45 protein-coding genes (1 of these 45 running past the window's edge) are annotated in these 57,671 nt (G+C 66.1%); 25 read left to right on the top strand and 20 right to left on the bottom strand.

The window, feature by feature from the left end; genetic code table 11:
* From UNPF46_RS23390 to UNPF46_RS23375, 4 genes are all read right to left on the bottom strand, one after another.
* A protein-coding gene (locus UNPF46_RS23390; RefSeq protein WP_142251585.1) for a PEP/pyruvate-binding domain-containing protein crosses the window boundary here: on the bottom strand, positions 1 to 1,501 show its 5' portion. The gene continues 110 nt to the left of window position 1, outside the view; the window shows 1,501 of its 1,611 coding nt (coding positions 1-1,501); it begins with the start codon at positions 1,499 to 1,501; its stop codon lies off the left edge, out of view.
* A gap of 10 nt (positions 1,502 to 1,511) precedes the next feature.
* Complete coding sequence (locus tag UNPF46_RS23385) at positions 1,512 to 3,440, bottom strand: hypothetical protein (protein WP_142251584.1); 1,929 nt, start codon at positions 3,438 to 3,440, stop codon at positions 1,512 to 1,514.
* Between the two features lie 82 nt (positions 3,441 to 3,522).
* Entirely contained in the window at positions 3,523 to 4,713 is a 1,191-nt protein-coding gene (locus UNPF46_RS23380) for an acetate/propionate family kinase (protein ID WP_142251583.1), read from the bottom strand.
* Positions 4,714 to 4,715: 2 nt separating this feature from the next.
* The gene (locus tag UNPF46_RS23375; RefSeq protein ID WP_142251582.1) at positions 4,716 to 7,130 is read right to left on the bottom strand and encodes a phosphoketolase family protein; all 2,415 of its coding nucleotides are present in this window, start codon (positions 7,128 to 7,130) and stop codon (positions 4,716 to 4,718) included.
* A gap of 220 nt (positions 7,131 to 7,350) precedes the next feature.
* Between UNPF46_RS23375 and UNPF46_RS23370 the strand changes: the two genes are divergently transcribed.
* The 4 genes from UNPF46_RS23370 (at position 7,351) to UNPF46_RS23355 (ending at position 11,554) form a co-directional block, all read left to right on the top strand.
* Complete coding sequence (locus UNPF46_RS23370; protein WP_100176275.1) at positions 7,351 to 8,517, top strand: PA0069 family radical SAM protein; 1,167 nt, start codon at positions 7,351 to 7,353, stop codon at positions 8,515 to 8,517.
* A gap of 24 nt (positions 8,518 to 8,541) precedes the next feature.
* A complete protein-coding gene (locus UNPF46_RS23365) occupies positions 8,542 to 8,997 on the top strand; it encodes a VOC family protein (RefSeq protein WP_142251581.1) in 456 nt (151 codons plus the stop codon).
* Positions 8,998 to 9,073: 76 nt separating this feature from the next.
* Positions 9,074 to 9,859, top strand: coding sequence for a ribonuclease HII (gene rnhB, locus UNPF46_RS23360; protein ID WP_142251580.1), 786 nt, complete (start codon positions 9,074 to 9,076; stop codon positions 9,857 to 9,859).
* 186 nt (positions 9,860 to 10,045) lie between these two features.
* On the top strand, positions 10,046 to 11,554 hold the full coding sequence (locus tag UNPF46_RS23355; RefSeq protein ID WP_142251579.1) for a glycosyltransferase family 39 protein: 1,509 nt from the start codon (positions 10,046 to 10,048) through the stop codon (positions 11,552 to 11,554).
* A gap of 150 nt (positions 11,555 to 11,704) precedes the next feature.
* Here UNPF46_RS23355 and UNPF46_RS23350 read toward each other — a convergent pair whose 3' ends face one another.
* The gene (locus UNPF46_RS23350) at positions 11,705 to 12,508 is read right to left on the bottom strand and encodes a uracil-DNA glycosylase (RefSeq protein ID WP_100176272.1); all 804 of its coding nucleotides are present in this window, start codon (positions 12,506 to 12,508) and stop codon (positions 11,705 to 11,707) included.
* A 135-nt stretch (positions 12,509 to 12,643) separates the two neighbouring features.
* Here UNPF46_RS23350 and UNPF46_RS23345 point away from each other — a divergent pair, with 135 nt between their 5' ends.
* From UNPF46_RS23345 to UNPF46_RS23335, 3 genes are all read left to right on the top strand, one after another.
* On the top strand, positions 12,644 to 14,305 hold the full coding sequence (locus UNPF46_RS23345; protein WP_142251578.1) for an electron transfer flavoprotein-ubiquinone oxidoreductase: 1,662 nt from the start codon (positions 12,644 to 12,646) through the stop codon (positions 14,303 to 14,305).
* A 309-nt stretch (positions 14,306 to 14,614) separates the two neighbouring features.
* Positions 14,615 to 16,411 carry a tetratricopeptide repeat protein gene (locus UNPF46_RS23340; RefSeq protein WP_142251577.1) on the top strand — a complete coding sequence of 599 codons (1,797 nt, stop codon included), beginning with the start codon at positions 14,615 to 14,617 and terminating at the stop codon, positions 16,409 to 16,411.
* A gap of 85 nt (positions 16,412 to 16,496) precedes the next feature.
* A complete protein-coding gene (locus tag UNPF46_RS23335) occupies positions 16,497 to 17,381 on the top strand; it encodes a 4-(cytidine 5'-diphospho)-2-C-methyl-D-erythritol kinase (RefSeq protein WP_181770076.1) in 885 nt (294 codons plus the stop codon).
* A 122-nt stretch (positions 17,382 to 17,503) separates the two neighbouring features.
* Here the strand turns inward: UNPF46_RS23335 and UNPF46_RS23330 are convergent, their stop codons facing one another.
* From UNPF46_RS23330 to UNPF46_RS23310, 5 genes are all read right to left on the bottom strand, one after another.
* On the bottom strand, positions 17,504 to 18,379 hold the full coding sequence (locus tag UNPF46_RS23330; protein WP_181770075.1) for an alpha/beta fold hydrolase: 876 nt from the start codon (positions 18,377 to 18,379) through the stop codon (positions 17,504 to 17,506).
* Positions 18,380 to 18,386: 7 nt separating this feature from the next.
* The gene (locus UNPF46_RS23325; RefSeq protein ID WP_142251574.1) at positions 18,387 to 19,019 is read right to left on the bottom strand and encodes a LysE family translocator; all 633 of its coding nucleotides are present in this window, start codon (positions 19,017 to 19,019) and stop codon (positions 18,387 to 18,389) included.
* A 73-nt stretch (positions 19,020 to 19,092) separates the two neighbouring features.
* Positions 19,093 to 20,355: a beta-ketoacyl-ACP synthase II gene (gene fabF / locus UNPF46_RS23320; RefSeq protein WP_142251573.1), complete on the bottom strand. Its 1,263-nt coding sequence runs from the start codon at positions 20,353 to 20,355 to the stop codon at positions 19,093 to 19,095.
* Positions 20,356 to 20,357: 2 nt separating this feature from the next.
* On the bottom strand, positions 20,358 to 20,873 hold the full coding sequence (locus UNPF46_RS23315; RefSeq protein WP_142251572.1) for a winged helix-turn-helix transcriptional regulator: 516 nt from the start codon (positions 20,871 to 20,873) through the stop codon (positions 20,358 to 20,360).
* A gap of 487 nt (positions 20,874 to 21,360) precedes the next feature.
* Positions 21,361 to 22,368, bottom strand: a complete 1,008-nt coding sequence (locus tag UNPF46_RS23310) for a polyprenyl synthetase family protein (protein WP_026202916.1) — start codon at positions 22,366 to 22,368, stop codon at positions 21,361 to 21,363.
* Between the two features lie 132 nt (positions 22,369 to 22,500).
* On the opposite strand from UNPF46_RS23310, the gene UNPF46_RS23305 reads away from it, so the two are divergent.
* From UNPF46_RS23305 to glyS, 6 genes are all read left to right on the top strand, one after another.
* Complete coding sequence (locus UNPF46_RS23305) at positions 22,501 to 22,728, top strand: putative signal transducing protein (protein ID WP_097659764.1); 228 nt, start codon at positions 22,501 to 22,503, stop codon at positions 22,726 to 22,728.
* Positions 22,721 to 23,485, top strand: a complete 765-nt coding sequence (locus tag UNPF46_RS23300) for a tRNA1(Val) (adenine(37)-N6)-methyltransferase (protein WP_100176265.1) — start codon at positions 22,721 to 22,723, stop codon at positions 23,483 to 23,485. Before UNPF46_RS23305 ends, UNPF46_RS23300 begins: the two co-directional genes overlap by 8 nt.
* Before the next feature lie 214 nt (positions 23,486 to 23,699).
* Positions 23,700 to 24,608 (top strand): S49 family peptidase, encoded by a 909-nt coding sequence (locus UNPF46_RS23295; RefSeq protein ID WP_142251571.1) that lies wholly within the window; start codon positions 23,700 to 23,702, stop codon positions 24,606 to 24,608.
* Positions 24,609 to 24,712: 104 nt separating this feature from the next.
* Positions 24,713 to 24,904: a hypothetical protein gene (locus tag UNPF46_RS23290; protein WP_142251570.1), complete on the top strand. Its 192-nt coding sequence runs from the start codon at positions 24,713 to 24,715 to the stop codon at positions 24,902 to 24,904.
* Between the two features lie 193 nt (positions 24,905 to 25,097).
* Entirely contained in the window at positions 25,098 to 26,036 is a 939-nt protein-coding gene (locus UNPF46_RS23285) for a glycine--tRNA ligase subunit alpha (RefSeq protein ID WP_100176262.1), read from the top strand.
* The gene (gene glyS, locus UNPF46_RS23280; RefSeq protein ID WP_142251569.1) at positions 26,036 to 28,309 is read left to right on the top strand and encodes a glycine--tRNA ligase subunit beta; all 2,274 of its coding nucleotides are present in this window, start codon (positions 26,036 to 26,038) and stop codon (positions 28,307 to 28,309) included. The genes UNPF46_RS23285 and glyS overlap by 1 nt, the downstream gene beginning before the upstream one ends.
* 270 nt (positions 28,310 to 28,579) lie before the next feature.
* Here glyS and UNPF46_RS23275 read toward each other — a convergent pair whose 3' ends face one another.
* Positions 28,580 to 28,933 carry a DUF1236 domain-containing protein gene (locus UNPF46_RS23275; RefSeq protein WP_142251568.1) on the bottom strand — a complete coding sequence of 118 codons (354 nt, stop codon included), beginning with the start codon at positions 28,931 to 28,933 and terminating at the stop codon, positions 28,580 to 28,582.
* 245 nt (positions 28,934 to 29,178) lie between these two features.
* On the opposite strand from UNPF46_RS23275, the gene UNPF46_RS23270 reads away from it, so the two are divergent.
* The 3 genes from UNPF46_RS23270 (at position 29,179) to UNPF46_RS23255 (ending at position 34,329) form a co-directional block, all read left to right on the top strand.
* Positions 29,179 to 29,334, top strand: coding sequence for a DUF3096 domain-containing protein (locus tag UNPF46_RS23270; protein ID WP_008562090.1), 156 nt, complete (start codon positions 29,179 to 29,181; stop codon positions 29,332 to 29,334).
* Positions 29,335 to 29,429: 95 nt separating this feature from the next.
* The gene (ppdK, locus tag UNPF46_RS23265) at positions 29,430 to 32,357 is read left to right on the top strand and encodes a pyruvate, phosphate dikinase (RefSeq protein ID WP_181770074.1); all 2,928 of its coding nucleotides are present in this window, start codon (positions 29,430 to 29,432) and stop codon (positions 32,355 to 32,357) included.
* A gap of 517 nt (positions 32,358 to 32,874) precedes the next feature.
* Complete coding sequence (locus UNPF46_RS23255) at positions 32,875 to 34,329, top strand: cell wall hydrolase (protein ID WP_181770073.1); 1,455 nt, start codon at positions 32,875 to 32,877, stop codon at positions 34,327 to 34,329.
* A gap of 70 nt (positions 34,330 to 34,399) precedes the next feature.
* On the opposite strand, the gene nadC is transcribed toward UNPF46_RS23255, so the two are convergent.
* From nadC to nadA, 3 genes are all read right to left on the bottom strand, one after another.
* On the bottom strand, positions 34,400 to 35,278 hold the full coding sequence (gene nadC, locus UNPF46_RS23250; RefSeq protein WP_142251565.1) for a carboxylating nicotinate-nucleotide diphosphorylase: 879 nt from the start codon (positions 35,276 to 35,278) through the stop codon (positions 34,400 to 34,402).
* A gap of 10 nt (positions 35,279 to 35,288) precedes the next feature.
* On the bottom strand, positions 35,289 to 36,887 hold the full coding sequence (locus UNPF46_RS23245; RefSeq protein ID WP_142251564.1) for an L-aspartate oxidase: 1,599 nt from the start codon (positions 36,885 to 36,887) through the stop codon (positions 35,289 to 35,291).
* Between the two features lie 190 nt (positions 36,888 to 37,077).
* Positions 37,078 to 38,184 (bottom strand): quinolinate synthase NadA, encoded by a 1,107-nt coding sequence (gene nadA / locus UNPF46_RS23240; RefSeq protein ID WP_100176255.1) that lies wholly within the window; start codon positions 38,182 to 38,184, stop codon positions 37,078 to 37,080.
* 338 nt (positions 38,185 to 38,522) lie between these two features.
* On the opposite strand from nadA, the gene UNPF46_RS23235 reads away from it, so the two are divergent.
* From UNPF46_RS23235 to UNPF46_RS23205, 7 genes are all read left to right on the top strand, one after another.
* Entirely contained in the window at positions 38,523 to 39,776 is a 1,254-nt protein-coding gene (locus tag UNPF46_RS23235; RefSeq protein ID WP_142251563.1) for an MFS transporter, read from the top strand.
* A gap of 41 nt (positions 39,777 to 39,817) precedes the next feature.
* Positions 39,818 to 40,804: an acrylyl-CoA reductase (NADPH) gene (acuI, locus tag UNPF46_RS23230; protein WP_142251562.1), complete on the top strand. Its 987-nt coding sequence runs from the start codon at positions 39,818 to 39,820 to the stop codon at positions 40,802 to 40,804.
* Positions 40,805 to 40,916: 112 nt separating this feature from the next.
* The gene (locus UNPF46_RS23225; protein ID WP_100176252.1) at positions 40,917 to 41,516 is read left to right on the top strand and encodes a hypothetical protein; all 600 of its coding nucleotides are present in this window, start codon (positions 40,917 to 40,919) and stop codon (positions 41,514 to 41,516) included.
* A 165-nt stretch (positions 41,517 to 41,681) separates the two neighbouring features.
* A complete protein-coding gene (locus UNPF46_RS23220) occupies positions 41,682 to 41,915 on the top strand; it encodes a DUF6894 family protein (protein WP_063196530.1) in 234 nt (77 codons plus the stop codon).
* A 212-nt stretch (positions 41,916 to 42,127) separates the two neighbouring features.
* Entirely contained in the window at positions 42,128 to 43,870 is a 1,743-nt protein-coding gene (locus UNPF46_RS23215; RefSeq protein ID WP_181770072.1) for a methyl-accepting chemotaxis protein, read from the top strand.
* A gap of 197 nt (positions 43,871 to 44,067) precedes the next feature.
* Positions 44,068 to 46,038: a methyl-accepting chemotaxis protein gene (locus UNPF46_RS23210; protein ID WP_142251560.1), complete on the top strand. Its 1,971-nt coding sequence runs from the start codon at positions 44,068 to 44,070 to the stop codon at positions 46,036 to 46,038.
* A 273-nt stretch (positions 46,039 to 46,311) separates the two neighbouring features.
* Positions 46,312 to 48,000: a methyl-accepting chemotaxis protein gene (locus tag UNPF46_RS23205; RefSeq protein ID WP_174718842.1), complete on the top strand. Its 1,689-nt coding sequence runs from the start codon at positions 46,312 to 46,314 to the stop codon at positions 47,998 to 48,000.
* A 3-nt stretch (positions 48,001 to 48,003) separates the two neighbouring features.
* Here UNPF46_RS23205 and UNPF46_RS23200 read toward each other — a convergent pair whose 3' ends face one another.
* The 6 genes from UNPF46_RS23200 to ygfZ form a co-directional block, all read right to left on the bottom strand.
* Positions 48,004 to 50,724, bottom strand: a complete 2,721-nt coding sequence (locus UNPF46_RS23200) for a DUF2339 domain-containing protein (RefSeq protein ID WP_142251559.1) — start codon at positions 50,722 to 50,724, stop codon at positions 48,004 to 48,006.
* Between the two features lie 49 nt (positions 50,725 to 50,773).
* Positions 50,774 to 51,742, bottom strand: a complete 969-nt coding sequence (locus tag UNPF46_RS23195) for an NUDIX hydrolase (protein ID WP_142251558.1) — start codon at positions 51,740 to 51,742, stop codon at positions 50,774 to 50,776.
* Positions 51,743 to 51,972: 230 nt separating this feature from the next.
* Complete coding sequence (locus UNPF46_RS23190) at positions 51,973 to 52,479, bottom strand: tyrosine phosphatase family protein (protein WP_028141638.1); 507 nt, start codon at positions 52,477 to 52,479, stop codon at positions 51,973 to 51,975.
* A gap of 236 nt (positions 52,480 to 52,715) precedes the next feature.
* Entirely contained in the window at positions 52,716 to 53,330 is a 615-nt protein-coding gene (locus UNPF46_RS23185) for a YfbR-like 5'-deoxynucleotidase (RefSeq protein ID WP_142251557.1), read from the bottom strand.
* Positions 53,327 to 53,953, bottom strand: a complete 627-nt coding sequence (locus UNPF46_RS23180) for a DNA-3-methyladenine glycosylase I (protein ID WP_100176245.1) — start codon at positions 53,951 to 53,953, stop codon at positions 53,327 to 53,329. Before UNPF46_RS23180 ends, UNPF46_RS23185 begins: the two co-directional genes overlap by 4 nt.
* Positions 53,950 to 54,825, bottom strand: a complete 876-nt coding sequence (gene ygfZ / locus UNPF46_RS23175; protein WP_142251556.1) for a CAF17-like 4Fe-4S cluster assembly/insertion protein YgfZ — start codon at positions 54,823 to 54,825, stop codon at positions 53,950 to 53,952. Before ygfZ ends, UNPF46_RS23180 begins: the two co-directional genes overlap by 4 nt.
* A gap of 101 nt (positions 54,826 to 54,926) precedes the next feature.
* Between ygfZ and UNPF46_RS23170 the strand changes: the two genes are divergently transcribed.
* Positions 54,927 to 56,261 carry a dihydroorotase gene (locus tag UNPF46_RS23170; RefSeq protein ID WP_142251555.1) on the top strand — a complete coding sequence of 445 codons (1,335 nt, stop codon included), beginning with the start codon at positions 54,927 to 54,929 and terminating at the stop codon, positions 56,259 to 56,261.
* 298 nt (positions 56,262 to 56,559) lie between these two features.
* A complete protein-coding gene (locus tag UNPF46_RS23165; RefSeq protein ID WP_142251554.1) occupies positions 56,560 to 57,429 on the top strand; it encodes a sulfurtransferase in 870 nt (289 codons plus the stop codon).
* The last annotated feature ends 242 nt before the right edge of the window (positions 57,430 to 57,671 follow it).

Here is a 57,671-nt window from a genome sequence, read left to right as displayed (position 1 = left end):
GATAGAGCTCCCCGGCGTCGCCTTCGATCGTAATCCATTCGCCTTCGGCGAGAACGGCATTTCCGAGCTGGGCACGCCTCGCGACAGGGTCGATCTTCAACTCACGGCAGCCGACCACGCAGGGCTTGCCCATTTGCCGGGCCACCAAGGCTGCATGCGAGGTGCGCGCGCCGACCGCCGTTACGATGCCGGCGGCCAGAGCGAAGCCCGCGACATCGGCCGTGCTGGTATCGGAACGCAGCAGGATGACCGGCTCGCCCGCGGCCGACAGGCGCTGAGCGCTTTCGGACGAGAACGCCGCTCGTCCGATCCCGATGCCGCCACTTGCGCCGATGCCGGTCGTCGCGGGTTTGCCCGCGGAAACCAATCGGGTTTCGGTGAGCGAAGCAAGGTCGATCTCCGCGATCCGCCCCAAGGCCTCGTCCTTGGAGATCAGTCCTTCATGCACGAAGTCGATCGCGATCCTGGCGGCGGCCCGCGGCGTGCGCTTGGCCGCCCGGGTCTGGAGGATCCAGAGCTTGCCGTTCTCGACCGTGAACTCGACGTCCTGGACGTCGGCGAACGTGCGCTCAAGTTGCCTCAGGATATCGCCAAGTTCCGATTCGAGCTTCGGTAATTCACGGGCGATCGCCTCGGCCGTATCGGGTGCGCGCCTCCCGGAAACGACGTCTTCCCCCTGCGCATCGAGCACGAGGTCGATCATCGGGCGCCGCGCGCCCGTCGACGGATCGCGCGAGAATGCAACGCCCGCGCCGGAGGCAATACCGCCATTGCCGAAGACCATCGCCTGCACGGTCACGGCGGTGCCCTCGAGCGTCTCGAGGTGCTGGAGGCGTCGATAAGTCTGCGCGCGCTCGCTCATCCAGGAGCGATAAACCGCTTGGGCTGCTGCCTCCAACTGCGCGAAGGCATCCTCCAACGAGCCATCGGCGCGATCCTCGATCAGAGCCTGCTCGCGGCTGGCGAGCCGCTCAAGCGCTTCGCTGTCGAGTTCACGGTCGCTGCCGGCAGATTCGGCGGCGACGAGTTCGCAGATGTGCGCGGCAAATTCGGTCTGGTCGATATTGAGCACCGTCTCGCCAAAGCTCTCCAGGAAACGGCGCCGGCAGTCCCAGGCGAGCCGCGGCCGGCCGGTCGCACGGATCAGGCCGTGCACGGCATCGGACGTGCAGCCGACATTGAGAACGGTGTCGAGCATGCCTGGCATCGATCGCGCCGCGCCCGAGCGCACCGACACCAGGAGCGGCTGCCGGCGATCGCCAAAGCGCTTTCCGGTCGCGCTCTCCAGGAACGAAATTCCCTCCTCCAGGCCATCGCGCAGGTGTCGCGCGGCGTGCGCATGGCCGGCAATGATGTCGGCGCAGAGCTTGACCGGGAGCACGAAGGCAGGCGGCACCGGCAGACCCAGTGCCGCCATGCGGGCGAGGCTGGCGGCCTTGGCGCCGATCTCTTCGGCGGGCCGCAATTCGGAGGTTTCAGCGCCGATACGCACGATATGCATGGTGGCTTCCTCAGGCTGCAAGATCGATCATGATGTGACGGCGGAGCAGGTGCCCGAACGAGGCGAAGCGGTCGGTGGCGCGCTCGACGGCACGGGCGAGCTCGATCACCGACAGCGAGGTCGCGACGTCGAAGCCGCCGCAGAAGACCAGCGCGGTCGTCGCGCGTTCGCGGCTGTCGGCGGCGTGTTCGGCATCGATCAGGCGGGTCACGGCGGAGAGCGCGTCCTCCGAATCGGCGTGCCGTCCCTCCGGCACGTCGATCGCCGCGGCAACGCCGCTCGCGGCGACTTCAGTCGCGGTCGCCGCCACGGCGCAAAGCTCGGCCAGCGCTGCCAGCAGGGATGGATCGGTCCTTCCCGGCATCAGCGAGGCGATGAATGCAGCCTGCTCCAGCTCGTCGACGGCTTCCTCGGCGCGATCGATCAATTGCCCGATCAGCGGACGCGCATTGAGGCGGTCCACCTCGTTGCGGCCCTCGAAGGCGATTCGATCGGCCTTCTGCTCGATCATGCCGCAGTGCTGCGTCAGCAAGGCGGCGTCGGCGGGCTGGCCGGCGCGCAAGGCGGCGATATGGCGCGAGATCGCTGCGACGAGATCGTGGGCGAGGCCGATCTGGCGCAGCACGGCTGCGAGCAACGCTCCGTCGACGCGATCCAAATGCCGCATCAGGTCGGCTTCGATCTGGTCGCGCACAGTCCTGACCGAACGGCCCGCGAGCAATGCCTCGGTGGACGCGCGTAGTGACGCTTTGAGAAAATCGATGGCAGGGCTGCGGCCGAGCGCCTGGTCGAGCCGCTCGCCGAAGCCGATCCGCGCGGGGGCGGCGTTCCGCACCGCAGAGCCCAGCAGATCGTTGCCGCCGAGCTCGAGGAAACCGCGATGGCCGATCCGCTGCCGGGCCGCCCATTCCAGGATGTGGACCGCGTCCTCCTTGGCGACCCAGCTCCTCAGCAGCTTGCGCGCCTTGTTCCAGTCGATCAGAAACACCAGCGCGGCACCGACCGCCGCGAGGAACTCGTTGCGATCGGCAGCGTGTCCGGTCTGATACTGGCCGGTGACGAGATAGAAGGAATTGTCCTCGCCGAGCCCTGTGGCGGTGTGACGATCGAGCCCGCTCCAGCTCGCCTCGAACTTGTCGAACAGCGAAATGAAGAATTTCGCGCGGGCGAGGTGCACGTCGGTGTAGGTGACGGTGACCGCGTTCTTCTTCACCGCGATCACGACGACATGGGCGTCCGTGGTGCCGATGTCGTTCTGGATCAGCAGCCGGCCCTCGGTTCGCGTGGCCATGGTGTCGAGGCCCGGATGATTGAACTTGAGGCCGCGCGTCGCGTTCAGGCCCTTCATGAAAGCGGCGACCGCCGTCCGGTCCTCGCTGTGCAGACCGAAGACATGGGCGCCGTCGAGCGTTTCTTCCGCGCAAGCCGTTGCCAGCCTGTTGAGCTGCTTGTGCAGATCCATGACGAGGCGATGCAGGCTGTCGCCGCCCGCGTCCGCGACACCGGTCAGGCGCGCGATATGGGACATTGCGATCTCGGCGGTGGACTCGAGCAGGCCGGCCGCGCGGATTGCCTCGAGGCGCGTCTGCGCTCTCTCGCCTTCGCTCGCGGCGCCGGCGCCGACGGCGCGGATCATGGTCGCTGCGTCGTCCGCGATCTCCTGCATCAGCTTTGCGAGTTCGGGCGCCGCGAGCCGGCCGTGTCCGACCAGATGCGCGCCACCGATCAGCGTCGCGATGGCGGCGGGGGCGATGCCCGCCGTCTGGCTTTCGATGCCAAGGTCACTCCCGGGCCGGCCCGGCTCCTGCGCATGCTGGGCCGCCGCCTGCAGCGCGCTCATGCGCACCTTGATGCGATCATTGGCGGCAAGCCCTTCCGCGACCAGCGCGGGCAACAGGATGCCGCCTTGTCCGAGCTCTTCGATGATGTGGGTCTTCATGATCCGTCCGCTCGATGATTGATGCGGACTCTATGCCACGCGACTTTGACGGCGTCGTTGCGGCAGATCATTCATAAAAATGTCACGTGACGTCGCGTCCGCGGATCAGAGCTGCGCAATGCCGCGCGATCGTCAGCTCTTCATTGGTCGGGATGACGAGCACGTCGACAGCGCTATCGTCGCGGCTGATCCGCTCGCGCGTCTCTTCGTTCGCCGCCGCATCGATCCGCACGCCGAGCCAGCCGAGCCGTTCGCCGATCGCGCTGCGGATCTCCTCGGCATGCTCGCCGATGCCGCCGGTGAAGACCAGGCAATCGAGCCCGCCGAGCGTGGTCGCCATCATCACGATCGCTTGCGCCGCCCGGAACGTGAAGAGGTCGACCGCCTCCCGCGCCGCTTCTGTGCTGCTCGCCAGCAGCGTGCGCATGTCGGCGGAAAGACCGGAGGCGCCGAGGAGGCCGGACTCGTGATAGAGCAGGTGCTGGACCTCTTCGAGCGACATCTTCTCGTGCTGTTGCAGATAGAGCAGCACGCCGGGGTCGATCGTGCCGCAGCGCGTGCCCATCACGAGGCCGTCGAGCGGCGTCAGTCCCATCGTGGTGTCGATGCTGCGGCCGTCGCGTAGCGCGCACAGGCTGGCGCCGTTGCCGAGATGGGCGATGACGCTACGCTTTGCGATGAGCTCGGGTACAATCTGGGCGAGGCGCCCCGCGACATATTCGAACGACAGGCCGTGAAAACCGTAGCGTCGGATGCCACGCTCCTCGAAGCGCCTGGGAATGGCGAAGCGGCTCGCCGGCGGCGCGAGGCCATGGTGGAAGGCGGTGTCGAAACAGGCGATCTGCGTCAGCGCCGGCCGGATCGCGGCGAGCGTGCGGACCGGCGCGAGGCAGCGCGGCTGGTGCAGCGGCGCCAGCGGCGTCAATGCTTCGAGCTTCGCCGTGACCGCGTCCGACAACACGACCGGGCCTGAATAGTCCCGCCCGCCGTGAACGACGCGATGGCCGACGGCGCGCAGGCTGCGTTCGCCGAACCGGTCCTCGATGAAGGCGAGCACGTCGGCGAACAGATGGCCGCCGTCGGCATCCGCCGCTTCTCGTCGTGTCTCGAACAGGTCTTCGCCGGCGGGGCTCCTCACCACGAGGCGGGGTCTGGCCTCATGCTCGTCGAGCAGACCCTTGCACACCAGGCTGGGCTCGGTCGTCGAGATGTCGAACAGGCCGAACTTGACGCTCGACGATCCCGAGTTGAGGACGAGGACCGTGTCCGACATGGCTAGCGGCCGGCTCCGGCCGGGCTGCTGCCGCCGGAGCTGTTGGGCCAGACCCAGCCCTGGATCTCCGGCATGTCCTCGCCGTGCTCCCGCACATAGCGCGAATGCAGGATCAGCTTGTCGCGGAATTGCTGCTTGGCCGGCGCGGCCTTGGCCGCGAGCCCGGGCACGCGCTCGATCGCCTCGATCGCGAGGTGGTAGCGGTCGAGCTCGTTGAGCACGACCATGTCGAACGGCGTCGTCGTGGTGCCTTCCTCGGCAAAGCCGCGCACATGCATGCCGGCATGGTTGGTGCGGTTATAGGTCAGGCGATGGATCAGGTAGGGATAGCCGTGATAGGCGAAGATCACGGGCTTGTCCGTCGTGAACAGGCTGTCGAAGTCGCGATCCGAAAGCCCGTGGGGATGCTGCTCCTTCGGCTGCAGCGTCATGAGATCGACGACGTTGACGACGCGGATCTTCAGGTCCGGCAGCGCCTTGCGCAACAGGTCGACGGCAGCCAGCGTCTCCAGCGTCGGTACGTCGCCGGCGCAGGCCATCACCACGTCGGGCTCCTCGCCCGCATCTTCCGTCCCCGCCCAGCTCCAGATGCCGATGCCGGCATCGCAATGCGTGGCTGCGTCCTGCATCGACAGCCATTGCGGCGCCGGCTGTTTGCCGGCGACGATGACGTTGATGCGGTCATAGGTGCGCAGGCAGTGGTCGGCGATCCACAAGAGCGTGTTGGCATCGGGCGGGAAGTAGATGCGGACGATGTCGGCCTTCTTGTTGGCGACGAGATCGACGAAGCCGGGGTCCTGATGGCTGAAGCCGTTATGGTCCTGCCGCCAGACGTGCGAGGTCAGCAGATAGTTGAGCGAGGCGATCGGCCGCCGCCACGGCAGATGCCGTGTCACCTTCAGCCATTTGGCGTGCTGGTTGAACATGGAATCCACGATGTGGATGAAGGCTTCGTAGCAGGAGAAGAAGCCGTGCCGTCCCGTGAGCAGATAGCCTTCGAGCCAGCCCTGGCAGAGATGCTCGCTCAAGACTTCCATGACGCGGCCGTCCTGCGCCAGATGCACGTCGTAAGGCTCGATCGGCTCCATCCAGACCCGCTCGGTCTCCTCGAACACCGCGTCGAGACGGTTTGACGCGGTCTCGTCCGGACCCATGATGCGGAAGTTGCGCTCGGTCGCGTTGAGGCGGATGACGTCGCGCAGGAATTTGCCGAGCTCGCGGGTCGCTTCGCCGGTGACGGCGCCGGGCTGCGGCACATCCACCGCAAAGCTGCGGAAGTCCGGCAGCTTGAGTTCCTTCTTGAGCAGCCCGCCATTCGCATGCGGATTGGCGCCCATGCGGCGGGTGCCTTCCGGGGCCAGTGCCTGCAACTCGGGAACGAGCGCGCCCTTCGCATCGAACAGCTTTTCAGGTTCGTAGCTGCGCATCCAGTCTTCGAGAATCTTCAGATGCGCCGGATTCTCGCGGCAACCTGCAACCGGCACCTGATGCGCCCGCCAAAAACCCTCGACCTTCTTGCCGTCGACCTCCTTCGGGCCGGTCCAGCCCTTCGGGCTGCGCAGCACGATCATCGGCCAGCGCGGCCGTTCGACGCTGTCGCGCCCGTCGCGGGCATGCTGCTGGATCGAGCGGATGCTGGCAAGCGCGACGTCGAGCGCATCCGCCATGGCCTGGTGCATCAGTTTGGGGTCATCGCCCTCGACGAACAGCGGCTCGTGGCCGAATCCGCGGAAGAGATCGCGGATCTCGCTGTCGGGCATTCGGCCAAGCACGGTGGGGTTGGCGATCTTGTAGCCGTTGAGATGCAGGATCGGCAGCACCGCGCCGTCATGGGCGGGGTTCAGGAACTTGTTGGAGTGCCAGGATGCAGCGAGCGGGCCGGTCTCGGCTTCGCCGTCGCCGACGACGCACGCGACGATCAGGTCGGGATTGTCCAGCGCGGCGCCATAGGCGTGCACCAGCGCGTAGCCGAGCTCACCGCCCTCGTGGATCGAGCCCGGCGTTTCCGGCGCCGCATGGCTCGGAATGCCGCCAGGGAAGGAGAACTGCCGGAACAGCTTGCGCATGCCGTCCGCATCGCGCGCGATATCAGGGTAGATCTCGCTGTAGCTGCCTTCGAGATAGGTGTTGGCGACCATGCCCGGTCCGCCATGGCCGGGGCCGCAGACATAGATCACGCTGACGTCCAGTGCGCGGATGACGCGATTGAGGTGGGCGTAGATGAAGTTCAGGCCCGGCGTCGTGCCCCAATGGCCGAGCAATCGCGGCTTGATGTGCTCGGCGCGCAAGGGCTCGCGCAGCAGCGGATTGTCGAGCAGGTAGATTTGCCCGACGGAAAGGTAGTTTGCGGCGCGCCAGTAGCGATCAAGGAGATCAAGGTCATTGGTCGCTGAGGCCGATTGTTGTTGATTTGTCATGTTCTTGCCGATTGTTGCCGAGCTACGCCCGCGATCGTCACCAACATTGTTCCGGCGCGATCGATCCCTGACCGGCATCAAACGGAATCGTTGCGACAGGCATGTTGCGTGAGGTCAAGGGACCGCGCCCGAAATTTGGGCGGGCTACTGCGCATGGGGTTGTTTTTCCATTTTTGGTTTGTGTTCTTGATTTGTTCCTTTGGCGTGCTATCTTGGGTTCATGAGTCCAGCAGCATCCTCTCATGCTCTCAAGCACCCGCCGGTCAAGGCGCCCTCCGAGCCGGCGGGTGTGGACTCTGATTTTCCTGAGCTTGGCGTCGCCATCGACCGCGCACGCCGGCGAGGGCGCGGGGCACAGTCCAACGCCAGCGGCCGGTATGAGGCCGAGGCGCGGGTCGCGTTCGACGACGGCTGGCAGAGCCTGGAAGAACTGCCGCCGTTCAAGACCACGGTCGCGGTCGACACATCGCGCAAGGTGATCACCCGCAACGAGTCTCCCGATATAGGCTTCGACCGCTCGATCAATCCCTATCGTGGCTGCGAGCATGGCTGCGTCTACTGCTTTGCGCGGCCGACCCATGCCTATCTCGGCCTGTCGCCGGGGCTGGACTTCGAGTCGAAACTGTTCGTGAAGCCGGAGGCGCCGTCGCTGCTCGAGAAGGAGCTGGCCGCGCCCGGCTACGAGCCGCGGATGATCGCGATCGGCACCAACACCGATCCCTACCAGCCGATCGAGCGCGAGCGCAAAATCATGCGCGGCATTCTCGAGGTGCTGGAGCGTGCCGGCCATCCCGTCGGCATCGTCACCAAATCCGCGCTGGTGGTCCGCGACATCGACATTCTCGCGCGGATGGCCAAGCGCAACCTCGCCAAGGTCGCGATCTCCGTGACCTCGCTCGATCCAAAACTGGCGCGCACCATGGAGCCGCGGGCCTCGACGCCGCCGAAGCGGCTGGAGGCGCTGAAGCAGCTCTCGGATGCCGGCATTCCCACCACCGTGATGGTCGCACCCGTGATCCCCGCGCTGAACGATTCCGAGATCGAGCGCATCCTCGATGCCGCCGCCCATGCCGGCGTCAAGGAGGCCTCCTATGTGTTGCTGCGGCTGCCGCTGGAGGTGCGCGATCTCTTCCGCGAATGGCTGATGGCGAACTATCCGGACCGCTATCGCCACGTCTTCACGCTGATCCGAGACATGCGCGGCGGCCGCGACTACGACGCGAAATGGGGCGAGCGGATGAAGGGGACGGGACCGATGGCCTGGACCATCGGCCGCCGCTTCGAGATCGCCTGCGAGCGGCTCGGGCTCAACAAGCGGCGCTCCAAGCTGACCGCGGATCACTTTGCGCGGCCGAATCGGAACGGCGATCAGCTCAGCCTGTTCTGAGCGAGCAAGTGAAAGAGGCGTCGCATGGGTAAGGAAGTTTCGGCTCCGGTGCCGCGGCTCACCGTCATCACGCTCGGCGTCAGCAATATCCGCGCCAGCATTGCCTTTTACGACGCGCTCGGTTTTGCGCGCCGGCTGAAGGCGACCGGCGAGGCGGTGGCGTTCTACGATACCGGTGGTCCGGTGCTCGCGCTGTATCCTTGGGATCAGCTCGCGGCCGACGCCAAGCTGCCTGACAATCCCAGGTCATCGACCTTCCGCGGCATGACGCTCGCCTGGAACTGTGCCACGCGTGAGGAAGTGGATGCGGTGCTGGCCTTCGCCCTCGGCAAGGGCGCGAGGCTGCTGAAGGCCGCGCACGAGACCGATTACGGCGGCTATTCCGGTTATTTCGCCGATCCGGACGGCCATCCCTGGGAGGTCGTGGTCGCGCCCGGCATCGAGCTCGGCGATGACCGGCGGGTGCATCTGGCAGAGTAGGGCGCCAGCCTGAATAACGGGAATTGCGCGGGGTTCCGGGTTGCGCCGGCCGGAGCGCTTGCGCACCATCCCGGCCATGATTCGGGACAAGTCCACCAAGAAGCCGGCCAAAGACGCGCCCAAGCAGGTCGATGCGAAGAAGGTCGCGCCTGCCAAGGCCAGCTTCCGCCGCGAGCGCGCGCTGATCAAGCGCGGCATCTGGCCGGTTGCCGGCTGCGACGAGGCCGGTCGTGGCCCGCTCGCAGGTCCCGTGGTGGCGGCCGCCGTGATTCTCGATCCCGACCGCATCCCGCGCGGCATCGACGATTCCAAGCGCCTGACGGCCGAGGCGCGCGAAAAGCTGTTCGACAGGATCTGTGCGACCGCGCAGGTCTCCGTCGCCGTCGCCTCACCGTCGCGAATCGATCGCGACAACATCTTGCGCGCCTCGCTGTGGGCGCTGAAGCGTGCCGTGGTGGCGCTGCCGGAGGCGCCCCGTCACGTCTTCGTCGACGGCCGCGACCGACTCGACACGTCCTGCGATTGCGAGGCCGTGATCGGCGGCGACGGTATCGTGCTGTCGATCGCCGCGGCTTCCATCGTCGCCAAGGTGACGCGCGACCGCCTGATGTGCGCGCTGGCGCAGGATTGTCCCGGCTACGGTTTTGAGCAGCACAAGGGCTACGGCGTCCCCGAGCACCTCGATGCGCTGAATCGCCTCGGCCCCACCGTCCACCACCGCAGCTTCTTCGCCCCCGTCGCCGCCGCCCGCGCCAAGCATATGCCGTGGACGGTCGAGCCGGTGCAGGACCTGTTTGCGGTCACCGAGCTCGAAGTGCAGGCGGAAGCCAGCGTCGAGATCGAGGCGTCGGCGAATCTCTAGGGCTGGCCCCACAGCTTCATGGCCGGGCCTGACCCGGCCATCCACGTCTTTCCTGCGGTACGAGAACGTGGAAGCCCGGGCATGACGAGCAAACCGCCGTTGCCACGACGCATGACGCCCTTTATCAAAACAGATGTGAGCGAATAGGGCCGGCTGGACGGGTTGGCTGCATCTTTCGGGCGTTGCATGCGGTTTACCTCCCTGGTCATCGAGCTCATTCGCGCCCGGCCGCGGCTGATCGTGTGGATCGCCGTGCTGCTTCAGGCCGCGATGTGGCTCTTTGTGGCGCTGGTGTTCTACCGCAGCCCGCCCGGCACGCTCGCAACGCTCCTTGCCTTCGGACGCGAATACCACGTCGGCACCGATCTCGGCCCGCCCTTGCCGGTCTGGCTCGCCGACATCGCCTATCGCGCCGCAGGCGGCCACATGTTCGGCGTCTATGTTCTCGCCGAGCTCTGCGAGATCGCGACGTTCATCGCGCTCTACCATCTGTCCCGTGCCGTGGTCGGGTCGCAGCAGGCGGTGCTCGCCGTGCTCCTGACCATGACGGTGCTCGCGTTCTCCTCGTCGGCGCTCGACTTCGGTCCCCTCGTCCTGGCCCGCCCGCTCTGGGCGTTGCTGCTGCTGCACTCCTGGCAGATCATCGGCCAGCGCCGCGGCAATGCCTGGTTCGCCTGGTCGATCGAGGCCGGCCTGCTGCTGCTGACAACGCCCGCCGCGATCTTCCTGCTGCTCCTGCTCGTCGTCTTCGCGCTCTCGACCGCCGGCGGCCGCCGCACGCTGCGCGCGCTCGATCCGCTGTTCGCGTTGATCGTCGTGGCCGTGCTGGCGCTGCCCTATGCGGTCTGGCTGATGCGGGCCCAGACGCTGGTTCTGCCCACCTTGCCTGAGGTCGCCGAGCTGAACGCCCGCGCGCTCCACGCGGCCTGGCTGCTCGGCGGCCTCGTGCTCGGGGCCGCCGCGATTCCGGCGCTGACCTTCCTCAACACCGGCCTGTTCGTCGCCAAGGGCGAGGAGGCGCCGATCATCTATCGTCCGCCGGTCGAGCCGCTCGCCCGCAACTTCGTCTTCTTCTTCGCGCTGGCCCCGGCGCTCGGTGCCGTGCTGATCTCGGGCCTGCTGGGTCTCGATTCCGTCGTGGGCGGAGCCGGTGTCGTGCTGGTGCTGTCCGGGCTTGCCGTGGTCGTCGCGGCCGGCGACCTCATCGCGATGCGCCGCGCGCGCATGCTGCGCATGGTGTGGGCTGCCGCCGTCGTCGCGCCGGCCGCCGGCGTGGTGCTCGCCGTGCTGTTCCTGCCCTGGACCGGGGCCAACGAGATCGCGACCTCGATGCCCGCGCGCGCGATCTCGGATTTCTTCGACGAGAGTTTCGCCCGCCGCACCAACCACCGCCTGCGCGCGGTTGCCGGCGAGACCCAGCTGGCGAGCCTGATCACGCTGCATTCGGGGCGACCGCACCTTTTCATCGACGCGAACCCTGCGCGGACGCCATGGATGGATCAGACCAAGTTCAGCGAGACCGGCGGTGTCGTGGTCTGGCGCGCCTCCGATACCGCCGGCACCCCGCCGCCGGACATCCTCAAACGCTTTCCCGGCATCGTGCCGGAAGTGCCGCGCGCCTTCGAATGGCTGGTGACCGGGCGCCAGCAATTGCTGCGCGTCGGCTGGGCCATCGTGCGGCCGAAGGGGACATAGGCAGGTGTCGTGCCCCGGACGCAGCGCAACGCCTTTTCGGCGGTGCGCTGCAGAGCCGGGGCCCATCTCTCCGCATCGTACCTTGTTGTTCTGGGTCCCGGCTCTGCGGAGCGTCACTGCGTGCCGCACCGCGTCCGGGACACGAGAGCGCTATCCCGCCAGCACCTTCGCGATCGCGCGCAGATCCTGCCAGGCCAGCCGCTTGTAGGACGGCGAGCGGAGCAGATAGGCCGGATGGAACGTCGGCAGCGCGCGGATGGTGCGCGCGCCCGTCTCGTAGTCGAACCAGCGGCCGCGCGTGCGCATGATGCCCTCGCGCGTTCCGAGCAAGGTCTGGGTCGAGGGATTGCCGAGCGTGACCAGCACGTCGGGATTCACCAGCTCGATCTGGCGCTGGATGAAAGGCAGGCACACTTGCGTCTCCTGCGGCGTCGGCGTGCGGTTGCCGGGCGGCCGCCAGGGTATCACGTTGGCGATGTAGGCGGTGCCGCGGTTGAGGCCGATCGCGCCGATCATGAGGTCGAGCAGCTTGCCGCTGCGTCCGACGAAGGGTAGCCCTTCGATGTCCTCGTCGCGGCCCGGCGCCTCGCCGACGAACATGATGCGTGCCTGCGGATTGCCGTCGGCGAACACCAGCCGCGTCGCGGTGTGCTTCAGCGCGCAGCCCTCGAAGTTCTGCATCAGCTCGCGCAGCGCCTCCAGCGTCGGCGCGGTGCGCGCCGCCTCGCGCGCCGAAGCAATGGCGATGTCGGGCGCGGGTGCGGCCTCGCCACGCATCACCGCGGGCGCTGCCACCGGCCGAGGCGCCTCGGCTGGCGCTACGCGCGGGGCCGGCGGCGGCGCATCGATTTCCGCCAGGCGGTCTATCGGTTCCTCTGCGAGCGCACAGTCGACTCCCGCCTCCAGATAGAAGGCAAGCAGCTCACGGACGGTGGGGGCGGGTTCGGGGATCATGGAAAGTCAGACTTTTATATCATTTTGGGGCGCCTTGCATCCCAGCGAAACGCATTTCCGCTGTTGTCCTGCCCGGAAAAATCGGAAACAAGGGGGCCGCAAACGACCGAGGACCGTCTCAAGGGCTGAGATCAGATGAGCACCGAAGAACTTCCCCCGCGCGAATCCATGGAATTCGACGTCGTCATCGTCGGCGCCGGCCCCTCGGGCCTGTCGGCCGCGATCCGGCTGAAGCAGCTCAATGCCGATCTCAACGTCGTCGTGGTCGAGAAGGGCTCCGAGGTCGGCGCGCATATCCTTTCCGGCGCGGTGATCGATCCCGCAGGTCTCGACAAGCTGGTCCCGGACTGGCGCGACGATCCCGATTGCTCGCTCAAGACCCAGGTGAAGGACGATCGCTTCTTCTGGTTCACCGAGACCGGCGCGATCAAGCTGCCCAACTTCATCATGCCGCCGCTGATGAACAATCATCATTGCTACATCGGCTCGCTCGGCAATGTCTGTCGCTGGCTGGCGCGCAAGGCCGAGGCGCTCGGCGTCGAGATCTATCCGGGCTTTGCCGCCGCCGAGGTGCTCTATGACGAGGCGGGCAACGTCAGGGGTATCGCCACCGGCGACATGGGTATCGGCCGTGACGGCAAGCCGAAGGACTCCTTCACGCGCGGCATGGAGTTGCTCGGCAAATACACGCTGTTCGCGGAAGGCGCGCGCGGCAGCCTGACCAAGCAGCTCATCGCGAAATACGCGCTCGATGCCAAGAGCGAGCCGCCGAAATTCGGCATCGGCCTCAAGGAAGTCTGGCAGATCGATCCCGCCAAGCACCAGAAGGGTCTCGTCCAGCACGCAGTCGGCTGGCCGCTGGGCAACGACACCGGTGGTGGCCTGTTCTTCTATCATTACGACGAGAACCTGGTGTCGATCGGCTTCGTCGTCCACCTCAACTACAACGATCCCTATCTGTCGCCGTTCGACGAGTTCCAGCGCGTCAAGAACCATCCGGCAGTGCGCTCGACGCTCGAAGGCGGCAAGCGGCTGGCCTATGGCGCCCGCGCCATCACCGAAGGCGGCTACCAGTCGGTGCCGCGGCTGAGCTTCCCCGGTGGCGCGCTGATTGGCTGCGCTGCCGGCTTCGTCAACGTGCCGCGCATCAAGGGCGTGCACAACGCGATGGGCACCGGAATGCTCGCCGCCGAGCATGTGAGCGCCGCGCTGGCTGCAGGCCGCGCCAATGACGAGCTCGCCGAATACGAGAACGCCTGGCGCGACTCCGTCGTCGGCAAGGACCTCTATCCCGTCCGCAACGCCAAGCCGCTGCTGTCGAAGTTCGGCACCTTCATCGGCGCGGGCCTCGGCATCTTCGACATGTGGTGCAACACGCTGTTCGGCGCCTCGCTGTTCGGCACCCAGTCTCATGCCAAGCCGGACCGCGCCACGCTCGACGCGGCGAAGAGCCACGCTCCGAAGAACTACCCGAAGCCGGACGGCAAGATCTCCTTCGACAAGCTGTCCTCGGTGTTCCTGTCCAACACCAACCACGAGGAGGACCAGCCGGTCCATCTCAAGGTCGCGGACATGAACCTGCAAAAGACCTCCGAGCACGACGTCTTCGCCGGTCCTTCGAATCGCTATTGCCCCGCCGGCGTCTACGAGTGGGTCGAGGAAGGATCGAGCCTGCGTTTCCAGATCAACGCCCAGAACTGCGTTCACTGCAAAACCTGCGATGTGAAGGACCCCAACGGTAACATCACCTGGGTTCCGCCAGAGGGCGGCGGCGGCCCGAACTACGAGGCGATGTAAGCGGGGACCGGACAGGCGGACCTGATCACACGAAGGCGGTCCGGTGCACGTTCGCGTGAGGAGTGGGCCGCGGCCACCGGTCGCGGCCACGATAAGGCCATAGTGGCGGCGTCTTGGGGCTGCTCTTGACCTGTTACGGGCCGATTTGGGGCGTGCGGAGGGGGACCCTCGGTCCGAATCCTTGCGGCGAAGCGCCAAAAGCGGCATTGTCAGACTGACGGTTCCGGGTCCGGATGCCTCCGGCCGCGTTCGCATGCGATACGGCCCTCTGCTGCAAACCCAGGCACTACCAACTCAAGGCGAGCCCTGATGCTTTCAAATCGTTTCAACCGCTGGACTGTTGCCGCCATCGCCCTCATGGGCACAGCGATGGCAACCGTCCCCGGCAGGGTCCTGGCGCAGACGCCGGATCATCCCTCCGATACGGCGGCGCAGTTTCCGACCCGGAACGATCTGAAGTCGCTCACCACCGCCGGCAGCTATCTTGCCGCCCGCCATGCCAGCGTCGAGCGCGACGCCGCTTCCGCCGCCGCGTTCTATCGCTCGGCGCTGCGCACTGATCCCAAGAACAACGAACTGCTCGACCGCGCCTTCATCTCCTCCGTCGCCGACGGCGACATCGAGGAAGCCGTCAAGCTCGCCGAGCGCATCCTCACCATCGACAAGACCAACCGCGTCGCGCGTCTCGTCGTCGGCGTGCATGATCTCAAGGTGAAGAAGTACGCAGCCGCGCAGACCAACATCAACCAGTCGATCCGCGGCCCGATCACCGATCTCGTCGCCACGCTGCTGTCGGGGTGGGCTGCCTACGGCGCGGGCGATGCCAAGGGCGGCGTCGCCACCATCGACAAGCTGGCAGGTCCGGAATGGTATCCGCTGTTCAAGGATCTTCATGCCGGCATGATCCTCGAGCTCGCGGGCAAGGAGAAGGACGCCGGCGCCCGTTTCGAGCGCGCCTACAAGCTCGACGATTCCATGCTGCGCGTGACCGAGGCCTATGCGCGCTGGCTGTCGCGCAACAAGGATTCCGCCGCCGCGACCACGGTCTATCAGGCCTTCGACAAGAAGCTCGCGCGCCATCCGCTGATCCAGGAGGGCCTGCGTGAGACCAAGGCCGGCAAGAAGATGCCGCCGCTGGTCGATTCGGCGCAGGCCGGCGCTGCCGAGGCGCTCTACGGTATCGGCGCGACGCTGACTCGCCGCGGCGGCGAGGATCTGGCCCTGGTCTATCTCCAGCTCTCGCTCTATCTGCAGCCGACGCATCCGCTGGCGCTGCTCTCGCTCGCCGATCTCTACGAATCGGTGAAGCGGCCGCAGATGGCGATCAAGGTCTATGAGCGCGTGCCCGCGGCATCGCCGCTGAAGCGTAACGCGCAGATTCAGCTCGCCATTGACCTCGATTCCGCCGACCGCACCGACGAGGCGATCAAGATCCTCAAGGGCGTCACCGCGGAGGACCCTAAGGATCTCGAAGCCATCATGGCGCTCGGCAATATCGAGCGCGGCCGCAAGAAGTTCGGCGATTGCGGCGCGACCTACTCGCGCGGGGTCGACGTGCTGCCGGCCGGCAACGACAAGGCCAACAGCGTCTGGTACTATTATCGCGGCATCTGCGAGGAGCGCTCCAAGGAGTGGGCCAAGGCCGAGGCCGACATGAAGAAGGCGCTCGAGCTGCAGCCAGATCAGCCGCATGTGCTCAACTATCTCGGCTATTCCTGGATCGACCAGGGCGTGAATCTCGACGAAGGCATGAAGATGATCAAGCGCGCCGTCGAGCAGCGTCCCGACGACGGCTACATCGTGGATTCGCTCGGCTGGGCCTATTACCGCATCGGCAATTACGAAGAGGCGGTGAAGAACCTCGAGCGCGCGATCGACCTCAAGCCGGAAGATCCGACCATCAACGATCACCTTGGCGATGCCTATTGGCGCGTCGGCCGCACGCTGGAAGCCAAATTCCAGTGGGCGCATGCCCGCGATCTCAAGCCCGAGCCGGAGGAGCTTCCGAAGATCGAGGCGAAGATCGCCAACGGCCTCAGCGAGGACAACGCGAACTCTTCGGCCGCGCAGGCGGACAAGAAGAAGGACGACGGCAAGGGCGGCTAGTCTTGCGCATGATCCGGAAAAGTGTGTAGCGGTTTTCCGACAAGATCATGCGCGACAAGGAACTGAAGTTGGGGGCGTGTCGCCGATGCCGGCGTTGATTGAAGAAGGACGGGCGAAGGTCAATTTGAGCCTTCGCGTCGTCGGACGTCGTGCCGACGGCTATCATGATCTCGAAAGCGTGGTCGCGTTTGCCGACTGCGCCGACCGGCTGACGCTGGAGCCGGGTGGCGAGCTGAAGCTCACCACCACCGGGCCGCTGGCCGCGGCCTGCGGCGATACCTCCGACAATCTCGTGTTCAAGGCCGCCAAGCTGCTGGCCGAGGCGGTGCCGAACCTGAAGCTCGGCGCGTTCGCGCTCGACAAGGTGCTTCCCGTGGCAGCCGGCATCGGCGGTGGCTCGGCCGACGCCGCGGCGGCGCTGCGGCTCCTGGCGCGTCTCAACGATCTGTCGCTCGATGATCCCCGCCTGCAGAAGGTCGCGCTCGCGACCGGCGCCGACGTGCCGGTGTGCCTGTTCTCGCGCGCCTGCGACATGACCGGCGTGGGCGAGCAGCTGCTGCCGCTCGAGCTGCCCAGCATGCCCTGCGTGATGGTCAATCCCCGCGTGCCTGTCGCCACCAAGGATGTTTTCAAGGAGCTGGGCCTGCGCAACGGCGAGCTCCTGGTCGGCGCCACCTCGGTTCTGGGAGCTCCGGCCTGGCCGGAGGAGGGCGGGTCGATCGCCGATTGGGTCGAGGTTCTCGAAAGCGTTCCCAACGATCTCGAAGCGCCTGCGTTGCGGATCGAGCCCGTGATCGGCGAGGTGCTGCAGGCGCTGCGTGACTCCGCCGGCGTCAAGCTGGCCCGTATGTCGGGCTCCGGCGCAACGTGCTTTGCGATCTATGGGTCGCCCGCCGATGCGCATGCTGCGGCCGAAAGGATCCGGCGCGACCATCCCGGCTGGTGGGTGCATGCGGGGACATTGAGCTAGGTGCTTCTCCAAAGGCTACGCCGTAGGATGGGCAAAGGCGCGCTTGCGCCGTGCCCACGACATTTCTGATGCGGTGACACAGCGTGGGCACGCTTCGCTTTGCCCACTCTACGGCAGCAGAGCTAGTTGCTGCCGTCTTCGGCCAATCCCAAAAACCGCCGAATCTCGCCCAGCACCTCGTCCGGCTTGTCGTGCTGCAGCCAGTGTCCCGCCCCAGCGATGGTCTCGATGCGCGCGTTCTGGAAATAGCGCTCCAGGCCCGCCGCTCTGGCACCGGCCAAGAAGCTCTCGCCGGCATTGAGCAGCAGCGTCGGGCAGGCGATGCGGGACCATAGCGCGACGTGATCGTCCGGCCAGAGCCGGTGCGGCGCCGAGGCGCGCTGATAGGGATCGAACTTCCAGCTATAGGTGCCGTCCTCGTTCTGCCGCGCGCCGTGCGTTGCAAGATGCAGCGCGAGGTCGCGGGCGAGGCGCTTGTTGTGAAGCACCATCTGCGCCGCTGCGTCCTCCAGGGTCGCATAGCGACGCGGCGTGCGGTCGTGAAGCTTGTCGAGCTGGGCGACCCATTTGCCGATGCGCTCGTGCACCGGCGGTTTCGGCGTGTCCGGCAGCATCGTCACGCCGTCGAGCACGACCAGCTTCTTGACGTGCTCCGGAAACGCCCCCGAGAAGATCAGGCTCACCATGCCGCCCATCGAGTGGCCGATCAGCGTGACCTCGGTTGCAGCGATGACGCGGAGGAGCTGGGTGAGATCGTAGACATATTCGGTCAGGGCGTAGCTGCCGCCGCGGGTCCAGTCGGAATCGCCGTGGCCGCGCAGGTCGGGTGCGACCACGTGAAAATGCGGCTGCAGCGACCGGGCGATGCCGTCCCAGCTTCGGCAATGATCGCGGCCGCCATGGACCAGGATGAGTGGCAGCGCGCTCTCGTTGCCCCAATCGGCGTAATGTAGCCGCAGACCGTGGGACTCGTAGAAGCAGCTTTTCGGAGCGGGCATCACGGCGCTATCCATTCGCCGGCCGCCGAGCCAGTGCGAGCGACAGGCCGAGGCCCGCGATGAAGACGCCGGAGCCCTGGGTGAGATGGCGCATCAGATGCGGCCGTCCGACCAGCTGCGTGCGGGTTGCGGAGGCCATCAGCACCACGATGATATCGGCGAGCGTGTTCAACGCGACCGAGATTGCGCCGAGCATGATGAACTGCAGTGTGGGGCTCGATCCCGCGGGATCGAGGAACTGCGGGATGAAGGCAAGGAAGAACGCGGCGGTCTTCGGGTTCAGCGCCTCGACCAGCACGCCGTCGCGGAACGCGCGCTTGTCGCCGGTGCTTTCGCTCTCCAGCGGCAGCGCGCGGCCGGCGCTGCGAAAGGTCTTGATGCCGAGCCAAACCAGATAGAGCGCGCCGACGAACTTCACGGCGGCAAACAGCTCGGCGCTCGCAAGGATGATGGCGGAGATGCCGAGGCTGCCGGCGGCCACGTGAACCAGCCCGCCCAGTGCCGTGCCCGCAGTCGATGCAAAACCGTTGGCCCGTCCTTCCGACAAGGTTCGTGCGGCGACGTAGAGGACGCCGGGGCCGGGGACCGCGGCGATGAGACAGGCCGCGGCGAGGAATAGCCAGAAATTGGTTTCGATCATCCCGTTTTCGTAACGGAGCGGGCCGCGATTGCAAGGCCTGTTGTTCAAAGTCCTCTCGCTCAAAGCCTCTCGTTCAGCCCGTGCGGCGGAAGATCACGCTGGCATTCACCCCGCCGAAGCCGAAGCCGTTGGAGATGGCGTGCTGCATCGCCATTGGCCGCGCGCTGCCCGAGACGATGTCGATGCCGTCGGCGCCCGCGTCGGGGTCTTCCAGATTGAGGGTCGGCGGCGCGATCTGGTCGCGCAAGGCGAGCACCGTGAAGATCGCCTCGAGGCCGCCGGCGGCGCCGAGCAGATGACCGGTGGCGGATTTGGTCGCGCTCACCGCGATGCCGCGGTTGCGGCCGAACAGCGCGGCGATGGCGCCGAGCTCGCTCTCGTCGCCAGCCGGCGTCGAGGTCGCATGTGCGTTCAGATGCTGCAGATCAACGGGTGCAAGCTTGGCCTGCCGGAGCGCGATCTCCATGGCGCGGCGGGCGCCCTCGCCATCGGGCGGGCCCGACGTCATGTGATAGGCATCCGCGGTGGTGCCGTAGCCGACGATCTCCGCAAGCGGCGTGGCGCCGCGCGCCAGCGCGTGCTCGAGCTCTTCGACCACCAGGATTCCGGCACCTTCGCCCATGACAAAACCGTCGCGCTTCCGATCGAATGGGCGCGAGGCGCGCGCGGGCTCGTCGTTGAATCCGCTCGACAGCGCCCGCGCCGCGGCAAAGCCGCCGAGGCTGACGATATCGATGCAGGCCTCCGCGCCGCCGCAGATCGCGACATCGGCTTCGCCCGCACGGATCATGCGCGCGGCATCGCCGATCGCCTGCACGCCGGCGGCGCAGGCGGTGACCGGCGTGCCCAGCGCACCCTTGTAGCCGTATTTGATCGAGACGTGGCCGGCGGCGAGATTGGCCAGGAACGAGGGGATCGTGAACGGCGAGAGCCGGCGCGCGCCGCGCTGCTCGGTGATGCGCACCGCCTCCGCCATCGCCGGGAAGCCGCCGACACCGGATGCGATGATCGTCGCGGTGCGTTCCAGCGCGCTCGCGTCCTGCGGCGTCCATCCGGCCTGTGCGACCGCTTCGGCCGTGGCGAGCAGGGCGAACAGGATGAAGCGGTCCATCTTGCGCTGGTCTTTTGGCGCGGCAGCCTGCGCGGGATCGAACCCGCCTTCGTCGTCATCGGCCTTGTCGGGCACGCGGCCGGCAATGCGCGCCGGCAGCGCCTGCGCCCATTCGGGCAGCGGACGCAATCCGCTCTGGCCGGCGAGCAGTCGGCGCCAGGACAACTCGACACCGCAGGCCAGCGGCGACACCGCGCCCATTCCCGTCACGACGATACGACGCATGTCTAGTCTCCCGCCGGCGCGACGGCCGGGTTCATGGCCTTGAGCGAAGCGATGCGCTTGCGCATTCCGCGGCTGGCACGAGGCCCTGCAATCGCGACCGTGTTGGCGAGCGTGATGGGCTGCTTGCTGCCGGCGTCAACGACCACGGGATCGAGCGGGCGGACGTCGTCGCGGCTCGCCAGCAGAATGGATTCGCCTTTAGGCGCGAGATGCCTGTTGCCCCAGGCCAACAGCGCAGCAATGACGGGAAAGAAATCCCGCGCCTTGTCCGTCAGCACATATTCGTAACGCGGCGGGCGTTCGTTGTAGCGGCGACGCACGAACATGCCGCTCGCGGTGAGATGCGCGAGCCGCCGCGACAGGATGTTCGGCGCGATTCCGAGGCTCTGCGAGAACTCGTCAAACCGCGTCGCACCCTGGAACGCGTCCCGCAGGATCAGAATGCTCCACCACTCGCCGACGGTCTCGACCGCGCGGCCGACAGGGCATTCCAGGATGGAGGGGGATTTGGGCTGCATGGCAGCAAGTTAGGTTAGTAACTTGCAAAAAGCAAGTAACTGGTTCCGCAGATGCGGACCGCGAGAATGCGGCTATGGTGATGAGCGGTGGCTGTCGAACAAACAACTCTCGTGCCCCGGACGCAGCGCAGCGCCTCCTGGCGATGCGCTGCAGAGCCGGGGTCCATGTTGACGAGAGCCGTGCATGTCGCGTGGGTCCCGGCTCTGCGCAGCAGCGTTTCACGCTGCAGCGCGTCCGGGACATGAGAAGCAGCGGTGTCGCCTCACAACGACGATGTTGGTGTAGCGGGCGTTTATCTAGGACCGTCACCCTGAGGCGCTCGCCCGGCGACGCGACAGCGTCGCCGGGCGAGCCTCGAAGGGCGACGCCCGGCTGCATCTCGGCCGTGCATCCTTCGAGGCTCCTGGCGCGATGCTTCGCATCGTGCCATTCGCGCCTCAGGATGAGGGGGTTGGCAGAACTGGAATGGTTGCTGGGCAGCAGCGCCTAATGCGACCGCGCCAGGCAGAACGCCACCACCTGCTCCAGCGCGCTCTTCATCGGCGAGGAGGGGAACAGCGCCAGCGCGTCGACGGCCATGGCGCCGTAGTGCTGGGCGCGGCTCAGCGTATCCTCGAGCGCGCGGTGCTTGTTCATCAGGCCGATGGCGTGATCGAGGTCGCTGTCGCCGATCTCGCCGCGCTCCAGCGCCCGGATCCAGAACGCGCGCTCGGTGTCGTTGCCGCGGCGGAAGGCGAGCACGACGGGCAGCGTGATCTTGCCCTCGCGGAAATCGTCGCCGGTGTTCTTGCCGAGCTTGGCGCTCTTGCCGCCGTAATCGAGCACGTCGTCGACGAGCTGGAAGGCGATGCCGAGATTCATGCCGACCGAGCGGCACGCGGTCTGCTCGGCCTTCGGGCGGTTGGCGATGACGGGGCCGACCTCGCAGGCGGCGGCGAACAGCTCGGCGGTCTTGCCGCGGATCACGGCGAGATATTCGTCCTCGGTGGTGGCGGTGTTCTTGGCGGCGGCGAGCTGCATCACCTCGCCCTCGGCGATGGTGGCGGCGGCCGCGGAGAGGATGTCGAGGGCGCGGAGCGAGCCGACCTCGACCATCATGCGGAAGGCCTGGCCGAGCAGGAAGTCGCCGACCAGGACGCTCGCCTCGTTGCCCCAGAGCATGCGCGCCGACAGCTTGCCACGCCGCATCTCGCTTTCGTCCACGACGTCGTCATGGAGCAGCGTGGCGGTATGCATGAACTCGACGGAGGCGGCGAGCTTGATGTGGCCGTCGCCGGTGTAGCCGGCGAGGTTGGCCATGGCGAGCGTCAGCATCGGCCGCAGCCGCTTGCCGCCGGAGGAGATCAGATGGTTGGCCACTTCCGGGATCATGGTCACGTCCGAACCGGTCCGAGACAGGATCGTGGCGTTGACGCGCTCCATGTCAGGGGCGACAAGGGCCACCAGCTCTTCGATCGACGCGCCGGGAGTTTCGAAAGGTACGATGACGGCCACGCCGGTCTCCAATATTTGCCCCGGAAGGGCTATTCTGACGGAAAGACAATAGAAACTGCAGGCGGATGCGGCAAGTGCTGCGGAACCATTGACATTTGCCGCTTGACCCCCCTCAGGCAGGAGACCCTTGATTTGCGCGAACTGGTTCGGACCAACGATATCGTGCTGGTATCGGCGATCGGCGCGCTGCTCGACGGCGCCAACATCCATCATCTGGTGCTGGACCAGAACATGAGCATCATCGAGGGCTCGCTCGGCATTTTGCCGCGGCGGATCCTGGTTCACGAGGACGACGCCCAGGAGGCGCGGGCGCTCCTCACCGAGGCCGGCCTCAGCCACGAACTGCGCGGCGATGAGTGAGGCCGCAGATATGACCGAGGACGCCTTTCTCGGCGGCCAGTTGCGCCTGAGGCAGAAGCGGAGCGGCCATCGCGCCGGGCATGATGCCATCCTGCTTGCGGCCGCGACGGAGGCCCGGGCAGGGGACCGTGTGGTCGATTTCGGCGCAGGTATCGGCACGGCCGGGCTGGCGCTGGCCTGCCGCATTCCCGGTATCAGGCTCGGCCTGGTCGAGTTCGATCCGGAGCTGGCCGCGCTCGCGCGCGACAACGCGGCGGCGAACGCGATTGCCGCCGAGACCATCGTGCTCGACGTCACGGCCGACGCCGAGACCTTTGCGTCAAACGGGCTGCCGCCCGACAGCGTCGACGTGGTGCTGATGAATCCACCCTTCAACGATCCGGCCCGGCATCGCGGCTCGCCGGATCAGCTGCGTCACAGCGCGCATGTGGCAACGGAGCAGACGCTGCATGCGTGGGTGCATGCAGCGCGGCGTGTCCTCCGATCGAACGGCGCGCTGACATTGATCTGGCGTGCTGATGGAATCGCCGATGTTCTGGCGGCACTGTCGCGTGGCTTCGGCAGCCTCGCGATCCTGCCGGTTCACGGAGAGACGGGGCGGCCCGCGATCCGCGTGCTGGTACGTGCGGTCAAAGGCGGCCGGGCCCCGACACGATTGCTGCCGGGCCTCATGCTCAACGACGAGTCAGGCGTGTCAAAAAACGAATTGACGAAGATTATGGAGGGGAGAGCGGCCTTGCCGCTGGTGGAACCGTGACGGCCTACTGGGGAAGCGATTCCGACTGTTGCTCTTGCGGAGTGGTCAGGCGGATCGCCATGAACAGCGCACCGATCAGCAGCATCAGCAGGTAGATTTTCATGGTGTTCTCCGCTGCCTCATTCCAGCCTCCAGGCGGAAAATCTGCAAAACACGTTCCAGGCACTTCCAATGACAGTCGCGTGATAAGAAATGGTTAATCAGAGGTAACGGCATGGCCGAACAATTGAACGATCGTGAGAGTTCCGGCCTGGCCGACAAGCTCATGCAATATCTGCCGGCGCGCTTCCGCCCCGGTACGGCGGTCGTGCCGGTGGTGCGGCTGTCGGGCGTGATCGGCGCGGTGACGCCGCTGCGCCCGGGCCTGACGCTCGCCGGCGTCGCCAAGGTGCTGGAGCGCGCGTTTTCGTATCGACACGCCAAGGCGGTAGCGCTGGTGATCAATTCGCCCGGTGGCTCGCCGGTGCAGTCGCGCCAGATCTATCTGCGCATCAAGCAGCTCGCGGCGGAGAAGAAGCTGCCGGTGCTCGTGTTCGTCGAGGACGTTGCGGCCTCCGGCGGCTACATGATCGCCTGCGCCGGCGACGAGATCATCTGCGATCCCTCCTCGATCCTCGGCTCGATCGGCGTGGTCGGCGGCAGCTTCGGTTTCCAGGAGGCGATCAAGCGGCTCGGCATCGAGCGGCGCCTCTACACCGCCGGCGCGCACAAGGCGATGCTCGATCCGTTCCTGCCCGAGAACCCCGACGACGTCGCCAAGCTGAAGGCGCTTCAGCGCGAGATCCATCAGATCTTCATTTCGCTGGTGAAGGACAGTCGCGGCGCGCGCCTCAAGGGCTCCGACGACACCCTGTTCACGGGAGAATACTGGGCCGGCGAGAGTTCGGTCGCGCTCGGGCTCGCCGACAGCATCGGCGATCTCCGCTCAACTCTTCGTGCCCGCTATGGCGAGAAGGTTCTCACCCCCGTGATTGCGCAGCCGACCGGCTTGCTGTCCGGCCTTCTGGGGCGGAAATCGCCCGGCGCGGGGCAACTTTCGGCCATGGAATCAATGGCCGGGCTGCCGGATGAGCTGATCTCGGCGGTCGAGACGCGGGCGATTTGGGCGAAATTCGGGTTCTAGGCTGGGCCCTCCCGCGCCATTTGGTCCGAGGGCGCCCAATTGCGGCGCGGCCCCGACTGCGCGAGAATGCACGTGGGGGCTGAGCACTAGACAAGGATCGACCGATGCCGCCGTTCGTTGCATTTGCGGGCGTCCTGGGCGGGCTTGCAGTGGTCCGCTGGGCCTACAAGACCGCTGTCAGGATCAACCTGGAGCTGGAGGAGATGCGCCTGTCGCGCGTCGCTGAAGCCGCCCACATGGGGAACATCCAGACGCTGAAACGTGATCCCGTGACCGGGGCTTATAGGCCGGGTTAGCTAGCGCCTTTCCATTTGCACCGTCATTCCGGGGCGGTCCAAAGGACCGGACCCGGAATCTCGAGATTCCGGGTTCGATGCTGCGCATCGCCCCGGAATGACAGCCATTTCCGCCCCCTTTGCCTTGATTCCCACCCCCACCGTCGATACGGTCCCGCGCGATTCAAAACCCCCGCGAGAGCCTGATCTGACGATGGACGCCTCATTGCCCGCCCATATGCGCCCGGAACGCTCGTTCCAGGGCTTTATCCTCGCGCTCCAGCGGTTCTGGGCCGAGCAGGGCTGCGTGATCCTGCAGCCCTACGACATGGAAATGGGCGCAGGCACCTTCCATCCGGCGACAACGCTGCGTGCGCTCGGGCCAAAACCCTGGAACGCCGCCTATGTGCAGCCCTCGCGCCGGCCCAAGGACGGCCGCTACGGCGAGAATCCGAACCGGATGCAGCACTACTACCAGTTCCAGGTGATCATGAAGCCGTCGCCGCCGAACCTGCAGGAGCTGTACCTGAAGTCGCTCGCGGCGATCGGCATCGATTCCGCCGTGCACGACATCCGCTTCGTCGAAGACGATTGGGAGAGCCCGACGCTGGGCGCCTGGGGTCTCGGCTGGGAGTGCTGGTGCGACGGCATGGAAGTCAGCCAGTTCACTTACTTCCAGCAGGTCGCCGGCTTCGAATGTTCGCCGGTTGCGGGCGAGCTCACCTACGGGCTCGAGCGCCTCGCGATGTATGTGCAGGGCGTCGACCGCGTCTACGACCTCAACTTCAACGGCCGCGACGGCGATGCCAAGGTCACCTATGGCGACGTCTTCCTGCAGGCCGAGCAGGAATATTCGCGGCACAATTTCGAATATGCCGACACCGCGATGCTGTTCGAGCAGTTCAGGATGGCGGAAGGCGCCTGCAGGAAATATCTCGACGCCGGCTGGCGCGACGGCGGCAACAAGAAGCAGCACCTGATGGCGCTGCCCGCCTATGACCAGTGCATCAAGGCGAGCCATGTCTTCAACCTGCTCGACGCGCGCGGCGTGATCTCCGTGACCGAGCGGCAGAGCTACATTTTGCGCGTTCGCGAATTGGCAAAAGCCTGCGGCGAGGCCTGGATCCACACTGAAGCGGGCGGAGCGGCCTGATGCCCGATCTTTTGCTTGAACTGTTCTCCGAAGAAATTCCCGCGCGCATGCAGGCGAAGGCGGCCGACGATCTGCGCCGCCTCGTCACCGACAAGCTCGTCGCCGAAGGCCTGGTCTACGAGGGCGCGAAGGCCTTCGCGACGCCGCGCCGTCTTGCGCTCACCGTGCACGGTATCCCAGCGCGCCAGCCTGATCTCAAGACCGAGCGGCGCGGACCGAAGGTCGGCGCGCCCGATGCGGCCGTGCAGGGTTTTCTGAAGGCGACGGGTTTGAAGTCGCTGGACGAAGCCAAGATCCAGCGCGACCCCAAGGGCGATTTCTACATCGGCCTGATCGAGAAGCCCGGACGCGACGCGATCGACGTGCTCGCGGAAATCCTGCCCGTGATCATCCGCACCTTCCCCTGGCCGAAATCGATGCGCTGGGGCGCGCGTTCGGGTAAGCCGGGCTCGCTGAACTGGGTGCGCCCGCTGCACGCGATCACCGCGACGTTCGGGCTCGAGACCGAAGAGCCCGATGTCGTGAAGTTCGAGGTGGACGGCATCGAAGCCGGCCAGACTACCTATGGCCATCGCTTTCTCGCGCCCGCCGCGATCCAGGTCCGCCGCTTCGAGGACTACGAGGCAAAACTGCTCGACGCGAAAGTCGTGCTCGACCCGGAGCGCCGCAAGGACGCGATCCTCACTGACGCCAAGCAGCTCGCCTTCGCGCAAGGCTTCGAGCTGGTCGAGGACCAGAACCTGCTCGACGAAGTCGCCGGCCTCGTCGAATGGCCGGTCGTGCTGATGGGCTCGTTCGAGCCGGAATTCCTGGCGACGCCGGCAGAGGTGATCCGCGCCACCATCCGCAACAATCAGAAGTGCTTCGTGGTGCGCGACCCCAAGACGGGCAAGCTCGCCAACAAGTTCATTCTCGTCGCCAACATCGAGGCGACCGATGGCGGTGCAACTATCATTGCCGGCAACGAGCGCGTGATCCGCGCCCGGCTGTCGGATGCGAAGTTCTTCTACGAGACCGACCTCAAGACCAAGCTCGAGGAGCGGCTGCCGAAGTTCGAGCAGATCGTGTTCCACGAGAAGCTCGGGACCCAGGCGGAGCGTATCGATCGGATCAAGCAAACTGCTCGGATCATTAGTGATCGGCTCCAAGGAGGAGGCGAGCAGGTTCATTCGCGATACAAGGATACCACTCAAAATTTCTCCAACGATGTGCAGCGAGCTGCCGAGCTAGCGAAGGCAGATCTATTGACGGAGGTCGTTGGCGAATTCCCCGAAGTGCAGGGTTTGATGGGCAGATACTACGCTCTTGAACAAGGGGAGAGAAAGGCCGTGGCGTTTGCCTGTGAGGAGCACTACAGGCCTCAAGGGCCGAGCGATCGTGTGCCGAATGATCCCGTGAGTGTTGCAGTCGCCTTAGCCGACAAGATTGATACGTTGGTGGGATTTTGGGCGATCGACGAGCGGCCAACCGGCAGCAAAGACCCTTACGCCCTGCGCAGGGCTGCATTAGGTGTGATCCGACTTATCGTCGAGAATGGACTGCGCTTGAAGCTCAAGCCGATACTGATTGGCGCCGCGGAAGCAGTTGGCGACCATCTGAGAGACGCAGAACTAGATCGTCAATTTGAGGCGGCGCGAACGCTTGATGATGCTCTAGGCGGAGATTCGCGAGAAGACGAGGTTATCAATGCAAATTCAGCAAGGTCGTCGGAGGCCTTTGGACGATCCGAGAAGACAGATGTTGTTTTGGATAACCTCCTCGCCTTCTTCGCCGACCGCCTCAAGGTCCAGCTCCGCGAGCAGGGCGCGCGGCACGATCTCGTCGACGCCGTGTTCGCGCTCGGCGGCCAGGACGACCTCCTGATGATCGTTCGCCGCGTCGAGGCGCTCGGCAAATTCCTCGAGACCGACGACGGCAAGAACCTGCTTGCCGGCATCAAGCGCGCCAGCAATATCCTCGGCATCGAGGAGAAGAAGGACAAGCGCACGTTCGATGGTGCGCCCGATGCTGCGCTCTACGGCCTCGATGAGGAGAAGGCGCTGGCGAAGGCGATCGGCGAGGTGAAGGCGGAAGCAAGTGCCGCCGTCGCCAAGGAGGATTTTGCCGCCGCGATGAGCGCGATGGCAAAGCTGCGTCCGCCGGTCGATGCGTTCTTCGACAAGGTTCGCGTCAACGACGACGATGCGAAGGTGCGCGAGAACCGCCTGAAGCTCCTGAACGAGATCCGCAGCGCCACACGCGCGGTGGCGGATTTCTCGAAGATCCAGGATTGAGGCGCGCTCGCGCGGCTCTCGTGCCCCGGACGCAGCGCAGCGCTTCTGAGCGGTGCGCTGCAGAGCCGGGGCCCACGCTGGCCACGTGCTCGGGACCCCTGGGTCCCGGGTCGCGCTTCGCTTGCCCGGGACACGATACCCAAAAAAAGCGCCCCACCCGGCGGGGGGAAGACCGGGCGGGGCCTGATGTCCGATTTACACTGCTCGCGCCAGCCTGATTGAAGTGACGCGCCGGACATCTAGTCGATCAATGCCAATCGCCGATCAGTGCTAATCCAGCACCTCGACGATGCGGCGCGAGCGCGGCTCGACCAGCACGGTCTCGCCGTTCACGACGGTGTAGCGGTAAGTGGTGGCGCCGAAGCGTTGCGGCACGTCATAATAAGTGACGCCGCTTTCGGGTAAGGTGGCACCGACCACGATACGATCCGGAATCCGGAAGGGCGGCACACGCTGTTCGACGACATATTCGCGGAAGGCCGGCCGCTGTTCGACGGCAATGGTCGGAGCGCTGTCGACGACGGCAGGCGCGCGTCCGACGGTGACACCGCTTTGCGCCTGCGCCGCAAGGGGCGAGCCGATCGCGGCCGCGAGCGCTGCAAGAGCAAGAATCCTGTTCCGCATGGGCAACTCCTTCGACGTGATTCCTTCGACGTGATTTCATTTTCGGACGCGTCGATGACGCGACCGGTTGGCCAATGCACGCCCCCTTCGCAATGTTCCGGGAAAAGGCCCGCCGTATCAGCGGCAATTTCAGGCAGATTTCGTGGGTGCCGGAACTCGCAGCGCCCTTCGAGCGTCTCTACTCGCGGAACCGGGACCGGTATGATCCGCCCGCGATTCGCCCCACCTCCACAGAAAGATAGTTCATGCACATCACCGTCGCCCACATTTCGCCGATCCTGTCGTTGATTGCGGGCGTGCTCATCCTGATCATGCCGCGGCTTCTCAACCTGATTGTCGCGATCTTCCTCATCGTGAATGGCGCGATCGGGCTCGGGCTCCTGAAGTGGCTCCGCTTCTAGGCGTCACTTTTCGGAACTGTCCGTCTTGCGCGGGCCCGCCCAAAATGGTGTAAGGCCCGCGAATTCCCATTCCTCTCGCAGGTTGTGTGCAAGCTATGGCCAAAGCCGCCTCGAAGCCCAATAAAACTGCAGTGAAATCAAAGTCTTCTACCAAGGCGAAAGCCGCGCCGGCGGCCCGCAAGGCGCTGGCCAAGAGCGCGCCCAAGCCGGTCGCCAAAGCTGCCGCGAAGGCTGCGCCCAAGCCCGCTGTGAAGGCTGTGACCAAGGCGGCTCTGCCGAAGGTCGCGGCCAAGCCTGCGCCGAAGAAGGCTGCACCAGTCAAGGCGGCGCCGGCTGCCGGCAAGGCCGGCAAATGGGTCTACACGTTCGGTGACGGCAAGGCCGAGGGCCGGACGGAGATGCGCGACCTGCTCGGCGGCAAGGGCGCCAACCTCGCCGAGATGGCCAATCTGGGCCTGCCGGTGCCTCCCGGCTTCACCATCCCGACCTCGGTCTGCACCTATTTCTACGCGCACGACAAATCCTATCCGAAGGAATTGCAGTCGCAGGTCGAGAAGGCGCTCGACCATGTCGGCAAGCTGACCGGCAAGGTGTTCGGCGACACCAAGAATCCGCTGCTTGTCTCCGTGCGCTCCGGCGCCCGCGCCTCGATGCCGGGCATGATGGACACGGTGCTCAACCTCGGCCTCAACGACCGGACCGTGGAAGCGCTGTCGGAATTGTCGGGCGACCGCCGCTTCGCCTATGACAGCTATCGCCGCTTCATCACCATGTATTCGGACGTGGTGCTCGGCTTCGAGCATCATCACTTCGAGGAAATCCTCGACACCTTCAAGGACAGCCAGGGCTACACGCTCGATACCGACCTGTCCGCGGACGACTGGGTCGATCTGGTCGGCAAGTACAAGGACGCCGTTGCGCGCGAGACGGGCAAGGATTTCCCGCAGGATCCGCACGACCAGCTCTGGGGCGCGATCGGTGCCGTGTTCTCATCCTGGATGAACGCGCGCGCGGTGACTTACCGCAAGCTGCACGACATTCCCGAATCCTGGGGCACCGCGGTCAACGTGCAGGCCATGGTGTTCGGCAACATGGGCGAGACCTCGGCGACCGGCGTTGCCTTCACCCGCAACCCCTCGACCGGCGAAAGCAAGCTCTACGGCGAGTTCCTGATCAACGCGCAAGGCGAGGACGTGGTGGCGGGCATCCGCACGCCGCAGGACATCACCGAAGAGGCGCGCAAGGAATCCGGCTCAGACAAGGCGTCGATGGAAGCGGCGATGCCGGAGGCCTTCAAGGAGCTGACGCGGATCTACACGCAGCTCGAGAAGCACTACCGCGACATGCAGGACATGGAGTTCACGGTCGAGCAGGGCAAGCTCTGGATGCTCCAGACCCGCGGCGGCAAGCGCACCGCGAAGGCGGCGCTGCGCATCGCGGTCGAGCTCGCCAACGAAGGCCTGATCACCAAGAAGGAAGCGGTGATGCGGATCGATCCCGCTTCGCTCGACCAGCTGCTGCATCCGGCCATCGATCCCGGCGCCAAGCGCGACGTCATCGCGACCGGCCTGCCGGCTTCGCCAGGCGCTGCCTCCGGCGAGATCGTGTTCTCCTCGGATGAAGCGGCCAAGCTTCAGGCCGACGGGCGCAAGGTGATCCTGGTCCGCATCGAGACCAGCCCCGAAGACATCCACGGCATGCACGCCGCCGAAGGCATCCTGACCACGCGCGGCGGCATGACCTCGCACGCGGCGGTCGTCGCGCGCGGCATGGGCAAGCCCTGCGTCTCCGGCTGCGGCACCATCCGCGTCGATTACGGCCGCGGCACCATGAGCATCGGCTCGCGCAGCTTCAAGACCGGCGACGTCATCACCATCGACGGTTCGCTCGGTCAGGTGCTCGCCGGCCGCATGCCGATGATCGAGCCGGAGCTGTCCGGCGAGTTCGGCACGCTGATGAAGTGGGCCGACCAGGTCCGCAAGATCGGAGTCCGCGTCAATGGCGATACGCCGGAAGACGCCCGCACCGCGATCAAGTTCGGTGCGGAAGGCATCGGCCTCTGCCGCACCGAGCACATGTTCTTCGAAGAGACCCGCATCCGCACCGTGCGCGAGATGATCCTCTCCGAGGACGAGCAGTCACGCCGTGCCGCGCTCGCAAAGCTGCTGCCGATGCAGCGCGCCGATTTCGTCGAGCTGTTCGAGATCATGAAGGGCCTGCCCGTCACGATCCGTCTGCTTGATCCGCCGCTGCACGAGTTCCTGCCGCACACCCATGCCGAGGTCGAGGAAGTGGCGCGCGCCATGAACACCGACCCGCGGCGCCTCGCCGACCGCGCCCGCGAGCTCTCGGAGTTCAATCCGATGCTCGGCTTCCGCGGCTGCCGTATCGCGATCGCGTACCCCGAGATCGCCGAGATGCAGGCCCGCGCGATCTTCGAGGCAGCGGTCGAGGCCGAGAAGCGCACCGGCAAGGCCGTCGGCCTCGAGGTTATGGTGCCGCTGATCGCCACCAAGATGGAGCTCGACCTCGTCAAGGCGCGGATCGATGCCACCGCGCAGGCGGTGATGCGCGACACCGGCACCAAGCTCGCCTATCAGGTCGGCACCATGATCGAGCTGCCGCGCGCCTGTTTGCTCGCGGCCGAGATCGCGCAGTCGGCCGAGTTCTTCTCGTTCGGCACCAACGACCTGACGCAGACCACCTACGGGATCAGCCGCGACGATGCCGCGAGCTTCCTCGGCACCTATGTGTCCAAGGGCATCCTCCCGATCGATCCCTTCGTCGCGCTCGACCAGGAAGGCGTCGGTGAGCTCGTCAAGATCGGCGTCGCGCGCGGCCGCAAGACGCGGCCGAAGCTCAAGGTCGGCATCTGCGGCGAGCACGGCGGCGATCCCGCTTCCGTCGCCTTCTGCCACAATATCGGCCTCGACTACGTCTCCTGCTCACCCTACCGCGTGCCGATCGCCCGCCTCGCGGCGGCACAGGCCGCGCTTGGCAAGGCAGTCGCAAGCCAGGCGTAAGCGACGACTGAACGTTGAATGCGAGAGGCGGGGCGAAGCTCCGCCTCTTTTCTTTTGGGCGATGCTCGCCCTGCGCCGGCACTGCAAGCGCATGTCGCCACACACGCGGTGTCGTCGCCCGCGAAGGCGGGAGATCCAGTACACCGAGAAAGCAATGGTTGAATCGAGAGGCCGCGGCGTACTGGATGCCCCGCTTTCGCGGAGCATGACACCTGTGGGGTGGATGCACTTTGCGAAAACACTGACGCCGGGGACTCACGCACGTCCCGTAATGATACGCGCCGGCAAGAGTTCCTTCACCATTCGCGTTGACCGGTTGTTTACCGCTTCACGTGACGACGCGTTTACCACCGTGCGCGATCACCCCGTGAAAACACCTGTGTTCGCTTGAGTGTGCTGCACGCGCAACGCCGATTAACGCCCCGGCAACCTAAATTGGATACTTACGAGAAAGGTCGAATTGCACGGATGTACTGCGTTTCGATTTTTCTGGCGTAAGCGTAGCGTGAGCGTGTTGATGTCAGTGTTGCGTAACCATCCGAAGGGCGCGCGGTTCGCGTCCTTCGGCATCGGTCTCTGCATCTTCGCATTGATGCCGAGAGAGACCGGCTATCAGGACATTGCTTCCTTGCTGGCGCGCCAACCCGGCGTCGCCGAGCGTTGGCAGAAGCAGGTGTTCTCGGCGGCGTCCTCCATTCAGCTTGCCACCTACAGTTTTTCCCGCCCCATCGGCACCTCGGTTCCGCAGAGCGCGATGGTTCGCCTGGCGAGCCTCGACGGCCGCGACGTCACCGGTGCGATCAGCCGCAATCCGGCGCTGCAGGCTGCGCCGCGCTACCAGGCTTCAGACTTTCCCAAGGTCGATCGCTCCATGAAGGGTGATCGCCTCGCAACCGTGACGCCGACCGAGGCTCCCGAGGCGGCCGCGCCAGCTGCGGCGCCGACGCAGGAAGATCCCGCGACGTCGAACAGCTCGGTGTTCGGCGCCAAGACGGCCGCATTGCCGCAGGCGATGTCGCCGGAGTCCGCAGCCGCCCTCGATCCCGAGCTGCAGGAAGCGCTACGCGCGCCACCGCTGCCGCAATACACCAATGCCCCGCGCGCGAGCGACGCTGCGCGCGCGCTCGCGACCGCGCCGCTCGAGGCGCTCAAGCGGACCACTGCGCCGACGACGCCGGTGCGTGATCCCTTCAGCGTCAAGACATCCAATCTCTTCTTCGGAAGCTCCTCGCTCGGCGGCAATCTCGAGAGCATCGAGAGCTGGCAACCCGGCGCCGAGCCGCTGATCGTGATGCCCGATCCCGATATGAAGGTGACGGCCTCGCTGTCGCCGCCCACGGCGGAGATCGCCAGGGACGTCGAGAGCGGCGAGAGCGTCGCGCCGAAGGGCGAGGTCAACGCCGACAACCAGCGTACGAGGTCTCCGGCGGAGCGGCTCGCGCTCGACGACAAGTCGCGCGCCAAGTCCGAGAAGTGCCTTGCCGAAGCCGTCTATTTCGAATCGCGCGGCGAGGCCGTGCGCGGCCAGATCGCCGTGGCGCAGGTGGTGATGAACCGCGTGTTCTCCGGCAAATATCCGGACACCGTGTGCGGGGCGGTCTATCAGAACAAGCACCGCCATCTCGCCTGCCAGTTCACCTTCGCCTGCGACAACAATGCCGACGTGATCCGCGAGCCCGAAATGTGGGAGCGCGCCAAGAAGATCGCCAAGGCCATGCTCGACGGCCAGATCTGGCTGCCCGAAGTCGGCAAGTCCACGCATTACCACGCCTATTGGGTGCGCCCGTCCTGGGTCGCCGAAATGAAGAAGATGTACAAGACCGGCGTGCACACCTTCTACCGCCCGCGCAATTGGGGCGACGGCAGCGAGGAACCAAGCTGGGGCACGCCGGCCCAGACCGCCGCGCTCTCGGCCGAGCTCGCGCAGGAAGCCAAGAGCTCCGCCGAGATGGGCGTGAGCGAGCGAAGGTAGTCGTTCAAAAGAGGCCGTCATGCCCGGGACAAGCCCGGCCATGACGTTGCCGAGACGTCTAGCGCGCCGATCACATCTCGATATCCAGCGCACAGTCGAAATTCGGCGCCGAATGCGTCAGCGCGCCGGCCGAGGCGTAGTCGACGCCGGTCGCCGCGATGGCGGGGATCGAGTCCAGCGTGGCGCCGCCGGATGCCTCCAGCTCGAGGCGGCCCTCGTTGATCCTGACGGCTTCGCGCAGCGTCGCGACATCCATGTTGTCGAGCAGCACCGCATCAGCCGTTCCAGCGTCCAACACCTCGCGGAGCTGGATCAGCGTATCCACCTCGATCTCGATCTTGACGAGATGGCCGGCGTGGCTGCGGGCACGCTCCAGCACCGGGCGAATGCCGCCGGCGACCGCGATGTGGTTGTCCTTGATCAGGATCGCATCGTCGAGGCCGAAGCGGTGGTTGAAGCCGCCGCCGCAGCGCACGGCGTATTTCTCCAGTGCGCGCAACCCCGGCGTGGTCTTGCGCGTGCAGCAGATGCGCATCCTGGTGCCCTCGGTGCGCGCGACATAATCCGCCGTAAGCGTCGCAACGCCCGACAGACGGCCGACGAAGTTCAACGCGGTTCGCTCGGCGGTGAGAATGGCGCGTGCGGGACCCGAGATCGTCAGCAGCTGCTGTCCGCCGGCCACGCGTGCGGCGTCACGGACATGGGCGCGCACCTCGATATCGGCTGAGAGCCGTTGCAATGTCGCCAACGCCAGCGGCAGGCCTGCGATGACGCCGGACTGGCGCGCGACCAGGACGGCCTGCGCCCTGGTCGCTTCCGGAATCGTCGCCAGCGAAGTGATGTCGCCGGCGCGGCCGAGATCCTCGTCGAGCGCGCGCTGCACGGCCTCGTCGATCGCCAGCGGCGAGAGGAAGGCGTCGGGATTGAGCAATGAGGTCGGATTGATCATGGGAACTCCATCAGGCGATCATGGGTTGCTTCATGCGCGACGGGGAGCCCAGGCTCTCCGCAATCGCGCGCGCTGCGGCGAGCGTCGTCATCGTTCTCTGCGCCAGTGCGGGCATTTCGGCGGGATGATCGGGACGGAAATGCGCGCCGCGGCTTTCGCGCCGGCTCCAGGCCGAAGCTGCAACGAGCAAGGCCGATGTCGCCATGTTGCGGAGCGCGATGCTCGTGGCCTCGCGTTCGAGTGCGGCGAGGTGGTGTACGGCTTCACGGAGACCGTCGCCCTCGCGGACTACGCCGACATGCGCACTCATCATCGCCCGCAGCCGCTTCACGGCCGCAGCATCCGGCGTGTCGCCGCGCCAGGCGACCGGTGTGCCGGGAAGGCGGGCCGGCGAGGGGAGCGCACGACCGGCGATGTCCTCGGCGATGCGTGCGGCATAGACCACCGCTTCCAGCAGCGAGTTCGAGGCGAGCCGGTTGGCGCCATGCGCGCCGGTCGATGACACTTCGCCGCCAGCCCAGAGCCCGTCGATCGAGCTGCGGCCGCGCGCATCCACCGCGACGCCGCCCATGTGATAGTGTGCGGCGGGTGCAATCGGGATGGCTTGCGTCGCGGGGTCGATGCCAGCGGCGACGCAGCTCGCATGCACCGTCGGAAATCTGTCGGCGAAGCGTGCACCCAGCGCTCGGCGCGCGTCGAGGAGGGCGCCGCGTCCCGCCACGATCTCGGCGAACACGCCGCGGGCCACGATGTCGCGCGGCGCGAGCTCGGCGAGCGGGTGGCGCGCCGCCATGAAGCGTTCGCCATTGCTGTTGATCAGTGTCGCACCTTCGCCGCGCAGCGCTTCGGTCGCGAGCGGCGCCGGATCGCGCCCGACCATGATGGCGGTCGGGTGGAACTGGACGAATTCGGGGTCGGCAATCAACGCACCGGCGCGCGCCGCGATCGCAAGGCCCGAGCCGCTGGCCTCGACCGGATTGGTCGTGACGGCATAGAGATGACCGACGCCTCCAGTGGCCAGTACCACCGTGCGTGCGGCGAGCAGGATGGGCTGGGCGGAGGGATTGCCGGCTTCGCGCAACTGAAGCCCGGTGACGACGCCATCATCCGTCAGCAGCGCCTCGGCGACGAAACCCTCGACCAGGCGGATCGACGGCGTGCGGCGCACGGCCTCGCTCAAGGCCGCGATGATCGCGGCGCCGGCCCCATCGCCGCGCACATGCACGATGCGTCGCGCCGAATGCGCGGCTTCGCGCCCGACGGCGAGCCTGCCTTCGAGGTCGCGATCGAACGGGACGCCATAAGCGAGCAGGTCGTGGATGCGTGGTCCCGCTTCACGCGCGATGCCGAGCGCGACCGCTTCGTCGACGAGGCCGCCGCCGACCGCGATCGTGTCGGCGGCGTGCGCTTCCGGCGAGTCGCCCTCGGCCACGGCCGCCGCGATGCCGCCTTGCGCCCAGGCGGATGATGCGCCCTGTCCGAGCGGCGCCGCCGAGATCAGCGTCACCGGCCGCGGCGCAAGCTTCAGCGCGCAGAACAATCCGGCAAGGCCGCCGCCGACGATGACGACGTCGTCGGTGCGGGTGAGGTTCTGGATGTTGCTTATCATGGTATTTCCTCTTGTTCCGTCGTCGTCCCAGCGAAAGCAGAGATCCATACGCCGCAGCAGAAGTTGTTGCGCGAAGCTGAGTATTGCCTTCCTTCGCAACCACATCTCCCTGTGGTTATGGGTCCCGGATCTGCGCTCCGCTTCGCTGCGCTTGTCCGGGACGACAGCTGTGTGTACGGCTGCTTTGATTTCAGTTCTTCAGATTGATCATCCGCTCGACCGAGCGCCTTGCGCGATCCGCCAGCGCGGGATCGATCGTGACCTCCTCGCGCAGCGTCAGCAGGCTCTCCAAAATGTTTGCGAGCGTGATGCGCTTCATGTGCGGGCAGAGATTGCAGGGGCGCAGCATCTCGACGTCAGGCAGCTCGGCGCGGACATTGTCGGCCATCGAGCACTCCGTGATCATCACCAGCCGCCGCGGCCGCTTGTCGCGCACCCAGTTGATCATGTGCGCGGTCGAGCCGGTGAAGTCGGCTTCTGCCAGCACGTCCGGCGGACATTCGGGATGCGCGATGATCTGCACGGAGGGATCGGCCTCGCGAAATTCGCGCAGCTCCGCGCCGGTGAAACGCTCGTGCACCTCGCAGGCGCCCTTCCAGGCGATGATCTTCACGTCGGTCTTCGAAGCGACGTAAGTGGCGAGATAGCGATCCGGCAGGAAGATCACGCTTGGAGCGCCCAGGCTCTCGACCACCTGCACCGCGTTCGAGGAGGTGCAGCAGATGTCGACCTCGGCCTTCACCTCCGCGGAGGTGTTGACGTAGGCGACCACGGGCACGCCCGGAAACTTTTCGCGCAGCAGGCGGACGTCGGCGCCGGTGATGCTGGCGGCGAGCGAACAGCCCGCGCGCGAATCCGGGATCAGCACCGTCTTGTCCGGATTGAGCAGCTTCGAGGTCTCGGCCATGAAGTGCACGCCGCATTGCACGATGATGCCTGATTTCACCTTGGTGGCTTCGACGGCGAGCTGAAGCGAATCGCCGCCGATATCGGCGACGCAGTGGAAGATCTCCGGCGCCTGATAGTTGTGCGCGAGGATCACCGCGCCGCGCGTGCGCTTCAGCTCGTTGATCGCCTGGATCGTCGGTGCCATCAGCGGCCACTCGATCGGCGGGATCACATGCTTCACGCGCTCATAGAGCGGTGCGGTGGCCTGTTCGACCTCCGGCGTCCACGCCAGCGAGGGCATCGGCAGCGCCGGCTCGGTGCGCGCCGGCGCAGCTCGGGGGGAGGCGGTGGCGTGGCCCTGCGGCCGGTTGGCGAGATCGTCGGGGCCGTAAATTCCAGCAATCGGCATTGAAGCCTCCCTTTCGATAATTGTGCTCATTTTGAGTATATCAAGGACCTGAATCGTCCGGCCAAGATGGCCGGCGCGGATTTCATTGATGTCCTAATATACTCAAATTGAGCAAATCAAACATAGCACGCTCGGCTTGGGACCGCCAGATCCGGCCGCACACTTTTCCGTCAACTCCGATTTGGCGTGCCGGGCGAGGCCAGACCGGAATGCAATGCTCCCGCGAAAGCTCCCCGTGGAATGCAATCGCTTTTGGCTTGGGGTTTTCATGCAAGTGCATTAAATGGGACCTTCGTGCCGCCGCTTGGCGAATCCGCCAATGACAGACGAGGAACACCATGTCGACATCAGTGGGCGAACTTGCTCCGGCCTCGCGTTCCTCGAACTGGCGCACGCCGGCCGTCATCATCCTCTGCGGTTGCGCGATCGGCATGCTGGGTTTCGGTCCGCGTTCGGCGCTCGGCTTCTTCGTCCAGCCGATGAGCCACGAATTCTCCTGGGGCCGCGACGTGTTTGGCCTCGCGATTGCCGTGCAGAATCTGTTGTGGGGCCTGGGCCAGCCGTTCGCCGGCGCAGTCGCCGATCGCTTCGGCCTGTTTCGGGTGATGTGCGTCGGTGCGCTGCTCTATGCCGGCGGCCTGCTGCTGATGCGCTACTCCACGACGCCGCTGTCGCTCGACATCGGTGCGGGCGTCATGGTCGGCTTCGGTCTTGCCGGCTGCTCCTTCAATCTGGTGCTGTCGGCGTTCACCAAGCTCCTGCCGGCGGAGAAGCGCGGCCTCGCGCTCGGTGCCGGCACCGCGGCGGGCTCGTTCGGTCAGTTCCTGTTCGCGCCGATCGGCGTCGCGCTGATCGACAATTTCGGCTGGCAGCAGGCGCTCTCCGTGTTCGGATTCCTGATGCTGCTGATCATCCCGCTGTCGCTGGCGCTCTCGACGCCGCCGGTCGCACACGCGGCAAGCGCTGCGCCGGCGGACGAGCAGACCTTCACCAGGGCGCTGGCCGAAGCCTTCGGCCACCGCTCCTACGTGCTGCTGGTGCTCGGCTTCTTCACCTGCGGCTTCCAGCTCGCCTTCATCACCGTGCATCTGCCGGCCTTCCTGGTCGATCGCGGCATCACCGCGCAAACCGGCGGCTGGGTGATCGCGGCGATCGGCCTGTTCAACATCATCGGGTCGCTCAGCGTCGGCTATCTCCAGAACAGCTTGCCGAAGCGCTATATCCTCTCGACCATCTACTTCACGCGCGCGCTTGCGACGCTCGCCTTCATCTCGTTCCCGATCACGCCGTTCTCGGCGATCGCGTTCGGCGCGGTCTCCGGCCTGACCTGGCTGTCCACGGTGCCGCCGACCTCGGCGCTGGTGGCGCTGATGTTCGGCACGCGCTGGCTTGCGACGCTCTACGGCTTCGCCTTCGTCAGCCATCAGGTCGGCGGCTTCCTCGGCGTCTGGCTCGGCGGCATCGTGTTCGAAAAATTCGGTTCCTACACGCCGATCTGGTGGCTCTCGATCCTGTTCGGCGTGCTCTCGGCGCTGATCAATCTCCCAATCGTGGAGAAACCCGTCGAGCGGGCGGTTGCGCAGCCTGCCTGATCGGCTAAACAATCCCGACAAACAAGTCAGGGAGTTCAGTCGTGGCCACATTCAAGGCTGTCAGGATCGACAAGGCGGACAAGGGCACCACCGCCACGCTGACGCAGTTCGATGAAGCCGAGCTGATGGATGGCGACGTCACCGTTCGCGTGGAATGGTCGACGCTGAACTACAAGGACGGCCTTGCGCTCACCGGCAAGGCTCCGGTGGTGCGCCGCTTCCCGATGATTGCAGGCATCGATTTCGCCGGCACGGTCGAGGCGTCCTCCCATCCGCAGTGGAAGGCCGGCGACCAGGTCGTCTGCACCGGCTGGGGCATGGGCGAGACCCATCTCGGCGCCTATGCCGAGAAGGCGCGGGTGAAGGGCGACTGGTTGGTCGCCCTGCCGCAGGGCCTGTCGGCGCGCGATGCCATGGCGATCGGCACCGCCGGCTTCACTGCCATGCTCTCGGTGCTGGCGCTGGAGAAGCACGGCCTGTCGCCGAAGAGCGGTCCGGTGGTGGTGACGGGCGCCGCCGGCGGCGTCGGCTCGGTCGCGACCGCCGTCCTCTCAAAGCTCGGCTACCACGTCATCGCTTCGACCGGCCGCGCCTCGGAGGCCGACTATCTCAAACACATCGGTGCTGCCGAGGTCATCGACCGCAACGAATTGTCGGGCGCGGCCAAGCCGCTGGCCAAGGAGCGCTGGGCGGGCGGCGTGGACAGCGTCGGCTCCACGACGCTGGCGAATCTGCTGTCGATGACGAAGTACGGCGGGGCGATCGCGGCCTGCGGCCTGGCGGCCGGCATGGACCTGCCGTCTTCTGTCGCCCCCTTCATTTTGCGCGGAGTGTGCCTTCTCGGCATCGACTCCGTGATGTGTCCGATCGAGCCGCGGAAAGCTGCCTGGCAGCGTCTGGCCTCCGATCTCGATCGGACGAAACTATCTGAAATCACTCATGAAATTCCGCTCGACGAAGTTCCTGAATGGGGCGCGAAAATCCTGGCCGGCCAGGTCCGCGGTCGCATCGTGGTAAAAATTGTCTAACGGCGTTCAGACTTTACCAACCAAGCTGCTTCAATGTTGCCTTGGTTAGTATGGTAAGCAGCGGGTAAAGAGATAAGGCATCGCCCGCGCTGGGGTTGGTTCGGAGTAGAGCATGCTTGCGCGTATTGTGTTGGGGGCTGTCACGGCGGCAGCGACGTTTGCGCCGGCCATTGCTGGAAGCATGAACGCCGACGAAGCGCGTCGCTTCGTCGCCGGCAAAGTGTTTGCCTTCACCTGTTTCGACGGCACCCGCGGTGCGGGCCGCATCCTCGACGATCTGGGCGCCGCCGGTGCGGTGCAGTTCTCGGGCGCAGGCCCGGTCAAGCATCTCAGGCTCCCCGGCAACACGCTTCAGATCCGCGGCCAGAACGTCTGCGCCTCGATCAAGGGCATTCCGTTCGAGCCCTGCTTCAACCTTGAAAAGACCGACGATCGCAGCTTCCGCGGCTCGGTGTCGGGCATGGGCTTCGCCTATTGCGACTTCCACCACCAGGGCGGCAACCAGATGCTGATGGCGCGCGCTGCGGCGCGGCCGCGCTCGCTGCACAGGGCGGAGCACACCGGTTCGGTCGGCTCGTCCAACACCGAAGTCGCCGCGCGCGTGGAGACGCCGCGTGTCGAGAGCAGCCGGCTGGAGCCGGTGAGGGCTGAAGCCAGGTCCGAGCCGGCCAAGAACGAGGCTCCGCTGGAGCTGCGCCGTTCGACCCAGTGAGACGGCCCTGCGGGACAGCCCGCGCCGCCCTTGTCGTTGAAGACCCTCATCGAACACGAAGCTGCCGCGCCGTAGTCATACGGACGGCGGCTTTCATGCGTTGGTAGCGGTTCGCGCTCCAGTTTGCGTACGGCCGGGGGGCGCGGCCCGATAAAGGGTTCAACGATGTCGCTGTACTTTTTCCGCATCAGCACCGGTCGCTATTCCGGCGCCGCCGACCAGCCCTACGAGTTCGAGGATCGCGCTGCCGCCTGGACCGAGATGACGGAGGTCTGCGCCAACCTGCTCGGCGGCATCGCGCGCAGCCTGAAGCCGAACGCCGAGTGGTGCATGGAGCTGCTCGACGAGAACAAGAAGCCGGTGTTTCGCATCAGCCTCCTCGGCGAGAGCGTGCGCTGACAATCGTCGACGGCGCGGGATGCGTGCAAATCCGCGAAACGGATGTCATTGCACGCAAAAGCTGCGGAAATTCGGCAGATCGTACGGCCTTTCCCGTACTTCTACCTAGGCCGTCGAGGTTCTGCTTAACGTTAATGAGGAAGCTCGCTGTTAGTTTTCCCGGGTTGTGCACGCTTCGTCGCGGCAAAGGCGTACCCCCGGGGATATTCTCGATGACGTTCATTCAGAACCTACGAATTGGCACCAAGCTCGCCATTACCTCAGTGCTGACCATCGGGCTCGTCGCGCTGATGATCTTCCTGCAAATGCGCGGAGATGCCTCCGTCCAGATGCTCGGTGACGCCGCGTCGGGACAGCAGGCGATCGCGCTAAACGCCGCGGAAGCGAAGGCGTCGGTCCGCGGCATGCAGATCGGCATTCGAGATATTCTGACGTCATCCTCTCCGGTCGAGATGCAGAAGGCGGTCACCTATTTCAACGACCGGAAGACAGCGGCGCTGAAGTTCTCCGGTGAGATGGCCAAGCTGTCGCGCTCGGCGGAAAATCGCAAGCGGATCGATCGCCTGACCATGTTGATCGGCGAGTTCGGCAAGGGCCAGCAGCAGATCGAGGCCATCCGCAAGCAGGAGCTGGCGCTGGAAGGAAAGAGGGACGCCGAAACGGTTGAGCTGTTTGCCAAGCTTACGAGTGATATCGATCACATCCGCAAGGGAACGCTGGCGCCGATCAACACGGAGATCTCCGATCTCGCCAACCAGATCACCGATTTCGCCAAGCAAAGGAGCGTCGAGACGCGTGCGGAAGCGGAAGCCGAGGCGGCCTCGGTTGCCCGGACCTCGATGATCACAGGCGCGCTGGTCGCGCTCGTCCTGATCGGAACGTGCATCTTTTCCGTCTTCAGCATCGCGCGGCCCATGCGCGCGCTGACCTCTGCGATGGAGAAGCTGGCCGGCGGCGACTTCTCGGTCGTGCTCCCGGGCCTTGGCCGCAAGGACGAAGTCGGCGAGGTCGCGGGTGCTGTGGAGAAATTCAAGCTCGTGTCCGAACAAAAGGCGCGCGAGGAAGCCGAGGCCAAGACCAGGCAGGATCAGCTTGCGGCCGCGCAGCGCAAGGCCGAGATGCACAAGCTGGCTGACGGCTTCGAAGCCGCGATCGGCGAAATCGTCGATACCGTGTCCTCGGCTGCAACCGAACTGGAAGCCTCGGCGTCGACCCTGACATCGACTGCGGCGCGTGGACAGGAGCTCACCACCGTGGTTGCCGCCGCCTCCGAGGAGGCGTCCACCAGCGTGCAGTCGGTGGCGTCGGCCACCGAGGAGCTGTCGTCATCGATCACCGAGATCAGCCGCCAGGTGCAGGAATCCGCCCGTGTCGCGGGCGAAGCGGTGAACCAGGCCCGCACCACAACCGATCGCGTCGGCGAGCTGTCCGCCGCAGCGACGCGGATCGGCGATGTCGTCGAACTGATCAACACCATCGCCGGCCAGACCAATCTGCTGGCGCTCAATGCAACCATCGAAGCTGCGCGCGCCGGCGAGGCGGGCCGCGGATTTGCCGTCGTCGCTTCCGAAGTCAAGGCGCTGGCCGAGCAGACCGCGAAGGCGACCGGCGAGATCGGCCAGCAGATCGCCAGCATCCAGGCCGCGACCGAGCATTCGGTTGGCGCCATCAAGGACATCAGTCACACCATCGAGAAGCTGTCGGAGATTTCCTCAACCATCGCAGCCGCGGTGGAAGAGCAGGGCGCCGCGACGCAGGAAATTTCCCGCAACGTGCAGCAGGCGGCGGCGGGCACGCATCAGGTGTCGTCGAACATCACCGACGTGCAGCGCGGTGCGAGCGAGACCGGTTCGGCTTCCTCGCAGGTGCTGTCCGCGGCGCAGATGCTGTCGGGTGACAGCAACCGCCTCAAGCTCGAGGTCGGCAAGTTTCTCGACACAGTGCGCGCCGCCTGACGGCGCCATCTCTCGGCAGATGAGCTTGCAACCGCCGCGCGTGACTGCACGGCGGTTGTGCGCGTTCGCATTTCGACGCCGCGAAGCCGTGCACGCACGGTTAACCTTCCGGAAAAGCGACGCAGTCATGATCACCGTGATTTCCCGGGCAATGAGTCGCCCTGCGCGTATTGCGTTTCAGTCGTTGGAGCAGTTTCATGAGTGGCATTTCCATTCGCCTGACCCACAAGGTCATGGCGATCGGGCTGTTTGGCCTCGTCGGGCTCGTCGCATTCGGCTCGATCTACCAGATCGGCAGCCTCTCCCAGGACACCTCGCGCGATATCGCTGAGGAGGCGCGCAGGATGTCCGACCTGAACCAACGGGTTTCCCAGCAGATGCTCGAAGCGCGCCGGGCCGAGAAGGATTTCCAGCTCCGCCGCGATCAGGCCTACACGAAACGTCACGCCGAACTCGCGTCCGACATCGTCCGCAATCTCGATGGCCTCGGCAGCGCAACGCGTGCGGCAGCATACGCGGGAATTGGCGAGAAGGTGTCGCAGGTTCGCGCCGGGTTCGAGAGATACGCGAAGGAGTTTACAGCCGTCGAGCAGGCCGAGATCAAGCTTGGACTGAACGAAACACTGGGGCTATCGGGCTCGCTGCGCACGGCGGTCCACGACATCGAGACCAAGCTCAAGGAGATCGACGACCCCCGGCTCACCAGCGGCATGCTGACGATGCGTCGTCACGAGAAGGATTTCATGCTGCGCCGCGACCAGAAATATGTGGAGGCCCTCAAGAAGACCGCGGCCGAATTCTCCAAGCAGGTCGAAGCATCGACAATCCTCCCGGCGATCAAGGCCGATATCGGCAAGAAGCTTGCCAAGTACGAGGCTGACTTCACGGCCTGGGCAGCCGGCGCGCAGGATCTCGCCGCGCACGGCTCGGCAATGTCCAGGGAATTTCGCACCATCGAGCCGATCCTCGAGGACATCGAAAAGAACGTTACCCAGCGCCATGTCGCCGCACAGGCCTCCGAGGCGTCGACGCGGGCCTCGATCAAGCTGTGGATGTGGTTCGCGCTTGGATGCTCCGTCCTGCTGGTGGGGAGCGTGTCCTACTTCATCGGCCGCTCGATCTCGTCCGCGCTGATCGCCATGGTGCGGTCGATGACGGGCCTCGCAAACGGCGATACCTCCGTCGTGATCCCCGGCCTCGGCCGCAAGGATGAGATCGGCGAGATGGCCGGCGCGGTCGCGGTATTCAAGACCAATATGGCGGAGGCCGATCGGCTGCGCACCGAGCAGGCCGAAGCGGACGCGCGCGTCCGGCAGCAGCGCAAGGCCGACATGCAGCGGCTCGCCGACCGTTTCGAAGCCGCGGTCGGCGAGATCATCGAGACCGTGTCGTCGGCGGCGACCGAGCTCGAGGCGTCTTCCAACACGCTGACGCGGGCCGCCGAGCGCGGCAACAGCCTCGCCACTGCCGTGGCGGCGGCCTCGGAGGAGGCGTCCGCCAACGTGCAATCGGTGTCGTCAGCGAGCGAGGAGTTGACCTCCTCGGTCTCCGAGATCGGCCGCCAGGTGCAGGAATCCGCGCGCGTCGCCGACGTCGCGGTCGGGCAGGCCGAGCGCACCAATGCACGCGTCGCCGAACTGACGAAGGCCGCCTCCCGCATCGGCGACGTGGTCGAGCTGATCAACACCATCGCGGCGCAAACCAACCTGCTGGCGCTCAACGCGACGATCGAGGCCGCGCGTGCGGGCGAAGCCGGCAAGGGCTTTGCCGTGGTCGCGACCGAAGTGAAGGCGCTCGCCGAGCAGACCGCGAAAGCCACCGGCGAGATCGGCCAGCACATCGGCGCGATCCAGGCCGCAACGGAGGATTCGGTCGGCGCGATCAAGGAGATCGGGGACACCATCGCGAAGATGTCGGAGATCTCCTCGACCATCGCCGCGGCGGTGGAAGAGCAGGGCGCTGCGACGCAGGAGATTTCCCGCAACATCCAGCACGCCGCGCAGGGCACCTCCGACGTCTCGGCGAATATCGGCGACGTCCAGCGTGGCGCGGGCGAGACCGGCGCCGCCTCGGCGCAGGTGCATTCGGCCGCGCAGTCGTTGTCGCAGGACAGCAACCGGCTCAAGAGCGAGGTCGCGCGGTTCCTGGAGACGGTGCGGGCGGCCTGAGCGGGCAGCCCGCCCGTTCGGAGCGGTGCGCTGGTTGTGGAGTTGCCCGATACCGGCCGTGCCGCGGCAGATGATTGCGAGGCATATAACGGCAGTGGCGCCGAATTCCGTAATTCAACGTAGCATCCTGTTAACGCCTGTTTGCAATTATGGGCGCAATCTTACGAGATAAGAACCAGCCATCATTGTTGGAATGACCTCCGCCCTGCCGTCCGTCGCGACGATTGCGGCGCAGGTGATTTGTGCGTTGTAGGTTTCACCGGGATTTGTGTGATGTCGAAGCTGTCGATCGTCTTCAAGCTGCTGACCGTGCTGTCGGTTCTCGTGCTCTCGCTCGCCGGTGTCGGCGTGATGGCGATCGGCACCATGCAGAACATCAACTCCCATACCGTCGAGATCGCCGAGAGCTGGCTGCCGAGCGTGCGGGCGCTGGGTTCCATGCGCGCCGACATCAATGAGCTGCGCGTCGCGCTTCGCCTGCACCTGATGCAGGACAGTGCCGAAGGCAAGGAAGCCGCCGAGAAGCGGCTGGCAGGCTTGCGCGACCGGATCGAGAAAACCCGCAAGGTCTACGAGCGCCTGATCACCGTACCCGAAGAGCGCTCTCTCTATGAGCAGTGGAGCAAGGCGTGGGCCGAATATCTGAACGGCGTGCAGGAGACGATGGCGCTGTCGCGCAAGAGCGTCGGCAAATTCCCGGTTGACGCCAACGAGCTGTTGCAGACCAAGGTGGCGAAGATGGCCCAGGCGGCCGATCCGCTGCTTCAGAAGGGCATCGAGCTCAACAACAGCGGCGCCGAGCTGGAGACCAAGCAGGCGGCCGACAGCTACGCGTTGATCTTCCGCGTGCTGGTCGGCATCATCGTTGCCGCCGTCGTGATCGCGATCGCCGCCGCCTATTATCTCGTGCGCGACGTCTCGCGCGGCATCGCCTCGATCATCAAGCCGATGCAGTCGCTCGGCGAAGGCGACCTCTCCGCCGAGGTGCCGCATCGCGGCGAGAAGACCGAGATCGGCTCAATGGCGGATGCGCTCCAGATCTTCAAGGAGGCGCTGATCGCCAAGAAGGCCGCCGACGAGGCGGCCGCGGCCGATGCCGAAGCCAAGATCGAACGCGGCCGCCGCGTCGATGCCATCACCCGCAAGTTCGAAGCCATGATCGGCGAAGTCGTCGGCACGGTGTCCTCGGCCTCGACCGAGCTCGAGGCGTCGGCCTCGACGCTGACCGGCACTGCGCAGCGCGGCCAGGAGCTCGCGACCGTGGTTGCCGCGGCGTCCGAGGAAGCTTCGACCAACGTCCAGGCGGTCGCCTCCGCATCGGAAGAGCTGTCGTCCTCCATCACCGAGATCAGCCGCCGCGTGCAGGATTCGGCGCGGATGGCGGCGGAAGCCGTCGAGCAGGCTGCGCGCACCAACGAGCGCGTCAACGCGCTGTCGCAGGCCGCATCCCGCATCGGCGACGTGGTCGAGCTCATCAACACCATTGCAGGCCAGACCAACCTGCTGGCGCTCAACGCCACCATCGAGGCGGCGCGTGCGGGCGAAGCCGGCCGCGGCTTCGCGGTCGTCGCCTCCGAGGTCAAGGCGCTGGCCGAGCAGACCGCCAAGGCGACCGGCGAGATCGGGGCGCAGGTGTCGGGCATCCAGGCCGCGACGCAGGAATCCGTCAGCGCCATTCAGGAGATCGGCGGCACCATCGAGCGGCTGTCCGAAGTGTCCGCGGCGATTGCCGCCGCCGTCGAGCAGCAGGGCGCCGCCACGCAGGAAATCTCGCGCAACGTGCAGCAGGCCTCGGTCGGCACGCAGGAAGTTTCGGCGAACATCACCGACGTGCAGCGCGGTGCGATCGAGACCGGTGAAGCCTCGGTCGAGGTGCTGTCGGCGGCGAAATCGCTGGCGACCGACAGCACGCGTCTCAAGGTCGAGGTCGCGCAGTTCCTCGAATCCGTCCGCGCGGCCTGATCTTCAACTTCCCGATTGCGGAGCCGGCGGCGGCGCGACCTGCCGCCGGAACAGGATGCGCTGGTAGAGCCAGCCGATCGCGACCAGCACGATGCCGAGGCCCATGAACGACAGTGCCCGGTAGACGCCGGTCAGCGCCGACATGTCGATGACGAAGGCCTTGAGGATCGTCAGGGCGATGACGGCGGCCGAGGCCAGCCGCGCGCGCTCCGAGTTGACGAGAATGCCGACGCCCAGCAGCACCACGCCGAAGCCGAGCCAGCCGATCGAATAGGTGTACTGCTCGGCGCCCGTCGTCGGACCGGTCGAGAGGATCGGACCGTGATAGAAGCGGCGGATCTCCAGCGTGACATAGGCGAGCGCGAACACGAGTGCGCCGCCGGCGATGGTGTTGGCGTAGGCCTTGCCGCGCGGTCCGGCCACCGCATAGGACAATAGCAGCATCAGCACCGCCGGCAGCGCGTAGCCGAGCAGCAGCAGGTTGAACACCGCGCCGCCGACGTCGACGCGCCAGATCAGCGGGTTCTCCAGGATCAGCAGGCCAATCACGCTGATGAGCCCGCCGATCGCCGTGAGCACGATGGCGCCGACATCGTGCACGATGCTGTGGCTGCGCAGCCGCAGGCGCTCCAGCCCGATCGCCATTGCGAGCGTGATGCAGACCTGGAGCGCGAATTCGAGCAGCGACGGCGGTGAGATCATGTCGCCGCCGGTCGCAAAGTGCCGGATCTCCATGAAAGCAAGCAGTGCGGTGAACAGGATCGCGGCGGTCTCGACCATGCGCAGCGGCGCATCGTCGGCGCGGCGGCGCAGGAACAGGCTCGCGGCCCAGAACGATGCCGCCGGCAGGCCGTAGCCCCAGAGCAGCCAGTTGAAGATCGGCGTGGTGCCGACGGCGTCGCCGACGATGCGCGGATCGTAGGCGATGCGCGCGGTGACGAGGCCGGCGAAGATCGCGGCGAGCCAGCGCAGGAACGGGATCGGCCGCTGCAGCGAGATCCAGGCGGTGCCGAGCGACATCAGTGCCAGCGCGATCGTCAGCCAGCCCTTCTCCAGCGCGAAGGTCAGCGCCAGCGCCAGCGCGCCGAGCGTGCCGGTGGCGAACAAAGCGGCGGAGATCATGATGCCCGGCCGGGTCTCGCGGCGCGTCAGCGCCTCGGTCGCAGCGCCAAAGGCGGCGGCGAGCAGCACAGCGAGGATCGCAAACGGGATCGAGCGGTCGAGATGGGCGATGCGCGCGTAGAGCGCGACCAGGATCGCGATCGGCGTCGCGACGCCTGCCACCGACCACACCACCGGAATGATCGCCGAATTCGATCGGCCTTGCGCGAGGAAGCCGGCGATGCCGAAGCCCGCGGCGAAGATCGCCGCAGTCACCAGATGCAGCGTGACGGAGCTGTCGGTCGCGGCAGGTCCGATTCCCGCTATGGGGCCGCCCGGCAGCACCAGCATGTCAGGGTTGGCGCGCACCGCCCATTCGGCGAACACGACGAAGACGGTCGCTGCGGCCGCACCGATGGCGCCGGTGGCGGCAGATGCACGCCAGGCGACGAGGAGGGTTGCGCCGACGAGAAGCGCGAACGCGATCAGTGCCAGATCGGCATGCGCGCTCGACAGCACGATCAGCATCGCGCCGAACAGATAGGCACCGAGCGCGCCCGAGGAGATCGGCTCGATCTCGCCGTCCTGGATTTCAGGGCCGAACATGAAGCCGCAGACGACGAGGAGCGCGGCCAGCACGAAGCCGGCGATGACATGGAAGGCGTGCGGCGCGACCTGGACCTGCTCGGTGTCGAGACCCGGGAACAGCCAGAGCACGGCGAAGGCGATGGTCGTCACCGCAAGCCAGCGCCACAGCCGGATGCGGGCAAGGCCGAAGCTCGCGGCGGTGACGACGGCCAGATAGATGTAGAGCGCCCAATAGTCCGGCTTGCCGCTGGAGACGAGAACCGGCGTCACGAAGGCGCCGACCACGCCGAGGCCGGCGAGCGCGGGTCCGTGCAGCAGCGCGGCTGCGAGCGTGCACATGGCCACGATGCCGAGCAGCACGAAGGCCGTTGCGGGCACGAGGAAGCCGTAGAGCGCATAGGCGGCATAGATGGTCGCGAAGGCCACCGCCGTTCCGGCCGCGGTGAGGATCGCCGGGATGTTGGCGATCGGCAGCGCGGCGATGTTGGAGATGCTCTCCTTGCGCCGCGTCCATTCGCCGGCCGCCAGCAGCGCGGCTGCGAACAGGCCGCCCAGGAAGACGCGCACGCCGGGGCCGAGCAGGCCGGCCTCGATCGAATAGCGCACCATGAAGAAGCCGCCGAGCGCGAGCGCAAGGCCGCCGATCCACACCACCCAGCGCGTGCCGAGCCGCTCCTCGAAACCGGGTTCGCGAATATCGGGTGCGGGCGCGGGCAGCGGTGGCGGGGCATCGGCCTGCGGGCCCGCTGCGAGCGGGAGCGGCGAAAGCTCTTCGGTGACGAGCGGAGGCGGCGCAGCTTCCGCCTCGGGTGCAAGCGGCGGCGGCTCGGTGGCCGCCGTTGTGGGCGTCTCGACCTGCGCCTGTACGGGCAGCGGCGGCGGCGGTTGCACCTGCCGCCGTTGCGCGTAAAACATCTCCTCGAGCGTGTTGAAGCGCCGCCGCAGCTCGGCTGCCTGGCTGGAGGCCTTGATGGCGATCAGGATGGCGATGATCGCGATGATCAGCGCGAAGACGTCAAACGGGCCGTCGAACATGAAGCCTCCAGGCGATCGACAGGCAGGGGCCGATCACGCAAATCTTGAGTTAGCGCCGGGAGCGTACGCGCAAGCCCGGTGCGGGCCGCTCCTGAAGCACGTCGCGGCGGAAGCGGTAGAGCGCCGCCGGCCGTCCGCCCGTCTGTGTCGACATCACCCCGGTCGGTTCGACCAGGGCTTCCATTTCGACCAGGCGGCGGAAATTCTGCTTGTGCAGGTGCCGGCCGGAGATCGCCTCCACCGTATGCTGCAGTTCTGTGAGTGTGAATTCGGGCGGCAAAAGTTCAAACACCACAGGACGATACTTCAGTTTGGCGCGGAGCCGGGCGATCGCCGTGGCGAGAATCCGGCGATGATCGAACCGCATCGAGGTCCCGAGCGGGGGCAGCATCTTGCGCGCTAATGCCGCAGGGCGGCCGTCGCGCCGCGCTTCCTCGACCAGGCCGGCCTCGTACAGCAGCTCGTAGCGGTCGAGCACGCGCTCCTCGTCCCAGGCCGCCCCCTCGAGGCCGAAATAGAACCGCACACGATCCTTGCGCGGCAGCGCGCGGCTCGTCTCCGGCGTCTCCTCCGCGGCCCATTCGGTCAGCGCGGGAATGATGTCGCGGGCGATGATCGCCGGCGGTTCCTCGCGCCAGTCTTCCCAGGGGAAGAAGCGATACCATGGCGCGAAGCTCGCCGCGTTGGCCGCAAGCTCGCCGTCCACCGCGCGCGTCAGTGCGAGATAGCCGATCGACACCATATGCGCCCCGGTGTCGCCGGCCTCGGCATGACGGCCGCGATCGCCGAAGGTGTAGAGCTGCTCGACATAGCCGAGCCGCAAGCCGGCCTGCTCCTCGACCCAGGCGCGCAGGCCGATCTCGAAGGTGCGGTGCGCCAGCGCGTCGAACGGGCCGAACGGCAGGCCGGCCAGCCCGTCGCTGCCGCGCGCGGTCAGGATCAGCGGCTCGTGGCCCTCGATCGCAACGATCGCCGCGGTGAGGCCGATCTCGATCGGGGTCAGCAGCGTCTCGCTCATGCGATAATGATCGAAACTGTCATGGGAGAAATATGCCGACTGATTGCGGCGGTCTCTCCGCGGGCTCGCTGTAACCTCTCCCGCTCGCGGGAGAGTTCGGCGCGCAGCGCCGGGTGAGGGCTTTCTCCTCTAGGGGGGCGTCCCAATGCGGAGACACCCTCTCCCCAACCCTCTCCCGCAAGCGGGAGAGGGGGGCACGGTCTCGTCGCGGCTGCCATTCGACTCCCTCTTCATTCGAGCTCGATCACGAAGGGGCGCCCCTCGACCATCATCGCGCCCGGACCGATCTCGTCGAGCGCGCGCAGCATGCGGCCGTTGCGCCCCAGCGCACGGTCGGCGAGGCCGACGATGCGCCGGTTCGGCGAGGCTATCGGCGAGGCTGCGCGGATCTTTCTGGCGATCTCGAGCTCGTCGCGGTTGGGATTGAGCGCGCAGACCGCCGCGAACGCGCTCGCGGTGGAGCGGCTGATGCCGGCATAGCAATGCACCACCAGCGGTGCGCTGCGGTCCCAGCCGCGCACGAAATTCAGCACCTGATCGATATGAGTCTCGGACGGTGCGGTGAAACCATCCATCTCCTCGGTGATGTCGTCCATCGAGACCTTGAGATGATTGGCGGGGAGCACCGAGACCGGCCGCGCCACCTGCTCGACATTGGCCATCACGGTCAGCACATGGCTGGCCCTGGTGAGGCGGACGGTTTCGGGGAGCGCGGCGAGGGAACAGACGTGGATCATGGCGAACCTTTTTCTTGATTATAGCCGCGGCCCGTCGGGTGGGCAAAGCTACCACTTCGTCGTCCCGGACAAGCGCGCCACAAGCGCGCGCCGATCCGGGACCCATATCCACAGGAAGGGATTTGACGAAAACTCGGAGTTACAAGCTCGGGTCGCAATCGCTCCCTGTGGGTATGGATCCCTGCTTTCGCAGGGACGACAGCGGAGTGCGAGGCCTCACCGTCTCACGACCAGGCTCACGCGAACACCGCGCCAAACCGCTCCAGAAACTGCTTCTCCGCCCGCGCCGCGGTCCAGGGCGTGAGATAGTCGCGCCGGACGCTGTCGGAGAGGCCGGGATCCTTGCCGAACAGGCGCTTGGCTTCGGCCGCGCTGAAGCCGGCAAGCTCGGTCGCCTCGAGGTAGGCCGCACCGCGGTCGGCGGCCTTGATGGCCTGCGTGATCTCCTCCGGCAAGACCGGCGGCAGCCCGAAACGGATATGGATGGCGCCGAGCAGGCGCTTTTCGACCGCCTTGTAATGGCCGTCGAGCACGGCCTTGAACGGCGAGATCATGTCGCCGATCACATATTCCGGTGCATCGTGCAGCAGGGCTGCGAGCCGCATGCGCTGGTCCACGCGCGGCATTTCGTGCCGCAGCACGGTCTCCACCAGCAGGGTGTGCTGCGCGACCGAGAAGATATGCGCGCCGACGGTCTGGCCGTTCCAGCGCGCCACGCGCGCCAGCCCATGCGCGATGTCGGCGATCTCGACATCGAGCGGGGAGGGGTCGAGCAGATCGAGCCGACGGCCCGACAGCATGCGCTGCCAGGCGCGGGATTCCGCGCCGCGTGCCGTTTTCTTCGCGCTCATTTGGCCTTGAGGCGCGGCTTGCGCTGCAGCTTGCTGCAGCTTGCGTGGCAGTGGCAGTCGACCAGATGGTCGTTGACCATGCCGGTCGCCTGCATGAAGGCGTAGACGATGGTCGGGCCGACGAACTTGAAGCCGCGCGAGGACAGCTCCTTGGAGATCTGCACCGACAGCGGCGTCGAGGCCGGTACGCTCGCGCTGGTCTTGAAATGGTTGACCTTGGGCTTGCCGCCCATGAAGTCCCACAGCAGCTTCGAGAAGCCCGGACCTTTCTCCATGATGTCGAGATAGGATCTGGCGCTGAGGATCGTGCCGTCGATCTTGGCGCGGTTGCGCACGATCCCGGCGTCGTTCATCAGCGCGTGCACCTTCTTGTCGGTGTAGCGCGCGATCTTCTCCGGCCGGAAATCGTCAAAGGCTTTGCGGAAATTGTCGCGCTTGCGCAGGATGGTGATCCAGGACAGGCCGGCCTGGAAACCGTCGAGGATCAGCTTCTCGTACAGCGCGCGGTCGTCATATTCCGGCACGCCCCATTCGGTGTCGTGATAGGCGACATAGAGGGGGTCATCGCCCGGCCAGGGGCAGCGGGTCTTTCCGTCGGGATGCAGGCGGGGAGCTCGGCTCATGCGGTGGGCTGTTTCGCAGGGATACGGACAACGTCAGGATCTGCCAGGCGCAACGCGAGGCCGCCGGCGGTGAGAGGCTGGCCGGCATCGAGCGCCTCTGCGACACGGTCGATGCGCACCAGGGCAATGCCCTTGCCCTGCGCCGACGAGCCCATGGTCCCGACGGATTTGTCGCCGGCCATGACACTGACACCGGCCTCCGGCGAGAAGTCGTCGAGCAGCACCTTGACGCTGCGCGTGCGCGCGGTGCCGCGATGTTGCATGCGCGAGACGACCTCCTGGCCGACATAGCAGCCCTTGTCGAAATCGACGCCGGCGAGGCGGTCCATGTTGGTCTCGTGCGGGAACGCATCGTTGTACATGAAATCGAGCCCGCCGCGCGGCACGCCGAGCGCGATCCGGTGCGCCTCGTAGTCCGCTGCATCGACCAGGTCGGCGCCGATGAGATCGGACAGCTTCTGCTTGAGGTCCTCCGGGATCAGGATGCGGATGCCGAGCGCTTCGTTGCGCGGGTCGGCGAAGGCAAGGTCGGTCTGCGCCGCAGGCTGGCCGTCCCAGGCCGCGAGCACGCCGAGATCGAGGTTTTCCACGGTGACCTTGGCACGCAGCTTGTAGAATTTCAGCTTGGTGGCGAGGCCCTCTGCCAGCGCTTTCGGGCAGTCGATCAGGAACCCGCCGCCATGGCCGGCCGGCACCTCGGTGATCAGGAAATCCACGATGATCTTGCCCTGCGGCGTCAGCAGCGCGCCGAATCGCCCCAGGCCCGGCTTCAGCCTGTCGATGTCGGTCGTGACGAGGCCGTTGAGGAAGTTGCGCGCATCCTCGCCCGCGACCTTGACGACGCCCCGGTCGGGAAGAAACGCTGATTTCATGCGAAAATCTCTTGCGACATGGTGCTCTGGAACGTAAGCCCGCGAGGCATAAACGACAAGACCTCGAGCCCTGCGCTTGGGGATGAGAAGGGCCTTCAGCCATGACCCAGCGCTTCGATGTGATCCTCAAGAACGGCACCGTCGTCAACCAGGACGGCGAGAATGTTCGCGATATCGGCATCACCAATGGCCGCATCGCCGAGCTGGGCCCGCTCTCGCAAGGCAGCGCGGCCGAGGTGATCGACTGCAAGGGCCTGCACATCCTGCCCGGCGTGATGGACACGCAGGTGCATTTCCGCGAGCCCGGGCTGGAGCACAAGGAAGACCTCGAGACCGGCTCGCGCAGCGCCGTGATGGGTGGCGTCACCGCCGTGTTCGAGATGCCGAACACCGCGCCGCTGACGGTGACCGAGACCGAATTCACCGACAAGGTGAAGCGCGCCCATCACCGCATGCATTGCGATTTCGCCTTCTTCATCGGCGGCACCCGTGAGAACGTGCAGGATCTGCCGGTGCTGGAGCGCGCGCCGGGCTGCGCGGGCGTCAAGGTGTTCATCGGCTCCTCGACCGGCGCGCTGCTGGTGGAGGACGACGACAGCCTGCGCCGCATCTTCCAGGTCATCAACCGCCGCGCCGCATTCCACGCCGAGGACGAATACCGCCTCAACGACCGCAAGCCGCTGCGCATCGAGGGCGATGCCCGCTCGCATCCGGTCTGGCGCGACGAGACGGCGGCGCTGATGGCGACGCAGCGCCTGGTCAAGCTCGCGCACGAGACCGGCAAGCGCATCCACGTGCTGCACATCTCGACCAAGGAAGAGATCGAGTTCCTGCGCGACCACAAGGACGTCGCCTCCTGCGAGGCGACGCCGCATCATCTGACGCTGGTCGCGCCCGAATGCTACGAGCAGCTCGGCACGCTGGCGCAGATGAACCCGCCGGTGCGCGGCGCCGATCACCGTGCCGGCATCTGGCGCGGCATCGAGCAGGGCATCATCGACGTGCTCGGCTCCGACCACGCCCCGCATACGCTGGAAGAAAAGCAGAAGACCTATCCGGCCTCGCCCTCCGGCATGACCGGCGTGCAGACGCTGGTGCCCCTGATGCTCGATCACGTCAATGCCGGCCGGCTGTCGCTGGCAAGGTTCGTCGACCTCACCAGCGCCGGCCCCGCGCGCCTCTACAACATGGCCTGCAAGGGCCGCATTGCTGCGGGCTATGACGCCGATTTCACCATCGTCGATCTCAAGCGCAGCGAGACCATCACCAACGATTGGGTGGCGTCGAAGGCCGGCTGGACTCCTTACGACGGCGTCCGCGTCACCGGCTGGCCCGTCGGCACCTTCATCCGCGGCCGCCGCGTGATGTGGCAGGGCGAGCTGGTCACGCCGGCGCAGGGCGAGGCGGTGCGGTTTTTGGAGACGCTGAAGCAATAGGGGCAGTGGTTCGCTCGATCCGTCATCCTGAGGTGCGAGGCACGGGACGCAACGCGTCCCGTGGAGAGCCTCGAAGGATGCACGGCCGCGCTGTAACCACGCGGAGAGGGCCGGGCTGTCGCCCTTCGAGGGCCGCTGAAGGAGCGGCCACCTCAGGGTGACGGATTGAGTTCTGAGTGCTCGCTTGCAAGCGTAGACCTTAGCCCGCATGAGCGTAGCAATATGCGGGGGTTCGCTTGAGCGATTCCCGGGTTTCGCTACGCTCACCCGGGCTACGGCTCCGCAACGCGAGGCGATTATGTCCCAACCGTCACCCCTCATCACCACCGGGCAGCTTGCCGCCATGCTCGGCGATCCCAATCTCCGCCTCTATGACTGCACCACGTACAACGAGCCGGTCCCACCCGGCAGCGACGTGCCGTACCGCGCCGTGCCGGGCGACAAGACCTTCGTGGCCGGCCACATTCCGGGTGCCGATTTCCTCGATCTGCAGGGCGAGTTCTCCGACGTCTCGTCGCCGCAGTTCTTCATGATGCCCGACGTTGCCCAGCTCGAAGCCGCCTTCGGCCGCCACGGCCTCGATGCGAGCAAGACCATCGTGCTCTACAGCATCGGCACCATGATGTGGTCGACGCGGTTCTGGTGGATGCTGCGCGCGCTCGGCGTCGATGCCCGTGTGCTCGATGGCGGTCTCGACAAGTGGAAGGAGGAGGGGCGACCGATCGAGATGGGCGCACCGAAGGGATATCCGGCGACGACCTTCAGGGCCGCGCCGCGCGCCGGCCTCTTCGTCGACAAGACCGCCGTGGCGGCCCGTATCGGCGATCCCGCAACCGTCATCGTCAACGCGCTCGGGCCGCAGTTTCATCGCGGCCTCGAGCCGAGCCGCTACGGCCGGCCGGGCCGCGTTCCCGGCAGCGTCAACGTGTCAGCCGCAACGCTCGTGAACGCCGACAAGACCCTGACGACGCTTGCCGACGCCGAAGCCAAGTTCACTGCTGCAGGCGTCACGCGCGACAAGAATGTGATTCTCTATTGCGGCGGCGGCATCTCGGCGACGATCGACCTGTTCCTGCTGGCCCAACTCGGCTACGACAGGCTGACGCTGTATGACGCCTCCATGGGCGAGTGGGCGAGAGACCCGGCGCTGCCGATCGAGACGGATTAACCTCTGCTTACCCTCCCCTGGAGGGGGAGGGTCGATCGCGCGCAGCGCGAGCGGGGTGGGGTGATCTCTCCATTGAGGCGGTCTCTGTGCGGAGAGATCATCCCACCCCGCTTCACCTCTCGCTTCGCTCGACATGAATCGACCCTCCCCCTCCAGGGCAGGGCTATCGCATGTGACCGATAAGGCTGAGAAGGAATTCGTCTTCCCAGCCTGCTCGTTTGACCTTCTGTCGCATGGAGATG

Source organism: Bradyrhizobium sp. UNPF46, from assembly GCF_006658625.1.
GTDB classification, from domain to species: Bacteria; Pseudomonadota; Alphaproteobacteria; order Rhizobiales; family Xanthobacteraceae; genus Bradyrhizobium; species Bradyrhizobium nitroreducens.
Note: the sequence above shows the minus strand (reverse complement) of the source record. Positions and strands in the feature narration are given on the sequence as shown.

Coding starts and splice junctions, on each gene's coding strand:
- nadA (WP_100176255.1), bottom strand. CDS start 38,184: ATGCCGATTGCTGGAATTTACGGCCCCGACGATCTCGCCAACCGGCCG.
- UNPF46_RS23365 (WP_142251581.1), top strand. CDS start 8,542: ATGGGTAAGGAAGTTTCGGCTCCGGTGCCGCGGCTCACCGTCATCACG.
- rnhB (WP_142251580.1), top strand. CDS start 9,074: ATGATTCGGGACAAGTCCACCAAGAAGCCGGCCAAAGACGCGCCCAAG.
- UNPF46_RS23325 (WP_142251574.1), bottom strand. CDS start 19,019: ATGATCGAAACCAATTTCTGGCTATTCCTCGCCGCGGCCTGTCTCATC.
- UNPF46_RS23300 (WP_100176265.1), top strand. CDS start 22,721: ATGAGTGAGGCCGCAGATATGACCGAGGACGCCTTTCTCGGCGGCCAG.
- UNPF46_RS23245 (WP_142251564.1), bottom strand. CDS start 36,887: ATGATAAGCAACATCCAGAACCTCACCCGCACCGACGACGTCGTCATC.
- UNPF46_RS23295 (WP_142251571.1), top strand. CDS start 23,700: ATGGCCGAACAATTGAACGATCGTGAGAGTTCCGGCCTGGCCGACAAG.
- UNPF46_RS23220 (WP_063196530.1), top strand. CDS start 41,682: ATGTCGCTGTACTTTTTCCGCATCAGCACCGGTCGCTATTCCGGCGCC.
- UNPF46_RS23195 (WP_142251558.1), bottom strand. CDS start 51,742: ATGAGCGAGACGCTGCTGACCCCGATCGAGATCGGCCTCACCGCGGCG.
- UNPF46_RS23380 (WP_142251583.1), bottom strand. CDS start 4,713: ATGTCGGACACGGTCCTCGTCCTCAACTCGGGATCGTCGAGCGTCAAG.
- UNPF46_RS23285 (WP_100176262.1), top strand. CDS start 25,098: ATGGACGCCTCATTGCCCGCCCATATGCGCCCGGAACGCTCGTTCCAG.
- UNPF46_RS23170 (WP_142251555.1), top strand. CDS start 54,927: ATGACCCAGCGCTTCGATGTGATCCTCAAGAACGGCACCGTCGTCAAC.
- UNPF46_RS23335 (WP_181770076.1), top strand. CDS start 16,497: ATGCCGGCGTTGATTGAAGAAGGACGGGCGAAGGTCAATTTGAGCCTT.
- UNPF46_RS23340 (WP_142251577.1), top strand. CDS start 14,615: ATGCTTTCAAATCGTTTCAACCGCTGGACTGTTGCCGCCATCGCCCTC.
- UNPF46_RS23215 (WP_181770072.1), top strand. CDS start 42,128: ATGACGTTCATTCAGAACCTACGAATTGGCACCAAGCTCGCCATTACC.
- UNPF46_RS23370 (WP_100176275.1), top strand. CDS start 7,351: ATGAGTCCAGCAGCATCCTCTCATGCTCTCAAGCACCCGCCGGTCAAG.
- UNPF46_RS23180 (WP_100176245.1), bottom strand. CDS start 53,953: ATGAGCCGAGCTCCCCGCCTGCATCCCGACGGAAAGACCCGCTGCCCC.
- fabF (WP_142251573.1), bottom strand. CDS start 20,355: ATGCGTCGTATCGTCGTGACGGGAATGGGCGCGGTGTCGCCGCTGGCC.
- UNPF46_RS23355 (WP_142251579.1), top strand. CDS start 10,046: ATGCGGTTTACCTCCCTGGTCATCGAGCTCATTCGCGCCCGGCCGCGG.
- ppdK (WP_181770074.1), top strand. CDS start 29,430: ATGGCCAAAGCCGCCTCGAAGCCCAATAAAACTGCAGTGAAATCAAAG.
- UNPF46_RS23375 (WP_142251582.1), bottom strand. CDS start 7,130: ATGACAAATCAACAACAATCGGCCTCAGCGACCAATGACCTTGATCTC.
- glyS (WP_142251569.1), top strand. CDS start 26,036: ATGCCCGATCTTTTGCTTGAACTGTTCTCCGAAGAAATTCCCGCGCGC.
- UNPF46_RS23210 (WP_142251560.1), top strand. CDS start 44,068: ATGAGTGGCATTTCCATTCGCCTGACCCACAAGGTCATGGCGATCGGG.
- UNPF46_RS23255 (WP_181770073.1), top strand. CDS start 32,875: ATGTCAGTGTTGCGTAACCATCCGAAGGGCGCGCGGTTCGCGTCCTTC.
- UNPF46_RS23200 (WP_142251559.1), bottom strand. CDS start 50,724: ATGTTCGACGGCCCGTTTGACGTCTTCGCGCTGATCATCGCGATCATC.
- UNPF46_RS23345 (WP_142251578.1), top strand. CDS start 12,644: ATGAGCACCGAAGAACTTCCCCCGCGCGAATCCATGGAATTCGACGTC.
- ygfZ (WP_142251556.1), bottom strand. CDS start 54,825: ATGAAATCAGCGTTTCTTCCCGACCGGGGCGTCGTCAAGGTCGCGGGC.
- UNPF46_RS23350 (WP_100176272.1), bottom strand. CDS start 12,508: ATGATCCCCGAACCCGCCCCCACCGTCCGTGAGCTGCTTGCCTTCTAT.
- UNPF46_RS23385 (WP_142251584.1), bottom strand. CDS start 3,440: ATGAAGACCCACATCATCGAAGAGCTCGGACAAGGCGGCATCCTGTTG.
- nadC (WP_142251565.1), bottom strand. CDS start 35,278: ATGATCAATCCGACCTCATTGCTCAATCCCGACGCCTTCCTCTCGCCG.
- UNPF46_RS23185 (WP_142251557.1), bottom strand. CDS start 53,330: ATGAGCGCGAAGAAAACGGCACGCGGCGCGGAATCCCGCGCCTGGCAG.
- UNPF46_RS23225 (WP_100176252.1), top strand. CDS start 40,917: ATGCTTGCGCGTATTGTGTTGGGGGCTGTCACGGCGGCAGCGACGTTT.
- UNPF46_RS23315 (WP_142251572.1), bottom strand. CDS start 20,873: ATGCAGCCCAAATCCCCCTCCATCCTGGAATGCCCTGTCGGCCGCGCG.
- UNPF46_RS23270 (WP_008562090.1), top strand. CDS start 29,179: ATGCACATCACCGTCGCCCACATTTCGCCGATCCTGTCGTTGATTGCG.
- UNPF46_RS23165 (WP_142251554.1), top strand. CDS start 56,560: ATGTCCCAACCGTCACCCCTCATCACCACCGGGCAGCTTGCCGCCATG.
- UNPF46_RS23290 (WP_142251570.1), top strand. CDS start 24,713: ATGCCGCCGTTCGTTGCATTTGCGGGCGTCCTGGGCGGGCTTGCAGTG.
- UNPF46_RS23330 (WP_181770075.1), bottom strand. CDS start 18,379: ATGCCCGCTCCGAAAAGCTGCTTCTACGAGTCCCACGGTCTGCGGCTA.
- UNPF46_RS23205 (WP_174718842.1), top strand. CDS start 46,312: ATGTCGAAGCTGTCGATCGTCTTCAAGCTGCTGACCGTGCTGTCGGTT.
- UNPF46_RS23235 (WP_142251563.1), top strand. CDS start 38,523: ATGTCGACATCAGTGGGCGAACTTGCTCCGGCCTCGCGTTCCTCGAAC.
- UNPF46_RS23275 (WP_142251568.1), bottom strand. CDS start 28,933: ATGCGGAACAGGATTCTTGCTCTTGCAGCGCTCGCGGCCGCGATCGGC.
- UNPF46_RS23190 (WP_028141638.1), bottom strand. CDS start 52,479: ATGATCCACGTCTGTTCCCTCGCCGCGCTCCCCGAAACCGTCCGCCTC.